We start from the raw sequence: 54,744 nt of genomic DNA on the forward strand, positions 1-54,744 counted from the left end.
GCTCCTCGAGGGCGAAGAGGGCGATGACCGTCGCGAACAGCGGTCGCGTGCTCAATATCGCGCTGTTGAGACTCGCACCGACTCTGTCGACGCCGACGAAGATCGCGATTCGACCGATCCCGGTTCCGACGACGCCCGCGAAGACGAAGACGGCCGCGATCTCGAGCGTGAGCCCCGAGAACGCGTCTCGGCCGTAGACCGCGGCGATGACGAGCCAGTAGATCGTCGAGTCGACGAGGACGACAACCAGCGATGCCTGAACCGAATCCCCGCCCGCGGCCATCCCTCGTTTATCGAAAATGGGGGAAAACCCCCAGAACAGCGCGGTGAGCACTGCGAGGGCGACGGCCTCGGGGGTACCAGCCGTCATAGCGGACCGTGCCCCGTCATCGGTGATCGCGTCCCGTCGTGGCCGGCCACACCTTCGTACGGCCGCCTCGCCCTTCGATTCGATCCATCGTGCAAGGCTGGGGAGACGAGTCGAATTAGTGTTCCCCTTCGAGAGCGGCCATGGTGGCGAGCGCCGGTCGCTGACTCGTTCTGGGGAACAATGAGCAATTCTTTATTCGTCGGTCGCCGACGTTCGGCCGATGGTGAGCCGCCGTCACCGAGGCCGGGATCGTGACACCGACGAGTACGGCGTCGATTCCTCGCGGTACTCCCTCTCGAGATACCTTTCCCCGTTCGTTCCGTCAGCGCTCGCCAGGCGGGCGGTCGTCGTTTCCGTCTCGACCGACCGGGACGTCTACGAACGCGGCGACCCAGTCGAAGTCACCGCCGAGTTCAAGAACCGGCTTCCGGTTCCGATCGAACTCGAGACCCCGAGCCGACGCCGCTGGGGCTGGAGCGTCGACGGCTTCCTCGAGGCGTCAGACGAACGGCTTTACACCCGGTCGTCCCCCTCGGTGTTCCGATTCCGGGGCGGCGAACGAAAACGCGTTTCGTTCGTCTGGAACGGTCGACTCGAGTACACTCGCGGCCGACACGAATCGGTCCGTCCCGAGCCGGGCGAACACGAAATTCGCGTGTTCGTCGCGACGCAGGGGGAACGCGATCCGAGCGATACGACGACGATCACGCTCGACTGAGGTCCTCGTGACTATCAGTCGCCACCGATTTTCTCGATCGAGAGCACTTCACAGCACGGTTTTATTCCGTGGCGACGTACTGTGTCCGATGACCCGATGACCCCTCGAGAAACCTACCCCCAAGAGCGACAACGCGAGCGAACGGGTGACCGCGTCCACCGCGCCCAACTCGAGCAGGTCACGGAACGCCTCGAGGCGACGGAACGACGGCTCACCCAGCTCCAGAACACGGTTCGAGCCGTCGCCCGCGAAGCGGACGTTACGGTGAGCGGACCCTGCGGGCGCTGTGGTCGAGTCAACCTCCTCGTCACGGACGGGGCGTTACACTGTCCGATGTGTGGCTATCGTCGATCGCTGTAGAACGTCGCGGCAGGTCGTGCGTTTTCCACGATCTCACTACTCTTCTCGAGTCGTGTCCCGTCGGTATCGTTTCGACTAGGAGTCGGATATCCACGAATCGTCAGCGAGGTCTGCTATCCACGAAACTCCTCGAAGAGGCGGTCGTGATTGCACCTCAAGCCATTACCGGTGGAGGTGACAGGCGGCGAAGTGCGTTCCCTCGCCGTGTTCGGACTCGAACTCGTAGCTCGGACGCTCCTGTGCGCAGATGCTCCCCTCGGCGAAGCTCTCGAGCAGCAGTTCGGTCGCCTCGGTCCACGCTTCTCGAGTCTCCTCCGGTTCGAGTTCGTCCTGATCTCCTCGTCCCGTCGCGACGAGTCGGATCGCTTCGTCGACGATTTCGCCCGCGTCGCCTCTCGGAGAAACGTCTCCGAAGAACCGCTCGCGGATCTCCGACTCGTGTGCCGGTTCGAACGTCCGACGCTTGACCGCGCGCATGAACGCCCGCGTCGCCTCCCACTCTCGCTCGGCGAACTCGTAGGACTCGGGCGCGATCAGCTTCGGACACCGCGTCCGGAACCGACAGCCCGACGGCGGATCGATCGGGCTCGGTACCTCTCCCTCGAGGACCCCTCGAGCCCCCTCGTCTCGCGGATCGGGGACGGGGATCGACTCGAGGAGCGCCTCCGTGTAGGGGTGCTGTGGATTCTCGAACAATTCCGTCTTGTCGGCGAGTTCGACGATGTGTCCGAGGTACATCACCGCCACGCGATCGGAAATGTGGCGAATCACCGAGAGGTCGTGGGCGATAAAGAGGTAGGTCAGGCCGAACTCCTCCTGTAGCTCCTCCATCGTGTTCAACACCTGCGCCTGAATCGAAACGTCGAGCGCCGAAACCGGCTCGTCGCAGACGATGAAGTCGGGATCGACCGACAGCGCTCGAGCCAAGTTGACCCGCTGGCGCTGGCCGCCGGAGAACTCGTGTGGATACCGATTGTAGTGATTGGAGTCGAGCCCGACCTTGTCGAGTAAGAATTCGGCGCGATCCCGTCGAAGCGTCTCCTTCGACGCCGCGACGGAGACGTCGACGCGAATCGTCCCGTCTTCCGACATCGCAACGTTCGCCTCCAGCTGATCCGAGACGCTCGCGGTAATCTCGCCGTCCGCGCCTCGAGTCACCCGAACCGGGACGGTCGCAACCTCGTTCTCCGGATCGATCACCATGTCGATATCGTCGGCAACCTCGACCTCGACCGGTTCCGATAGTTCGATCGCTTCGACTTCGGCCGTCGTTTCGACCTCGGGATCCGACTCCGGCATGCCGTGTGCCTTCATCGGTTCTTCGACGATCTGCCCGACTTTCATCCGGGGATCGAGCGACGATTGAGGGTCCTGAAAGATCATCTGGATCTCCGAGCGCTTCTGGCGGAGGCGCTCCCCGCTCAGTTCCGCGAGATCCTCTCCCTTGAACTCGATGCTCCCGTCGGTCGGCTCGAGCAGACGGAGTATGGTCCGTCCGAGCGTACTCTTCCCGCAGCCGGATTCGCCGACGAGACCGAGCGTTTCCCCCTTCTCGATATCGAACGAGACGTCGTCGACGGCCTTGACCTGATCCGTTCCGGTGCTAAACGGCGGGAACGATCCAGGGTCGAACTCCAGTCCCGCGAGCAGTCCGGAATCCGAACCGAAGTGTTTTTTCAAGCTGTCGACCTCGAGCACCGTCTCGCCCATCTCGATGCGTTCTTCCTCCTGGGGTGGTGCGTCCTGACTTCCGACCGAATCACTCATCGTCCTCACCTCCGACACCGCTTCCGGCGGCCGCAACCACGTCCGGTTCGGCGTCGATCGGCGGGCTCTCGTCGTAGCCGACGTCGAAGGCGTCGCGCTTGAGACAGGCCGACCGGTGCGGATCGCCGTCGACGGTGTCGACGACCTTCGGGTCCGGGTGGACGCGAGTACAGACTTCCTTCGCGTCGGGACAGCGCGGGTGGAATCGACAGCCCGACGGCGGGTTGATCGCCTCCGGCATCATGCCCTCGATCGGCTCGAGCTCTTGGACCGTTCGATCGGGTCGGGGCATCGAGTTCAACAGCGCGTTAGTGTAGGGGTGACTGGTTTCGTAAAAGAGCTCGTCGACGGGCGCTTGCTCGACGATTTCGCCGAGGTACATGACGTTCACTCGGTCGCAGATCTCGGCGACGACGCCGAGGTCGTGGGTGACCCAGATGAAGCTCGTGCCGTACTTCTCCTGTAGGTCGTCGACGAGATCCAGGATCTGGCCTTCGACGGTGACGTCGAGGGCCGTCGTCGGCTCGTCGGCGATGATCAGGTTCGGTTCGCAGGCCAGCGCCATCGCGATGAGCACCCGCTGGCGCATCCCGCCGGAGAACTGGTGTGGGTACTCCTCGTAGCGCTCTTCCGGATCGGGAATTCCGACCTCTCGGAGCATTTCGATCGCTTCCTCCTTGGCCGCCGCCCCCTCGAGGTCGCGATTGAGTTCGATGAACTCCCGAAGCTGTCCGCCGACGGTGAACACCGGGTTCAGCGACTCCATCGGATCCTGAAAGATGACCGCGATTTCGTTGCCGCGGATCTCTCGGCGCATCCGTTCGGGTGAGAGCATATCTTCTCGCTCGCGGAGTTCTCCGTCGGGGCCCTCCTCGAGGCCGAAGATCGTCTCGCCGTTGTAGGTAATTTCCCCGCCGACGATTTCGCCCGGGCTGTCGATCAGTCGCATCAGGCTCATCGAGGCGACGCTCTTACCGGCCCCGCTTTCGCCGACTAGCCCGACGATTTCGCCCTCGTTGACTTCGAACGATATTCCGTCTACCGCGCGCACTGTGCCTGTTTCCGTGAAGAACTGCGTCTTGAGATTTTCGACGCGTAGGAGTGGTTCAGTCATTGTTAGTCGTCAATTTGGGGATCGAGCGCGTCCTGGATGCCGTCGCCGAGGAGGTTGAATCCCATAATCGTGATTAGAATCGCGAGCCCCGGCCAGATCGAGAGCCAGATGTTCGAGAGCATGTGGCCGTGAGACACCCGGAGCATCTCGCCCCAGTCCGGCGTCGGCGGTTGGGCTCCGTATCCGAGGAAGGAGAGCCCCGCGACGATCAGGATCGTCACGCCAATCTGCAGGGTCGCATACACCATGACGGGCGCGAAACTGTTCGGGATGATGTGTCTGAGGATGATGTTTCGATCCTTTACGCCGGAGGCGCGGGCCGCTTCGATGTAATCCATTTCGCGGACGCTCAACACTTCGCTCCGGATGATTCTGGCGAACACCGGTATGAACGCGATCCCCACCCCGACGATGGCGAACTGGATGTCCGGGCTTCCGCCGCTGATCAACACCGTAAAGACGATGATGAGGACCAGCGGTGGGATGGCGTAGACGATTTCGACGGATCGCATCAGGATGTCGTCGACGATGCCGCCGTAGTAACCGGCGACTGCGCCGATGATCGTCCCGCCGAGCAGGCCGATGAGCGTCGAGAAAATCCCGACGCTGACGGACACTTGCGCCCCGTAGACGATACGGCTGAGATAATCTCGTCCGTCGGGGTCGGTTCCGAGCGGGTGGGCTATCGAGCCGTCGGCGTGGAACACCGGCGGCTGGTTGCCGTCCGTCTCTCCCGGCGGCGGGATCCGTTCGGGATCCTCGAGAAGCGGGAGCGCTTCCGCAAACGTAAAGTCGGACACCCGCCCGAACGTGATGACAGAAAGATTGCTGTCGATCGCCGTGTACGCGGAGATGAACAGGACCACACAGACGACGTACAGCCCCCATCGCGCGGTCGTGTCTTCCAATACTTTCGAGATCGTGTACCGCCATCCGTACTGGTTCTCGGCACCGCCACCCGAATCGCCGCTGACTTCGCTTTGTGATTCGACGGACATGATTATTCTTCCTCCCCGTAGGTCACTCGCGGATCGATGTAGGCGTAGGAAATGTCAGTGATGATGACGCCGATCACGAAGATGAACCCGATCACGATCGTGATTCCCATAATAAGTTGATAATCTAGTTCCTGAATTGCCTCGATCAACAGTCGGCCCATTCCGTTGATGTTAAACACGTATTCGATCAGGACGGCGCCGCCGAGTGCCGTCGAGAGATTGAGGCCGATAATGGTGATGATCGGCAACTGTGCGACCTGGAAGGCGTGTTTGCGAAGAATCGTTCGCTCCGGAACGCCGTAGGCCCGCGCGAGCTTGACGTACTCTCCCTGTAACGAGTTGATCATCTGTGTCCGTTCGACTCGCATTAGCGTCGCCATCTGGAGCGTGCCGAGGGCGATCATCGGCAATAGGAGGTGCCGAAGAACGTCGTAGAAGTGAGTTAGATACCCGAGGAAGCTCGTATCGGCGGGCGTCCGCCACGGATAGACCAGCCCGCTCGAGGGAAGCACGCCGAGCGTGACCGAGAAGATCACGATCAGCATGATGCCGATCCAGAACGACGGCGTGCTGACCCCGAACAGCGCGACGATTCGCGAAATGTGGTCTGCAGGTTCGTTCCGCCGTTTGGCGGCCAAAATACCGAGCGGAATCGACGTGACTATCGCGAACACGTACGCCGAGAGAACGAGCAAGAGGGTCGGTCCGATTCGGTCGAGCATCAGATCGCGTACCGGTCGGTCGCGGTGAATACTGTGTCCGAAATCGCCCTGTACCAGTCCGGCCATGTAGTTGAGATACCGCTCGTGGAGCGGTTGATCGAGGCCGTATCGTTCTTCGACCGTTCTGACGAGTTCCTCGTCGACTTCCTGTCCGTGGAGCATCAACTGCACCGGATCTCCAGGGGCGAGATTCGCAAGAATAAACGTAATAAGCGTAATCCCGATCAGAACGGGGATCGATTGAACGAGTCGGTAGATCGTGTATCGAAGTAATCTCATCGAAAGTGTGTATGTGTGTGCAATTTTTTCGTGGAACGATAGCTAAATATCCCTCGAAATTAGTCGCGGCTCAGCGTCGGTGTGTCGATCAGTCGTCGTCGACCCAGACGTTACTGCCGTCCGAGACGATGTTCGGGTTGTACTGCATCTGCGGGTGGACGTGCATGTCCTTGACGTACTCCGCAGTGGCCATCGAGTTGTGTTCGGTGTAAGCGGGCAGTGCCGGTAACTCCTCGAGAACCTCGTCGATGAGTTCGATGTAGAGCTGTTCTCGCTCCTCTTGGTCGGCGGATTCGCGCGCTTCGAGGATCTTGTCGTGGAAGTCGCCCTGACCTTCGTAGAAGTGCCCCTGATTGGTACTCTCCTGGCTCTCGTGGAAGTTGGGGTACAGGTAGTAGTCCGGATCCGGACCGCCCGTCCAACCGACGATGTACGCTTCGTAATCGTCAGGATCGCCGTCGCTGTAGATCGTCTCTTCGAGCATCTGGCTGAACTGTCGCGTCTGGACCTCCATGTCGTAGCCGATTTCGTCGAGCCGCGAGGCGACGCGCTCTGCGAGCGTCGCTCGCTCGTCGTCCGGTGCGAGGAACGTCGGATTCCAGTCGTCCGGCGCGTGCTCGTCGAGCAACTCCTGGGCGAGATCCGGATCGTATTCCGGATACGCCTCTTCCCATTCGTCGAGCGGGAAGTCCCACAGCTCGTTCGAGATGGGCGATGTCGGCGTCACGATCGGCATCGCCGAATTGTTGAGGTACGTCTCGACGTAGTCCGTCATCGAGAACGAGTGTGCGATCGCCCGTCGAACTTCCGGAATGGCCGTCCCCGCTCCCTCGTTACAGTTGAAATAGACGTAGGTGACGGACGGACTTTCGGAAACGTGGACGCGAACGTCGTCATCGTCCTCTAAGTTGCCCCAGTCGTCGTTCGGAATATCCCCGATCGCGTCGGTTCCGCCGCTCAGCATATCGCTGACGCGGCCCGGGTCGTCGACGTTGTCCTCGAACCGGATCGCTTCCATGAGCGGTTCGGGCTCGTCCCAGTAGTCGTCGTTGCGCTCGAGTTCGACGTACTCGTTGTACTCGAAGTCGCTCCACATGAACGGCCCGGAGCCGACCGGGTTCGTGTTGAACTCGTCTCGGTCGTCGGTCCGCGTGTCCTCGGGGACGATTTCGACCGCTTGACTCATCGTCTCCCACGGGCCGTACGGATGCTGGAGATCGACTTGCAGTTGGAGGTCGTCGATTACCTCGATATCCTCGACCATGTCGTAAGAGGAGATATTCGGCGTCTCCTCTTCGACGGGCGCGCGGAACGAGTGAGCGACATCCGACGCCGTCAGTTCGGTTCCGTCGTGGAACTCGATTCCGTCGTGGATCTCGTAGAGGTAGCGCGTTCCGTCGTTTTCGACGTCCGGGAAGTCAACGGCGACTTTCGGCTGTAGTTCCAGTTCGTAATCGTACTCGTAGAGCCCGTCGTAGATCAGCATCGCGATCTGCATGCTGTAGGCGTCGTTCGAGACGACCGGATCGAAGTCCTCGGCCCGCTCGAGTTCCTGCGTGTAGGTCATCGTGCTGTCTCGTACGGCGTCCGGGTCGTCCGGCTCTTCTCGCTCGTAGTCGTAGTCTTCGGGATCGAGAATTTCACCGTCCCCGTCGTCGTCACCGTTTCCACCGATACACCCCGCGAACGCCGCAGCAGAAGCTGCAACACCGGAGGCGAGCACCCGCCGCCGCGAAAGGTCTGATAGCTTTTTCGCCATTCTAGCGTAAATGGTGCAATATTTCCCTATATATGTTTTGGTAGGGCGCGGATATCCAACGTGATGTTCAGATATTCTAACGATATGATACATACATCAATGTCTCATTTTCACCATTTTACGCGGCTGATTATGATAATGAACATCTGTGTACATCCTCTCGATTATCTCGACGGTATGGTCGTTCAGCCGCTCCGCCGTCGCGATACGTCTCACGTCGATTCGTTTGTCCCGGACCGGCCGTTCATCCCCCGAGACCGAATTTGCGAGCAACCGATGACCTTTTTCACCTTCCGAACACTGTACGTTCGTATGGACTATCGAGCCGTCGAAACCACGGACGAGTACGTCGCCCGCCTCGAGACGGGCGCAGACTGGCGACGCGAGATCGAGTCGCTCGCGGCCGACGTCGACGCGGGTGCGGCCTGGTTTACCGCACTCGGTGCCGTCCAGGACGCCGAACTCGCGTTCTACGATCAGGACGACCTCGAGTACTACTCGATCGACGCGGACGAACCGCTCGAGGTTGCGAGCTGCGTCGGAAACGTCTCCTGGCTCAACGGCGACCGCTTCGCGCACACGCACGTCGTCCTCTCGGACGCCGACGGCGAGACGATTTCAGGTCACCTCAACGAAGCGACCGTCTGGGCTGGCGAAGTGTACATGCGCGTCTTCGAGAACGATTTGGAGCGCGAGCACGACGAGACGACTGATCTCGACCTCTGGCTCTGAGATGCGCGAGGAAGACCGGCAGTATTTCTCGCGGCTGGAATCGCAACTCGACGAGGCGTTCGACGTCGCAGAAACCGCCAAGGGACGCGGCGGGGACCCCGAGCCCGAAGTCGAAATTCCGGTCGCAAAGGACATGGCGGACCGCGTCGAAAACATCCTCGGCATCGACGGGGTCGCCGAGCGCGTCCGCGAACTCGAGGGCCAGATGAGCCGCGAAGAGGCGGCGCTGGAACTCGCGAAGGACTTCGCCGAAGGAACCGTCGGCGATTACGAGACGAAAGCGGGCAAGATCGAAGGCGCGGTCCGAACCGCCGTCGCCTTGCTGACCGAAGGCGTCGTCGCCGCCCCCATCGAGGGCATCGACAAAGTAGAACTCCTCACGAACGACGACGGCACGGAGTTCGTCAACGTCTACTACGCCGGCCCGATCCGCTCCGCCGGTGGCACTGCACAGGCGCTTTCGGTTCTCGTCGGCGATTACACCCGCGCACTCGTCGGTATCGACCAGTACGACGCACGCACCGAGGAAGTCGAACGGTACGCCGAGGAAATTTCACTGTACGACAAGGAGACCGGGCTCCAGTACACCCCGAAGGATCCGGAGACGAAGTTCATCGCGAACCACCTCCCGATCATGTTAGACGGCGAGGCGACCGGCGACGAGGAGGTCTCCGGATTCCGCGATCTCGAGCGGGTCGACACCAACTCCGCCCGCGGCGGTATGTGTCTCGTGCTCGCCGAAGGAATCGCGCTGAAGGCACCGAAAATTCAGCGGTATACGTCTCAGCTCGAGGAGATCGATTGGCCGTGGCTCCAGGATCTCATCGACGGGAACTACGACGGCGATGACGCCGGCGGAGACGAAGCGTCGGACGAGTCGGCGGCCGACGACGGCGATAATTCCGAAGCCGCAACTGACGAGGCCGAACCGACGCCCGACGTCGAGGGACCGGTTCGACCGGATCCCTCGAAGAAGTTCCTCCGGGACTTGATCGCCGGACGGCCCGTTTTCTCACACCCTAGCGCCGAAGGCGGCTTTCGACTGCGCTACGGTCGCTCGCGAAATCACGGCTTCGCAACCGGCGGTGTTCACCCGGCGACGATGCACCTGGTCGATGACTTCCTCGCCACCGGAACGCAGATCAAAACCGAACGGCCGGGGAAAGCCCACGGCGTCGTTCCCGTCGACTCGATCGAAGGGCCGACTGTCAAACTCGCCAACGGCGACGTTCGAAAGATCGACGACCCCGAAGAGGCGCTCGAGATCAGAAACGGCGTCGAGGAAATCCTCGATACGGGCGAGTACCTCGTCAACTACGGCGAGTTCGTCGAAAACAACCACCCGCTCGCTCCCGCCTCCTACGTCTACGAGTGGTGGATTCAGGATATGGACGACGCCGGGGCCGACACCCAAGCGCTCCTCGACGATCCGCGAATCGACGCGGAGCACCCGCCCGCGGAGAAGGTCCTCGAGTGGGCGCTCGAGTACGACGCGCCGCTTCACCCCGACTACACCTACCTCTGGCACGACCTGTCCGTCGACGGCTTTTGTGCGCTCGCCGAGGCCGTCTCGAACGGTCGACTCGAGAGCGCCGGCGAGACGCTCGTTCTCGAACGAACCGAAGCGGTTCGAGACGCCCTCGAAACGATCGTCATCGAACACCGCCAGCGGGAGGGCCGACTCGAGGTCGACGACTGGATTCCGCTAGCCAGGACGCTCGGCGTTACTCGGAACGACGACGGAGAGCTCGAGCGGACGTGGACTGGCGACGATCTCTCGGAACGAGCGCGAACCTGGGGACGCTCCGCTGATGACGGAGAGAGCTCCGACGATAGTGACTCTTCGAGCGACGGTACGGAGGCTGGCGACGAGACGGAAGCCGCTGACGAGGAGAAAGCGGAGGAGGGCGGGACCTACTCCGGCGAGAACGCGATCGAAGCGGTCAACGAGATTGCGCCCTTTAGCGTCCGGGAACGCGCGCCGACCCGGATCGGCAACCGGATGGGTCGACCCGAAAAATCCGAAAGTCGCGACCTCAGCCCCGCGGTCCACACGCTGTTTCCGATCGCCGAAGCCGGCGGCGCACAGCGCGACATCGCCAAAGCTGGCAAACACGCCGAAACGATGTCCGATACGCCCGGCGTCGTCGAGGTCCAGATCGGTCGTCACTACTGCGAGACGTGCGACACGGAGACGTTCAAGAATCGCTGTCCGGAGTGCGGTTCCCGAACCGAACCCGATTATCGCTGTCCCTCCTGTGACTCGGCGATCGAACCCGACGAAGCCGGTCGCATCGAGTGCGATCACTGCGAAACCGAGGCCACCTGCGTCGAAAATCGGGCGGTCAACCTCCACGAGGAGTACCGAAACGCCCTCGAGTCGGTCGGCGAACGCGAGAACGCCTTCGACATTCTCAAAGGCGTCAAGGGGCTGACCTCCGCGAACAAGATTCCCGAACCCATGGAAAAGGGGGTCCTCCGGGCGAAACACGGCGTCTCCTCGTTCAAAGACGGCACCGTCCGCTACGACATGACCGACCTGCCGATCACGTCGGTTCGCGCGAGCGAACTCGACGTCAACGTCGGCCAGCTGCAGGCCCTCGGCTACGAGGAGGACATTCACGACGACCCGCTCGTCCACGAGGATCAGCTCGTCGAGCTCAAGGTTCAGGATATCGTCCTCTCGGACGGCGCGGCCGAACACATGCTCAAAACGGCCGGCTTCATCGACGATCTACTCGAGCAGTACTACGGTCTCGAGCCCTTTTACGAACTCGAGGAACGCGAGGAACTGGTGGGCGAACTCGTCTTCGGGATGGCACCCCACACGAGCGCGGCAACTGTCGGAAGAGTAATTGGTTTCACGAGTGCGGCTGTCGGATACGCGCATCCGTACTTCCACGCCGCGAAACGCCGCAACTGCGACGGTGACGAAGATTGCGTGATGCTTCTCATGGACGGTCTATTGAACTTTAGTATGAGTTTTCTGCCAGATCAGAGAGGGGGGAAGATGGATGCTCCCTTGGTCATGTCCTCGAGGATCGACCCCTCCGAGATCGACGACGAAGCCCACAACATCGATATCGTCTCACAATATCCTCGGGAGTTCTACGAGGCGACCCTCGAGATGGCCGATCCGGGAGAAGTGGACGTCCAGATCGCCGAAGAGACCCTCGGGACGGATCAGGAGTACACCGGCTTTTCCCACACTCACGACACGACCGACATCGCGATGGGCCCCGACCTCTCGGCGTACAAGACGCTGGGATCGATGATGGACAAGATGGACGCCCAACTCGAGCTCTCGCGAAAACTCGAGGCCGTCGACGAAACGGATGTCGCAGAACGGGTCATCGAGTACCACTTCCTGCCGGACCTGATCGGTAACTTGCGTGCCTTTTCGCGCCAGGAGACGCGGTGTCTCGACTGCGGCGAGAAGTTCCGACGGATGCCCCTGACCGAGACCTGTCGGGAGTGTGGCGGTCGCGTCAACCTCACCGTCCACCAGGGATCGGTGAACAAGTACATGCAAACCGCGATCGAAGTCGCCGAGGAGTACGACTGTCGACCATACACGAAACAGCGCTTAGAGGTGCTCGAGAAGGCTCTCGAGAGTATTTTCGAGAACGATAAGAACAAGCAATCAGGTATTGAGGACTTTATGTGAGCCACCGTTTGGAAACTGGAAACCACCGCTGTCCCTTTATGCAGTTTCGTGTAGACGGGTAGCCCATGGTCGACGATACGACACGCCTCGGATTCGGAACCGACGTCTACGCCGAAGACGGGACCAAAATCGGACGGATTCGCGGATTCGACGAAGACGGGTTCTACGTCACGCTTCGGGAAGGACTCGAGGGGATGAGCGTCGAACACGTCCGCTCCGGAAAGAACTTCGGCGAAGCGGAACTCATGTGGCGCTGCTGGGAGTGCGGCGAGATGGGCAAGCTCGATCACGATATACCGGACAACTGCCCGAACTGCGGTGCCGAGCGGGAGGAAATCTACTACTGGACCGAAGATTAAGCCGCTCGGAGAACCGATCGAATTATCTCGAGGCCGGCTCCCCGTTCGGCCGCTCGGCGGAGACGAAAACGGTTTCACCTCGCTCGCTCGACCTCGAGGCATGCAGATCGTCGTCTTCGGAGCCGGAAGTCTCGGGAGCCTCCTCGGTGCGGTGCTCGCGCGCGAACACGATGTCACGCTCGTCGCCCGCCAAGCTCACGCCGCCGCGGTTCGCGAGTCCGGCCTCCACCTCGAGGGCGAACTCGAGGGCACCGTTCACCCCGACGCGACGACCGACGGGACGGGCCTCGAGGCGGATATCGCGATCTTGACGGTCAAATCGTTCGACACCGGATCGGCGGCGAAACCGCTTTCGACGGGAACGTTCGACGCCGTCCTGTCAGTGCAGAACGGAATGGGAAACGAGGAGACGCTCGCGGCCCACCTCGAGACGACTATTCTCTCGGGAACCGCGACGTACGGAGCGATGCTACGGGAACCCGGTGTCGTCGAGTGCACGGGAGTAGGCGAAGTCGTTTTCGGCCCCGGCGGCGGTGGCCGTTCCGCGCTCGCGGATCGAGTGGGCGACGCGTTCGAGCGGGCGGGCCTCGAGACGACCGTCGCCGAGGACATGCCGTTTCGTCGATGGAAGAAACTCGCGGTTAACGCCGGAATCAACCCGATAACGGCGCTGACGGCCGCGGAAAACGGTGCGGTGCTCGAGCCGCCGGCGAACGCAATCTCGCGGAGCGCAACCCGTGAAACGGCTCGAGTCGCCCGCGCGAACGACGTTTCGCTCTCGAACAGGGAGGCCCTCGAGGCCGTCGAATCCGTGGCGAGGGCGACGCGAAAAAACACCTCTTCGATGGCTCAGGACGTGCTCGCCGGACGCCGAACCGAGATCGACGCGATCAACGGCTACGTGATCGACCAGGCCGAAAAACGGGGGATTGACGTCCCGACGAACCGGCTTCTCGCAGCACTCGTCCGGACGTGGGAAGACGGTCGTTCCGCAACTCGGACGTCGCGGCGACGCTGAATCTTGTGAACCATTGATCGCGAGCGTTGTCCGACCTCTTTGCTCGGTGCAGAACCACCAGTAACTGCTCCGCAGAGCCGATAACAATAGTTACAAACGTCGCGTAATCGACCACGAATCACGCTCTCAAAACGGGCCGGTCCTCAGAACGGTGCGGCCGGACCTTCGTCGGACTCGCCCTCGTCGTCATCGACCGTTTCGCCGGGGAACGATGGCGTCGCACCGCCCATCTCGTCGCCGCCACCAGCGCCGGTGTGTGCGTTGACCTTCTCGATTTCGGGAATTTCCTTGACCATTCGGCTCTTGATCGCCTGAATCGTCATCGGCGAGATACCGCAGCCACTGCAGGCACCGCCGAGCGCGATGGTAACCTCTCCGGTCTCGCGGTCGAGGTCCTGAATCGCCGCGTTTCCGCCGTGCATCTGAATCTGCGGGAAGTTCCGGCGCAGGAAGTTCGTCACGCTATCTTCGAGGTCGTCTCCGTCGTTCTGGGTTTCCGTGCTCATGAACTCGTGTTGGTGGCGAACGTCCTTAGACCTTCCGCAGTTTGGAGTCTGTTTTTCGACGTAGGTTTCCTGCCAGGACCGCACTATCGGATAGACCGCAGTCAAAAGCCGAAGACTCGCCGAAGTTCGCTTTCGATCTCTTCGACGTGTTTCTCGAGCACCTGTTCGAATCGTTCTTCCTCGACGACGACGCCCGCGAGCCGGTCGTAGGGGTCGTTCGGAAGTTCCACGCGAAATTCTCCGTCCCCCTCGTAGAACGGCTCGCTCTCGTTGAGCACTTGTTGGTCGATCGCGTGGACGAGTTCGGAGTCGTATCGATCGTTCATTCGGTTGAACGCGTTCTTGTACGCCTGCTGGAGTTCGGGAAAGTAGTTCGCGTACTTATCCTCGAACTTCTCGGGATCGAAGTCGGCCATGCTGGGTGAAAGGGACAGCGTCACCAAAAGTGGGGCGATCGGTCGATTCTGACAACCCGCCCGCGGTTGCAACTGCCGGATGCTTTTACTCGGGCCCGCTAGAATTGTCTCTTCGGTTGATACGGTACCGGGTACCTACATAGGTGGGATGAACTCGCAGGCCAAACGAGCACCCCGAGCAGTCACGTCGGATCTGTTATGACACTCACACAACGGTCCCTCCCGAGGGAGGAACTCCCGCCCAATTGGGGGCCCCTCGAGAGCAGCGACGATCGAATCGCGTATCGTCGCAGCCGATCCCCAGTTACGCTGTTTGCGGTCCGCGTTCCCGCCGATCGGTCCCATCCGTCGCTCGGTCTGAGCCGATGCTGGGAGATACGGTACCGCTACTCGATCGGAGAGTGCTCGTCGAACGAACTGATCGGAAGCGTGACGACACGCAGAGCTGCACTCGAGGCCCTTCTCGAATGTATGCACCATGTTTACAACTCCCTCGACTCGCCGGATAGCCCGCTCGATATTCGGGCTGCTCTCGAGTCGGTGTCGCTGCCGGCGCTCATCCCCGAAGAGTCCTCGATGATCTCGTGACCGCCGATGCGGGACGGTCGACATTCTATATATCGAAATAGGATATATGTGTACCGAGACCCCTTCTTCTACAGCATCCGTTAGCACCCGCAATCAGAGTGCTATCACCCGAAATCTATTCCGAAGCCCGATAGAGACGAAAACGTGACTGATGCTAGCCTGACACAACTATTAATCGTGGACGAGAACATCTACTACGTCCGTTCCATCGCGTTCGAGTGCTTTTTCCAGAGTCGACTCGAGTTCGTCGGGCGTCTCCACTAGGTGGCCGCGTGCGCCGTAACTTTCCGCGTTTTTGACGAGGTCGACGGCGGGTTCGAAGTCCATCCCGACGTACTCGAAGTCCTCGTCGGTTCCACCGTAGATATTTTGCATATTGTCCTTCAGAATCCGGTAGTTACGGTTGTCGGCGATGATGACCGTCAGATCGAGGTCGTACCGCGCCGCCGTGTAGATCGTGTTCGGATAGTAGAGGTACGAACCGTCGCCGATGTAGCCGATCACGTCGTGTGACTCTTCGCGCATCGATTCGGCCAGGGAGGCACCAACGGAAGCGGGGAGTCCGTATCCCAATCCGCCTCCCTTGTTCGAGATCAGCTGCTGTGGCGAAAGCGAGAACCGGGTTAACAGGGGGTATTTCGACGTTATTCCTTCGTCGACGATGTAGGCATCCGGCGCAACCGCCTCGAGCGCGTCTACGAGTTCGTGCTTTCCCGACCGCGTTTCGCCGTCCGGTTTCTCGTCGACGCCCATTTCCTCGATGAGGCCTTCCATCGATTGTTTTACCGAACGGACGTTCTCGAGTCGCTTCTCGTGTTCGTCTTCGGAAAGCCGACCTGCGACGCGGTCGGCCAGCTCGGCCATGACGGTTCCGGGGTCGCCGAGTATCGCTGCGTCGGCGCGTTGATTCTTCCCCACTTCCCAGGGGGCGTCGCTGAGGTGGATACAAGTCGTGTCCGAACCGACCAATGGCTCCTCGTGGCGCATCAACGTCGTATTTGTCGATATTCCGGCGAAGACGAGCGTGTCCGGACTCATTAACATTGACGCGATATCCTCGTCGGGCGGCACGAAGGAGATCCAGTGGTCGTGGTCCGTGGGGAAACTGATCTCACAGCCCAGGATCTCCCCGTGGACACGCGCTCCCGCCGCTTCGGCGAGATCGACCGCGGCGTCGACGGCGCTTTCGCCCGCTCGAGCCACGTGGTCGCCGACGATCATAACGGGGTCGTCCGCCTCCGCAAGCAGGGTCGCCGCGTGCTCGAGTTGGTCCGTATCTCCGCCGCCGGCGGTTGGAACGGGACCGAGCGGTTCGATTTCCTCCGGGCTGGCTTCCGAGAGCATGACGTCCATCGGAAGTCCAAGGAAGACGGGGCCGGTCGGCGGCGTCAATGCGACCCGAAACGCCCGTCGAAGCATCGTCGGAAGGGCGGCCACGTCGAGCACTTCGTCGGACCACTTGCAGAACTGCTCGGTCATCTCGACGAGTTCGCCCGAAAGAAGCGGTTCTTCGTGTCGAAAGTCCCGTTCGTGGTTCCCCGCCGTAACCACGAGCGGTGTTCCAGCCATTTTCGCGGCGTAGATGTTCCCCAACCCGTGTGCGAGACCGGGAGTAATGTGGAGATTTACGACACCTGCAGGGTTGATCGAGGGGTCGTCGTCGGCGTGATACCGCCGCGTACTGGCGTATCCGGAAGCCATTCCCACGGCGACGTCCTCGTGGAGCCCCAGAACGTACTCGAGGTCGCTCTCTGAGAGGGCGTTCATTACTGGCAATTCCGTCGTGCCCGGGTTTCCGAACACGTGTGAAACGCCGTAGGACTCGAGGGCGTCGACGAACAGATCCGCACCTGTGTATGTATTTCCCATGTCTGAGTTACACATTCGTTCCGGTGCACAAAAATCGACGCCTCGATTGAGTCGTTCGACGCCCGTCTCGTGTTGATGTATTCTATGATGCTATATGCAATCTCGCACTGTCGATCAGTAGCCCGTGAAAACCGGCCTCGAAAGCTCCCCTCAAATAAAGGCGGTGTCTTGTCTGAGATCGTTGTACTGCGGCGGACGTAGAATCGCTATGCTAGACGGAATCGCTAGATCCGTGACGCCTGCGCTCGCACGTCGTCACGGACGTTCCGGTCGTCTTACTGAACCGCGTGTCGATACTGGAGTGTCCACGCCGAGGACGCGTCGTCCTCGAGTTCGTCGGCCGCTCGGAGCCCGAAGTACGGGTCGCGCAGGAACTCGCGAGCGACGAGGACGAGGTCCGATCGCTCGTTGCCGACGACCGCTTCGGCTTGGCTTGGTTCGGTGATACCGCCGACTGCTCCGACGGCGACGTCTGCCCCCTCGCGGACCGCTTCGGCCAGTGGCACCTGGAAGTTTGGCCCGCCCGGCGCGTTCTCGTCGGGGTGGAGTCCTCCCGAACTGACGTCGATCAGATCGACGCCTAACTCCGCGAGTTCGTCGGCTAGCCGCACCGACTGCTCGATGTCCCACGACTCGACTCCCTCGATCCAGTCCGTTCCCGAGATGCGGACGAAAACCGGCTTCTCGTCGGGCCAGACGTCCCGAACGGCCTCGGTTACCTCGCGGACGAACCGCGTCCGATTCTCGAAGCTCCCTCCGTACGCGTCTTCGCGGCGGTTCGTTACCGGCGAGAGGAACTCGTGTAACAGATAGCCGTGGGCGGCGTGGATCTCGGCGATCTCGAAGCCGGCCTCGAGCGATCGTTCGGCTGCGGCCCGATAGGCGTCGACCACGGACTGAATGTCGTCTGTGTCAGCTTTTCGTATCGCGGGCCGATCGCCGTCGAACGACGGATAGGCGTCTGGAGACGGCGAGAGAACTTCGTATCCCGCTGCTCCGTCGGGATCGGTTTCGTCCGGTCCGATCGGAACGTTTCCGTCCCACGGACGGGTCTTGCTGCCCTTGTGACCTGCGTGGGCGAGTTGAATCGCGGGAACGGAGTCCTGGTCGCGGATGAATTCGGTGATCGGCTGTAGCGCTTCGGCGTGATCGTCGCTCCAGATGCCGAGGTCGTGAGGCGTGATCCGTCCGCGGGGTTCGACGGCGGTCGCCTCGGTCATGACAATGCCGGCACCGCCGACAGCTCGACTACCGAGGTGGACGCGGTGCCACTCCGTTGCTAGTCCGTCTGTTCCACAGGAGTACTGACACATTGGAGAGACAGCGAGTCGATTCGGGATAGCCGTACTACGAATTGATAATTCAGAGAAGAGCTCAGTCATGTGCTTTCGAGTATAGCGACGGAAACCGAAAAACGGCCGCGGATGGCGGGGGCTTTGCCGGATTGCGATTTGTAACCAATTACGTTGATGTGGTGATTCGGGATCGAACGGATCGAGGCCACGCTGTACCGATCGACACCGAGAATAGACTCGAGCGGAGCGCTTATACAGCCAACTGTCCTATCGCCTACAGCGACAGTCGGTCATATGAACCCACATCTCCCATTTTCGATCGATTTTCACGTTCACTCCGATGACTCCTACGACGGCCACGAACCGGTCGAACTCATCTTGGAACACGCCGCGGATATCGATCTCGACGGCATTGTGATCACGGACCACGACGAGATCGAAGAATCCCTCCGTGCAGCCGAACTCGCCCCGGAGTACGGTCTGGTCGGCATTCCGGGCGTCGAAGTCTCGACCCGACACGGCCACCTGCTGGCAATCGGCGTCGAGAGACGTCCGGACCCGGGCATGCCGTTCATGAAAACGGTCGAACGCGTGCGCGAGATGGGTGGAATCGCGATCGTTCCGCATCCGTTTCAGCGCTCGCGCCACGGCGTCCGAAAACGGCGGATCAAAGACGCCGACGCGATCGAGGTGTACAACTCGATGGTCTTTACCGGCTATCGCAATCGCCGTGCGCGAACGTTCGCGAAAAATCGCGAGTATCCCAAAATCGGGGCGAGCGATGCCCACTACCTCCCAAACGTTGGCAAGGCCTACACCGAAATTCTCGTCGAAGCGGAGACGTCGGGGACGACCAAAGCCGACATCGACGGCGACGAACTCGTCGACGCGATTCTCGAGGGACGAACCCAGATCCGGGGAAAGCGAACGCCGATTCACAAAAGCACGGTCCAGTACGCGAAAGGTGCCGTCCGAAAATCGACGTACATGCTCACTAAACGAGCGCCGCTCGTGCCGACCGTTCCGGCATCGATGGACCGGTCTTGATCGTTTCGGGCTGTGCGTCTTCTCCTCTAGTACTTCCTCAACTCAGCTGTTTGCCGACGATTTCATTGGCCCGTTCGATGAACGTCGACTCCTCTCCGGCGGGAACCGTCGCGCCCGCGGCCACGTCGTGGCCCCCGCCGTCGCCGCCGACCGCCTGCGAGGCCTCGCTCATCACGACCGAGAGATCGAGTCCGTTCCTAACCAGGCTGTGGGTCCCTCGTGCGGAAACCTTCGTTTCGACGTTATCACCGTCATTTCCCTCCTTTTCGGCGAACGCAAAGATCGGCTTTCCGGTCGAGATTCCGTCGTTCCCCATCGCCATTCCGGCGACAATCCCCACGATGGTTTCTCGAATGCGGTCGCCCGCGTCGAACCACTGCACGTGCTCCTCGGCCGTTACCCCCTCCTCGGTCACCAGATCGATCCCTTTCGAGAGGTTCTGGCGGTGATTCCGCAGGAGCGTTCGGGCCCGCTCGAGCGCCCCCTCGCGGTTCCCGAGGCAGACGCCGAGTCCGACGTCGGCTCTTTCGTATCGCGCTGTAGCGTTTAAGAGCGTGGAAAATTCGCTCGCGTCTCGGAGTTCCGTTCCGACCGGTTCAGCGCTTAGCACGTAGGAGGTGCCCACGAGCCCGTCTATTTTGGATGCGGGAACGCCCTTCGAGACGGCTCGCTGGACGAGCGCGCTCGCGACCGTTTGTTTTTCCTCGCCGGTCAGCCCCGACCAACGCCGCCACTCGCCGTCGCGTTTCAATTCGAGGTCGAGCCCGTCGAGAAATCGCAGCGCGCCGTTCGAATCGTTCGAGATGCCGGGGATGTAGACGTCGGTGGAGTACTCGAGCAGCTTCGGCAACGGACGGGTCTGCTTGCCGTAGATGGCGAGGTCCGTCGCGGTCTCGAGGACGCCGGCGTCGACGCCCTCCTCGACGATTCCTTCGTTCGCGCCGTGGAGTTCGCCGCCGGAGGCCTGCATGTCGCCGACGGCTCCGACGACGGCCAAGGCGGCGAGGTCGCGGTTGTCCACCTTCGGCCCCGATCCGCCGGCAGGCGGGCCTGCGGCCGTCGCGGCTCCGGATCCGGCGTTCGTCCCGGTCTCGGCTTCGGCTCCGCCGTCGGTTGCGACGGTCTCGTCCGCTTTGTCACCGCCGCCGGTCGTTTCCGCGAGCGCTCGAGCGAGGACGTAACTCGCGCCCGCGCCGGATAGCTCCGACGCGCCGTTGATCCCGAACAACAGCGGATTGAGGTGGTACTCCGTCTCTCTGTCTGCGGGTTGGTGGTGGTCGGCGATGACGGGCGTGAACGCGCCGTCGTCTTCGTGCTCGCCGATCACGTCGAGCTGGCCGCTCCCGAAGTCCGTGAACAGCACCGTCTCGTACTCCCTGGCGGCGATTCCGGCGATTGCATCCTCGTCGAGTTGTTTTTCGAAGACGGTTTCGAAGGGAATGTTCGCGCGCTCGAGGGCGCTCGCGGCGATCGCTGCGCTGGTGAGTCCGTCGGCGTCGATGTGGGAGGCCAACAGTACTTCCTCGGCCTCGCACAGCCGGTTTGCGCACTCGCGGGCGCGGTCGTCGAGTTCGGGAACGGGGCCTGACATTCGTCTCGGTCGGTTGTGGGTCGGCTTCCGGGATAAAGTTGCGGTCCGGCGTGGAGGGACGCGTTCAGTTCTGCCTGCTACTAGTGGATCGACATTCAGCGTGTTCCGTTGGATGGCTTCTGCGATGCTTTTTCAGCAATCTTCTCTGTGAAACAGCTGGTATCGATGAATCACTGAGTCGCATACTGGTGGGAGCTTCCCTCCGGACTACCGTGCTAGTTAGTATTCATATTCGGCGTCGAGGACGATAGGCACGCCGGATACACAGTCCCATGTCACGGACCTAACTACTATGGCGAATCCGAATGAACAATATGTCTATACCGAATACGACCATATCCTATCGATGACCCTCCCCAATCCAACACGGCGGGCCGTCGTTGGCGCGGGCGGACTCGCCGCAACGCTCGGCGTCTTCGGCGGCACCTGGGCCCTCGCCAACGGATCTGATGAGCGACCTGGCGCCTGGATTCTCACCTCCAGTTCGGTTCCGAGCGGTATCGATCGGCTCGTCCACGTTCGCGTCGACGACCTCCAGACGGACGATATCGCTCGAGCGGGTGCGTTGACGCTTCTCGATTCGCCCGCGTTCGCAGACGTACCCGACGCGATCACGTCGTTTATCGACCGTGAAACGGTTACTGACATCGAGGCCGACGGTCTCGCGAAGCTGGTCCTCGTCGGCGACGACGACGGGGCGGCGGCGCTTGCGTGGGTGACTTGGAGTGAAGCCGACTTACTGGCAGAACTCGAGTCGACCGCCGACGAGACGGCTGAAATAATCACCGACGGCGACTCTCCGATTCACGTTGTTGGCGAGGCAGCTGTTGCGTCGATCACGGAAAACCTCTTTGTCCTCGGTGAGCGGGAGACGGCGACGTCGGTAGCGGCCGTCTGGAACGATAAATCCGATCCGTTGGCCGGTCCCCTCCTTGATGCGTTCACCGCGGCGACGCGAGAGGCACCCGTTCGTTTCGCGGTTGAGCGCCCCGTTAGGAACTGTCGAGATACCGTCGGCGACGAGGAGACGGCAAACCGGATTGGATACGTTTCTGGGGACGCATTCGCCGAGGACGAGGTACATGTTTCGACGGTAACGTTTCGAACCGACGAGTTCGACGATGCCGAGGCGGTCGAGGAAGATGTGGTGTCCGCCCTTGGATTCGGCGGTCGGGACAACCTCCCTGCGGATGACATTTTCATCCGCGATGGAATGCGACATGCTTCACTCGACCGAGATGGGACACGCGTAACACTCAACTACCGGGCGCCGGCTGACGAACCGACCGACGTAATCGACGCGTTGTTCGCCACGATCGGGTGCGGGTACGGGACGTAAATTCCCTCGGAGTCGAACCGTTCGAGAATTTTCAATTCTCGTGACTAAGCGAAGATACGTGGAGCGCAGTTTCCGCGAGGTCTGCGAAACTGAGGGCTTTTCTGATCACGAAACTCCTTGATTTCCGAACGGCCCGGGCATTCTCCTAGTCCGCTTGTAAACCGAGAAAACCGCTATTCGAGTTCGGCGACCGTCTCCCGAGCCAGCGTCTCGAAGGTCGCTTCGCTCGAGACAACGTCGACATCGACGCCGAGTTCCGCCGCCGTCGCCGCGGTCGGCTCGCCGATGACGCCGACGACGGCGTCGTTCAGCCCCTCGAGAGCTTCGATTTCGGCTCTCTCGCCGTCGTCTCCGTTGTCTCGTGCTCGCGCGGCCTCGAGGAAGTGTTCGACGGTCAGCGACGAGGTGAAACAGGCCGCATCGAGCCCGTCGGAGGCGGCGAGGTCGGCGGCGTCGCCGCTTTCCTCGGGGCGAACGAGTCGGTAGAGGATCGTCTCGTGGAGGTATGCTCCGGCGCTTTCGAGCCCCTCGAGCAACACGTCGCTTCCGTGGTCGCTGCGGGCGATCTCGACGCGCGCGCCGTCGACCTCGTCTGCGAGTCGCGAGACGAGCCCGCTCGAGGTGTACTCCTCGGGAACGATGTCGACCTCGTAGCCGACCTCGCGAAGGGCGTCTGCGGTTGCGGGTCCGATCGCACAGACGGTCGTCTTACCGGGTTTCCAGCCCGCGTCGGCGACGAGTTCCGCACCGGTCTTGCTCGTCAACACGACGTATTCGGCGTCGGTCCGTGGAACCGCGTCAGTCGGTTCGACGGCGAGCATCGGGTCCGGAACGGGATCGACGCCGAGTTCGGAGAGCAGCGCGGTCGCGGTTTCGATCCGATCGTCGTCGGGGCGGAAGACGGCGACGGAGGGGGTGTCTGTCGACATCGATTATGCCTCCGTGGAGCCGTTTTCTCGCCGCCCGTAGCCGTTTTCGAGGAACTCGACGACGGCCTCTCGGGTCGAGGACACGTCGCCGATCACCGTTACGGCGGGCGGGGAAATGCCTTCCTCGTCGCGAACCTCGACGATGGTCTCGAGAGTTCCCGTCGCGACCTGCTGGCCCGGCCAGGTGCCGCGCTCGATCAGCGCGACGGGCGTTTCGGGGGCCATCCCGGTCTCGAGCAATTCCTTCGTGTAGTCGGGGAGTCGGCCAACGCCCATCAGGACGACGATGGTTCCGTCCGTCGCGGCAAGCGCGTCCCAGTCGACGGCCGATTCTTCCTTGGTCGGATCCTCGTGACCCGTAACGAAGCTTACGGAGGAGGCGTGATCGCGGTGGGTAACGGGGACGCCGGCGACGGCCGGTGCGGCGATCGCCGAAGTGACGCCGGGAACGACCTCGAAGGGAATCTCGCGCTCGGCGAGGTACTCGGCTTCCTCGCCGCCCCGACCGAACACGAACGAGTCGCCGCCTTTGAGCCGAACCACGTCCCTTCCCTCGCGGGCAAGTTCGACAAGCCGTTCGTTGATCTCGGATTGTGACGTGCGCTCCCCGCCAGCGCGTTTGCCGACGTCCTCGCGCCGATCCTCGGGAAGCGTCTCAATGATCTCCGGACCCGGAAGCTTGTCGTGGAGAACCACGTCCGCATTCTCGAGCAACCGTTTCGCCTTGACCGTCAGCAGTTCGGGATCGCCGGGGCCGCTCCCGACCAGCGAGACGGTTCCCGGTGCGCTCTCGGAGTCCGAATCCGGCTCGCTTTCGTCGAACTGGCCCGCGTCGTTCTGACCCGCCTCTTTCGCCATCTCACTTCCCCTCCGGTTGATCCTCCTGATCCGGAAGGCTTCCGTCTGTGTCGGCTTCACTGTCGTCTTCGCCGTCTTCGGTTCCTGCATCCTCTCGAGCCTCTTCGATCAACCTCGCGGCGCCCCGATCTTCGAGGTCCCGCGCGAACTCGACGGCCGCATCGGCGTGCGTTTCGACCGGAAGATCGCGATTCGCGAGGACGGACTCCTCGCCGTCCCGGTCGAAGACTGAGACTCTGGCTTGCACGTACTCGCCCTGTACAATGGCGTAGATGCCGATCGGCGCGATACAGCCCCCGCCGAGTTCCGAAAGCAGCGTTCGTTCGACGGTCGTCTCGGCGCGACTTCGCGGGTGGTCGATCGCCGACTGAATGTCCCGAGCGGTTTCGCCGTCGGTCGCGGTCACCGCGAGCGCGCCCTGTCCCGGCGCGGGAACGAACGTCTTCTTGGGGAGTTGCACGTACTCGACGTGGTGAGCCAGCCCGCTTCGATCGAGGCCGGCTTCCGCGAGAACGATGGCGTCGTACTCCGTTTCGATCTCTCGGCCGAGCGCCTGCTTTTCGATCTCCGAGAGCCCGTCGAACCACTCGTCGACGGTTTGACTGTCTCCGCCCGTTTCGCCGTCTTCGCCGTCGGTCTCGTCGGTATTCTTGTCCTCGTAATCTGGCTTGTAGCCGCCGGTGTCGCCTTTCCGCTCTTTGTCGGCCTCGGTTCGCTCTGCGTGTTCTTCCTGTAGCGCGGGTGCCAGTAGCTTCTCGAGTCGCGTGTCGACGTTTCCGCGAAGGGGCTCGACCTCGAGGTCGGGACGTTCCGAGAGGAGCTGAGCGCGACGGCGGAGACTCGACGTTCCCACCGTTGCGCCGTCGGGGAGGTCATCGAGCGTCGTTCCGTCGGGTGTGACGAGGGCGTCGCTCGGTCGCCCGCGATGGGGGATAGCCGCGGTAACGAGCTCCGAGGGCTGCTCGGTCGGCATGTCTTTCATCGAGTGGACCGCGCCGTCGAGATCCCCATCGAGCACTCGTTCGTCGAGTTCGCGGACGAACGCCCCCGTTTTCCCCAGTCGGTGGATCAGTTCGTCCCGAATTTGATCGCCTGTGGTCTCGACGGTGACGAGTTCGACCTCGTAGCCACGATCCTCGAGACGCTCTTGAACGAGGGCCGCCTGTCTCTGGGCGAGTGTGGACCCCCGTGTCGCCAGCCGCAGTGTCCCGCGTGTTCTCATAGACACAGATCCGGGCCTCGACTATGAAAAGCGCACGCTCTGTCTCCGTTCTGTCATCGACCCTCGAGTTTGCTCCTCGGCCGCGGTGAATATGTTCGTCAGGACGCTTTTGGTACCGGACTCGAAAGGATGAAACGATGACCGAGAAAACGCTGTACGACCGTCTTGGCGGCGAAGAGGCGATCGGCGCGGTGGTCGATCAATTTTACGAATACGTTCTCGCTGACGATGATCTGGTCGAATATTTCGAGGACGTGGATATGCAGGCCCAGCGTGCCCACCAAACGCAGTTTCTCAGTTCGGTCGCGGGTGGCCCTGTCGAGTACACCGGTGAAGATATGGAAACTGCCCACGAACATCTCGGGATCACACGGGAAGACTTCGACGCGATCGCACGGTACCTCGCGGAGACGTTAGCGGAGTTCGACGTCGACGAAGCGGATCGACAGGCGGTCCTCGAGGGGGTCGGGAAGTACGAGGACGCTATCGTCACCGCCGACTGAGATCCTGGAAGCAGTCTTCTCGAGCGTTAGGGCGTTCTCACCGCCCGTCGCCGCCGGAACAGATAGTACCCGGCCAGCACCGGCTGGATCGGGGCGACGAACAGACTGCCCAGTGCGATTCCGAGAAAGAGTCCCGGATTCGGTTGCCACGAACCGCCCTGGGCGCTGACGTAGGCGGCATCCTGGTGGATCGCGATCGGGAACGTGCCGAACGCGACCGCACCGGTGAGTGCGATTGCGGCCAGGAGTAGTCCTGGCGTCGCGAAGACGACGGCAATCACCGCGGTGATCGTTCCGACTACGGTCGTGGCCAGTGAGAGTGCGACGACGAGCCACCAGCCGCCCCATCCGGCCTCGGTTCCGACTGCTCTGTGGCGTCGAGTGAGATAGACGACCGCAGCCGCCGGTGCCCAGACCAATGCGACCACTGCGTAGAGCCAGGGGCTCGGTGTCCAACTCGAACTCGAGGAATCGTTCGAATCCGACTCGTTTGCATCCGACTCGTTTGCATCCGACTCGTCCGCACTCGACCGAACGTGGCGAGCGTCGACGAAGAGTGCGATCATCATTCCGATCGTCAACAACGTGTAGCCGAAGGTCCCGACCAGGAAGAGCCCCCACGCGAGGCCGGGAACGCCGGGGTCGGCCTCCCGAATAACTCCGATCGCTCCGACGCCGATCACCGGCGGAAAAAGAAAGCACAGTCGCTCGATAACCCGTCCCCAGTCGACAGCGTCGAAACTCGAGGGCCGCTCGAGAGTGATCACGTACCGTGACGTTCCACCCTACAACGGAAACGTCTGGCGTTGGGCGGTGTTCGCAACGCTTCCCGTCCGTTGAGTCGTGTTTGGCGCTATTGCCAGTATCGAGAACGAATCCCTCTGGCAATCGACCCGCCTAGAACAGCGGCTCGGGTTCCGTTGGCGGCGTTCGTTTATGTTCGCTCTCTTCGTGAAGTTGTTCGACCTCCCGGACTTTTTCGACGCTCGTGTCGGTGAAGCGTGCCGTCACCGATGCGGAAAGGTTGCCGTCGATGTAGAACGCGAGCACCGCGTCGAGCGTGTCGTAGTCGAGTCCGAGCTCCTCCTCGTCGGTGCCGTAGTCGACCATTCCGCCGGTCGGCGTCTTCTGGACGATAGACTCGTCGACGCCGATGTGGGCGGCAACCTGTCTGACCTGCTGTTTGTAGAGGTTCGCGAGCGGGTTACAGTCCACGCCGCCGTCGCCGTATTTCGTCACGTAGCCCGTTGCGAGCTCCGCGCGGTTTCCGGTTCCCAGAACGATTCTGTTCTCTCGGTTGGCGAGGAGATACGTGACGGCCATCCGAATTCGGGCGCTCGTGTTTCCGACGTATCGCCCCTCCCACTGATCCTCGGCGAGGTTCCCGTCGTCGGTGTCTGCGGTCTCGAGCACCTCGTTCATGATGGAGTCGATGCCGAAGACATCGTAGGAAATACCGAGATCGGACGCGACGCGCTCGGCGTCGCTCATGTTCTCGTCCTCGTTTACCTCCTTCGGCAAGGTGACTCCGTGAACCGCCTCAGCACCGAGGGCTTCGACCGCGAGCGTTGCAGTCGTCGTGCTGTCGATACCGCCCGAGAGCGCGATCTCGGCGCCGTCGGCGTCGGCTGCGTCGACTCGGTCTCGAATAAATTCCAGAAGGTGGTCGGTCTGTGCTTTGACCTCGTCCGCAGAGAACCGAAGGTCGACCGGTTCGATCGAATCGTCGATCTGCTGGTAATTTTCGGGCATGCAGGTGCCTGAGTAACCAGCTTGAGACTGATAATGGTCGTGCTTTCGAGCGCGCTCGCTCGGCCGACGAACGTATACACTGTCGCTCCGCGATATCGATTTTAAAAAACGCCGGATTCCCTGTATTCCTCCCGGCTAGCAACCCTTCCATTCTCTTATGGGATAGCCCACGACTTGTAGATGTGGGTTCGTTGCAGGTGTTGAGACTCTCCGCTCGAGATGAATCTTCTAGAGCGCTTCTTTGTACGCCTCGAGCGTCTCCTCGACGTCGGCTTCGGTGTGGGCGTAGCTGACGAACTGACACTCGAATTGATTCTGGCTGAGGAAGATACCCCGCTCTTTCATCTGTCCCCAGAATACGCGTCGCCAGCGATCGGTTTCGGCGGCTTTCACGTCGGCGCTGTTTTTCGGCTCGTACTCGTATCGCGGGGAGTCAGGATCCTGCACGGGGCCGAACTCCGGTGCTCCGTCGAGCGCTCTCGCTCCTGGCCCCTCTCGAGTAAAGAGAACCTTGAACATGCTCGCCGTTCCCGCGACGGTGTAGCTCGGTGCTTGATCGGCGACGATGTCGGACAGTCCAGACCGGAGTTGATCACCGAGTTCGTCGACGTGTGCATAGACATCGTTTTCGGCGGCGAATTGTAGCGTCTCGAGGCCGGCGGCCATCGTCACGGGATGGCCGGAGAACGTTCCCGCCTGGAAGACGTCGCCCGCGGGCGTGAGTCCTTCCATAATTTCGGCCTTGCCGCCGATCGCGCCGACGGGGAAGCCGCCGCCGACGATCTTTCCGAACGTCGTCAGGTCGGGCGTGACGCCGAGTTCGCTCTGAGCACAGCCCAGACCGCCGACGCGGAATCCCGTGATCACTTCGTCGAAGATCAAGAGCGAGCCGTGTTCCTCGGTAATTTCTCGCAGGAACTCGTGATAGCCCGGGACGGGATGAACGATGCCGTTGTTTCCGAGGATCGGCTCGGTGAGCACGGCGGCAATGTCGTCGCCGTGTTCCTCGAAGACCTCGCGAACGGCGTCCTCGTCGTTGAACGGCACCGGAATCGTGTGCTCGGAAAACGATGAGGGAATCCCCGCGGAACTCGGGCCGCGCTCGTCGGCGTCGCCTTCGACGAGCGTCGACTCTTGAGCGCCGTGGTAGCCGCCCTGCATGACGACGATCTTGTTCCGGCCCGTGTGGCCTCGAGCCAGCCGGACCGCGGAGGTCGTCGCTTCGGTTCCGGAGTTGACGAAGCGGATCTTTTCGACGCTCGGGACGTGGCGAACGACGAACTCCGCGAGGTCGACTTCGATTTCGGTCGGCGCGCCGTACATCGGTCCCTCGCTCGCGGTCCGCTGGATCTCGGCTCGGACTTCCTCTGGGAGGTCGTGGCCGAGCAATAGCGGTCCGAGTCCCATCACCCAGTCGACGTAGCGATTGCCGTCGGCGTCGATAACGTGGCCGCCGTCTCCTTTCTGGACGAAGAAGGGATACGGTTCGACCGCCGCACGAACAGCAGAATTCACACCGCCGGGCATTACTGAAAGCGCCCTGTCGTACAGGTCGCGCGAGTTGTCGTCGTTCATACGCGGGCCTTACGCTTCGGGCGGCAAAGAAGTACCGAGGTCGACCGACGAACCGCTCGTTGGAATCGAAAATAACTCGCAGAACCGAGGCGAACTCGCCTCGAGGCGAGCCGCGCTGATTGATTGGAGCGTCTCTCTCACGAGAACGATAGTCGAATCGGAACCGAGCCGATCAGACCGCGTCCGTTCCGGTGTCGCCGGTGCGAACCTGCGTCGCGCTTTCGACGGGGATCACGAAGATCTTGCCGTCACCGGGTTCGCCGGTGTTGGCTCCTTCGCGGATCGCGTCGACGACGTCCTCTGCGGGGACATCCGCGACGACGCACTCGATTTTGACCTTCTGGTGAAGGTCGACGGTGTACTCCTCGCCGCGCCACTGTCCCTTCTTGGCGGGCTGGGAGCCGCGTCCGGAGACGTTCGTGACGGTTAGCGACGGTGCGCCGCTTTCGGCGAGCGCCTTTTTCACGTCGCCGAGTCGGTCCGGACGGATGATGGCCGTGACCATCTGAATGTCCGTCGTGTAGCCGTCTTCGCCGCCGTCGGTACGGAGCTGTTTTTCGGGAACGCCGCCGTCGGTCGCGACATCCGGGCCACCGAATTCCGGATAGGTGTCGACGCCGTGTTCGGAGACGTCGAGGCCATCGCGCTCGTGTTCTGGGGTAACTCGAGCTTGTCCGATCGCTTTGAACCCGCCCCAGATAACGGCGGTTGCGACGATCGTCCAAGCGCTGATGAGGACGACGCCGGTGACCTGTGCGACGAACGCGTTTGCAACGTTATCGACGACACCGGGTGCGGCTACGAACGGGAACAGGAGCGTCCCCAGAATACCGGCCGAGCCGTGAACGGGGAAGACTGCACAGACATCGTCGATTTTCAGGTAGTCCTCAACGGCCTTGAAGACGAGCGGGAGCTGTGCACCGGCGATTCCGCCGACGACGAACGCGCCCCACCACGCGGTGGTGTCTGGAATCGCCGTGATTCCGACGAGGCCGGCGAGTAATCCATTAGCAACGTACAGCGTGTCGACTTTTCCGGTCATCGACCATGCGACGAGTCCAGCAGCCATCGCACCGCAAGCCATCGAAATCGTCGTGGTTGCGGCGACTCGACCGAGCTGGTCGCCCAGGAACACGCTATCGCCGAAGATCGCCGAGGTTCCGACGTTGAAACCGTACCAGCCGAAAGCGAGGATGAGCGTTCCCAGAACGGCGAAGGTCAACGAGTGGCCGGGAATGACGTTCGCCGATCCGTCATCGTTGAAGCGGCCGATTCGTGGGCCGAGCATCCACGCTGCGGTAAGGCCGGCGAGACCGCCCATACCGTGGACGATCATGCCGCCCGCGAAGTCAGCGAACGGCGTGCCGGTGATCGTCTCGATGTATCCACCGGCCCAGGTGATCCCGGTGACAACTGGATAGATCACCGCGGCCAGCAAGAATGTGTATCCAACGTACGCGCGAAGCTTCGCACGACCGGCCACGGCACCCGAAACGATGGTCGCCGCCGTCATCGCGAAGACGGCACCATACAACCAGTCGATCCAGCTACCGGCGTCACCGACGAACGCAGGCTCGAAACCAGCGCCGGCGACGGCGCTTTCGACGCCGACGCCGATGAGGAAGAACACCGTTACTCCGACGCTCCAAGTCAGGAGGTTCTTCGTCAGCTGATTTGCTACGTTCTTCGAGCGTACCTGCCCCGCTTCGAGCATGGCGAAACCTGCGTGCATGAAGAAGATGAGGAACGTGACGACCAGAATCCAGGTACTGTTGATCGCCTCGATCATCATCTCGGTATCGGCCTGAAGAACCGTTGGCTCGATCATGCTTGCGTCACCTCGCTACCCGTTCCGAACGCACTGTCCCCGATACCGTTACGTATGTCCACACTATCCTTGTTTTGAGTCATGATTGTACTCCAAATCACGTTCGTTCTCGAGGTCTCACCCATATATAATGGTTGGCGTTGACAATCAGGCAGGAATGGTGGTGTAATAGGACCATTCGGACGAATCTAGAGGTGATATAATGTGTATTAGGGTCTTGACTAGGGCTGTTCGTCTTCTCACGTGCTTATACACTGACCGTCCGTCCACCGGGATTCGGAGCGACCGTGGAAATTTTTGCGGCGATTGAACGGGTTTTGGCCTTTTTGGGCTTGCGCGCGGCAGATGTTGCCACATGGGTGTCCCGGTTCGAGTGTATGTGAACGTTTGGCGGTTTCTGGCTGTTTTCAGTCATCTGTGGATAAAATATTCACCAGGCTCGAGCGAGGTGGCATTTTTCGAAGAAGCGACCTCTCATTTCACCAGCACCGAATACTCGAGCGCCGGATCATCTGAGAGACTGCCCCTCGTTCAGGATCCAGCCGATAGCTCTTCGGCGACGGTTTCCGCGAAGTACGTCAGAATCAGATCCGCACCTGCGCGTTTGATCGACAGCAGCGACTCGAGCGCCACTTCGTCCAACTCGAGCCAGCCTTTCTCCGCGGCGGCGTGGAGCATGGCGTACTCGCCGGAGACGTTGTACGCGGCGATGGGGTGGTCGAACTCCCGTCGGAGATCGGAGACGATATCGAGGTACGGCAGCGCCGGCTTGACCATCAACACGTCCGCTCCCTGCTCGACGTCGAGTTCGACCTCCCGGATCGCCTCGCGCGCGTTCGCGGGATCCATCTGGTAGTGTCGTCGGTTTCCGAAGGAGGGTGCGCCGTCCGCGGCGTCCCGGAACGGGCCGTAGAAGGCGCTCTCGTACTTCGCCGCGTAGCTCATGATCGGGACGTGCTCGAAGCCAGCCTCGTCAAGGGCGCGCCGAATCGCGCCGACCATCCCGTCCATCATCCCGCTGGGTGCGATCATATCCGCCCCCGCTTGCGCGTGGGAGGTCGCGATCTTCTCGAGGGACTCGAGGGTCGCGTCGTTGTCGACGGTCATCGTGTCGGCCGGCGTGGCGGCGTCGTGATCGCAGGTTGTTTCGGGTGCGGCGCCGTCTTCGCCCTCGCCGCGGAGTTCCTCCGCCAACGGTCCGCAGTGGCCGTGGTCGGTGTACTCGCAGAGACAGACGTCGGTGATGACGTACGCGTCCGTCTCGTTCGTGATTCGTCGAGTCGCCTCCTGGACGACGCCGTCCCCGGCCCACGCGCGGGTCCCTTCGGGATCTTTGGATTTTGGAATGCCAAACAGCATGACGGCCTCGACGCCGCTCGCTCTGACTTCTTCGACGCGGGCAACCGCCTCGTCGATCGGGACGCGCTCGTGGCCCGGCATCGACTCGATTGGGACGCGCTCGTCGGTCGTCGCGTCGACGAATATCGGTGCGATGAGATCCGACGGCTCGAGGCTCGTCTCGCTCACCAGCGATCGAATCCGATCCTGTCGAAGCCGTCGCGGGCGATGGGTGAGGTTCATATCCCTTCTTTCGTCGGGTCGCGCAAAAACGATGCGTTCGTTATCTGGTTCGTTCCGCCCGCGGTCGCCGTGTGCTCGAGAACCTGCCCAGCCGTTCCCTTGGAGGTCCGCCACTACTGGTACCCCTGAGCCTAGCTGTTCTCTCTGGCGGGTGGGTCGCGTCTCACGATTCGACCGAACAGATCCCTGTTGTCCGCAACTCGGCGGTAGAGCGGTTCGCGCGCCGCTTCGGTGCCGGGAAGTCGTCGAAAGGCCCCCGCGAGGTGTCTCGAGGACGTCTCGAGTCGCGTGCCGACCTCCTCGATCGCTTCGCCACAGGAGTAGACGGCGTCCTGCGTGAGGAGGTGTGCGCAGTCTTCGTACTCGTCCGGGAGCCGAGCCAGTTGATCCGGCGTGAGATCCGTAAAGCCGACGAGTTCGAAGTCGCCGCGCTCGGCGGCGTATTCGGCACACCATGTACAAAACCCGCAGTCGTCGTCGAAGACCAGTCGCGGCGCGGTCGATTCGGACTCGCTCATGCCGGCAATTGCGGCCCGGTTACCAAAAGGATTCAGCACCGGTCAGAACGTTCATCGGGACCTTTGAGGACCGCGTTCTCGAGCGGCCATCGGTCCTCGACCCGCTCGGTGCGTCTCTGTGCCATGTTTTGACTCCGCGCTCTCACGCGCGTGTGTAGGAACATAAATTTAAGTTCGCGTCTCCCATTTACATCCGTTAGCAATGGCCATAGATCCACAGTTCCACGAAAACCGCGAGAAAGAAGGCGAAGAGAACGGGGTTGCCGTCTGGGGGCCGGTCGACGAACCCGAAGAGCTCGGCATCCGAGGAACCCACGTTGCCGTCGATTACGACCTGTGTATCGCCGACGGGGCTTGCCTCGAGGACTGTCCCGTCGACGTCTTCACGTGGGTCGACACGCCGGGACATCCGGAAAGCGATAAGAAGGCGGAGCCGACCAAAGAAGCACAGTGTATCGATTGCATGCTCTGTGTCGACGTCTGTCCGGTCGACGCGATCGACGTGGACGCCGGTCGAACGGCCTGAACCGGTCGGGTATCTCCCCGCTCCGTCTCTCGTTACTACTCGGCGCGATCGACGTCGACTTGCTCTTTTAACGTCTCGAGGCCGTCGGCCTCGGCGAGTTCCTGCAACCGCTCGCGGAAGTGTTCCTCACAGAGGCCAACCTTGAGTCCCTCGGTCTCGGCGGCGAAGGCGGCCTCGCGGTCGCAGTAGTGGCAATTCATAGCAGGTCATTTGGGCCGAGACACATTGAAGCCTCCGTTATCGGTCGAAAACCCCGTATTCAGCTGGACAATCCGAGTTCGTGATACGCGCCTCTCGAGAGGCCGGCGACGCCCAACCGATCGTCGTGGGCGTCGGTCCCGCCGGTAGCGAGGAGGTCGTATCGCTCGAGCGCCCGCTCGACCGGTTCGAGATCTACCTCGCCGCCGTAGGGATAGTGCAACTCGACCGCGTCGAGGTCGGCGGCGAGCTCGAGCGCCCGCTCGGGTTCCGGATATCGAAGCGGATGGGCCAACGAAACGATCGTGGCGGCCTCCGAGAGGAGTTTTCGGCCGCGCTCGAAGGAAGGGATCTCCCGCGGGACGAAACACGGTTTCCCGCTTCCGATCAGCTCGTCGAACGTCTCCTCGTAGTCGTACGCTGTGTCGGGGTGGTTCGCGACCGCTCGGGCAACGTGCGGCCGGCCGAAGCCGTCGTCGACGGTGACGCCGAGGTCGACGCCGAGGCGATCCTCGATACAGTCGACGATGGCTTGCCCGCGCTCGCGCCGATTCGTCTGGATTCCCGTCAGGGTCTCCTCGAGTTCCGGCGTCGGCTCGAGTTCGTAGGCGAGGAGGTCGACTCGCTGGCCGTCGGCCGTCTCGACGCGCAGTTCGATGCCGTGGAGGATCGTCACGCCGTCGCGTTCGACCATCGGCGCTTCGAAGGGTTGGCGTCGGTCGTGGTCGGTGATCGCGACGACCTCGACACCGTGGCGCTTTGCGGCGTCGGGCACCTCCTCGAGTTCCAGGCTCCCGTCCGAGCGGGTCGTGTGGACGTGGAGATCGGCGTATGGCATACTGTTCTCGAGTTGGCCCGGTGCTAAAGACGTTTCTCACTGGTTGCCGCCGCGTTGTGGTCTCGCTCGGCCCGACTGTTGCTCTCGACTGTATTCTTTCTCAGTGTCGTGGTCCGCCTCTCGCTCGAGAGTAGTCGATCCCCGCTGGTGATTTCGACGTCTCTGCCAGCGGTGTTCTAGGACGACAAAGGCATATAATGTCTATCGCCCTCCTAAAGAACGTTTATGGACAATGTTTATAATTATTGTTCACAACGGTTAGCGTGTAATGCTGCTCAATGGCACCGGCGAGATGATCGACGCACACGAGTATCCCGCGACCACCGAAGAAATGATCGAAGCCTACGGGGATCGCACGCTCGAGCTCCCGAACGGCTCCGAATCCGTCGAGGAGGTACTCACTCGCCTCGATTCGGAGACGTTCGAGTCCTCCGAAGAAGCGCGCTTTGCCGTCTACTCCGCCGTGAGCAAGAAGGCGATCGGCCGCGTCGGCTACAGCGACCGCGACCCGACGCCGCTCGGTAGCCCGTACGCCCCCGAACAAGTGTCGTTCTAAGCACTCCTTCAAAATCGACTTCGCGTTTTGAGTATTCTCGAACTGGTAAGTTGGCCCGTGCAAGTACCTTTTTACGCCTCGGGTTCGCTCGTGGTTCGAGAAACCTTTGATTTCTCGTCATCACGAAAGACGCCTGCGTCTTTCGAACGACTTCGCTCACTTACCTCTCGTCTGCTCACGGGCGCGAAGCGCCCGTTCGCACGGTCCGCGGGACCTATGGTCCCGCGCTGGGCGCAAAAATCTACGCTAAAAAGGCCGCTCGCTCCCGATGGTCGCTCGCGGGTGCAGTGTTTGCGCCGCGACCGCAGCGTAACGTCTCCGCCTGAACTGAGCACTTAGTGTCTTGTTGATAAAGGCGGTGCGACAGTCGAGGATCGGGGTGAGGCGATCAAAAGCGCGTCAGTACTCCTCAGAGTGACGTGTAGCCGTGAAGGACCTCGATAGCGTCTGTGACGAGCGAGTCCGCTAGCTTTCCTTGTTGGTTGTCGAGGTCTCGCTGTTTGATCGTCGTCACGTACCAGGGGGAGACGTATGCGTCCGTTTTCGATCCGCCCCGAATCCACGCCTCGTCAGGAACAGCGATTCCGTCAGGATGTTCCTGGGTCGTCATCCCAATGGCGATACACTCGTCGGCTGAAAACGGGTGCGACGTGTCGCTTATAACGAGCCACGGCCGATATGCGGAATCAGCTTTGTGTGGCGCTGGCCCCCACCACACCTCCCCTTGGATGTCGGCCATCTACTGATCCTCATTGGTCGTATCGACACTGGACCCCCACTCATCAGGGTCTTCCGGACCGAGTCGATCGGTCGCCGCACGAGCGGTTGCCATCGCGTTGAGTGTCTTCTCGATGTCCTCGTCATCGGCAATTGCCCAGTACTCTCCGCGGTGTCGGGCGAGCCCGCGGTCTTCTAACCGAGACAGGACGACGCCGACGCTACCGCGTGCAACGTCGGTCGCCTCGTGTATTTCCTTCGGCGTGAACGCCCGATCTGGCGATGATGCGAGGAAGGAGAGAATCTCTTCTGCGTTCGTTTGTCCGCCCGCCCGAAGCTCCTGGACCGGATCTTCCTCGAAGCGCTTGATGTCGATAGGCATACTCGGTGCTATGTAATCTACTGTAATAGGTGTAATGGACACGACTCCAGTGGTGAGCTTCCGTCCTGTACTGAATGGCAACTACAGGTGCGAAGTGACCACTGCGGAAAGCTCTAGTATCCGCGAGCGAAGCGAGCGGTTCCCCGCCGGGGTGGGGTGAAACCCCGCGACGGCGGCCTTTTTCATCGAAGTTTTTGCGCCGAGTGGTTCGCCTTTGGCGAACCCGAGGTGGAAAAAGTTCGTTCTCTGAACTTTCCGGAGACCGCTCACCCGAGAAACTCGAGCGCGTCGTCTAACTCGAGCGGGACGGACCCTTTCTGATAGCCTTCGATGTGTCCGTTTGGACGCGCTCGATAGACGACGGCGGGACGGTGGCGAACGTCGGGTTGCTCGCCTCGAACCGCGTTCCAGTTGTCGTCGCGGAAACTCGAGCAGTCGACGAACAGGACCGCGCCGCCGCCGTGTTCGGCGAGCTGCCCATTAGTCTTCGTCTCGGCGGTATCCCGAACCGCGGCGACCGGCCCAGCGGCGGCCCGGTTCGCCGGCGGCTGCGGTCGAGTCACTTCGACGAGGACGTTCGTTTCCGCGTCTTTCGCACGGTAGTCAAGCGAGTGGCCCGTCGTGACTTCGATCTCGGGGACCACGTCGTAGCCCGCGTCGACGAGGACTTTCGCGGCGATAAATTCGCCCATCGCCGCGCTCATGCGGACGCGGTCGACGTGATCGCTGGTTCCGAGCTTCCCCGACATGACGTGTCGGTACTCGTCGAGCGTGCCGCTCGAGAAAAAGTCCTCGAAAAAGCGCGTTGCTTCTCGTCTGCCGGCGTCGGGAAAGCCGGCCGCGTGCTCGCGGAAAAAGGCCCGCGTAGATTCGCGTCCGTCTTTGGACATGAATACGGGGAGGAAAAACCACGAAAGGTGGGGATAGTCGGCGAGCCACGGATCCTCCTCGTGGAGCGTCGAGAGCAGTTCTCGCTGTGCCCACCGCGAAACGTGATACGGTACCTCTGTCCAGCCGAACTTGTCGGTTCGCCACAGCGTCGACGGCGTTTCGGTGTTGCCCATCCAGTAGGCGTCCTCGCCGTCGTTTCGGGCGAACAGCGCCACGTCGCCGTTTGTCATCTCGAATCGGTGGGTGTCCCACCCGCCGTTGATCCGACATCGCGGACTGACGGCTCGAGCGCCGATGTTGTTCCGAAGCGGTTGCAAAATTTCCTGTCGAACCCGTTGCTCGCTCCAGTGAGCGGGCGAATAACGGAAGCGAAGCGGCCGTGCCACGGACGCTAGTACGCGCTGGCCTCGCATACGTCTTCCCTTCTCTCTTTCATTCCTCATCTGCTGATAGTATCCGTTTCACACATGTTAACGGCCAATTCAACCGTTACTTTGATAAGAGATAACTCCCAACATGTGTATAGTTACCATGTCAATGGGTGCCTACGATGAGGACGAGCACGAGCGACGTGAAAAGCAAGCTTCTAAGGTCGACACGGATTTCGACGACGAGCGGACAATCCATCACGGAACGGTCGAGTACGACTCGGGCGATTCTGCGGATGCGCTCTTAGACAAGTTTGAGGAGATCAAATCGAACTAGTGGCTATCTTTCCTTTCTGAGTGGAATCCAACCGTCGTACCGGCGGGTCGATCGAATGAGACAGGGGAACGACTTTCACCGTTCCGTACCGATACCCAGCTATGGGAACTGACTCGTGTGACGGCTGCGGCCGACCGATCTCGGTCGCGGGCGGCATCGCCAACATCTGGACGTTCGGCGAGAACGACGGCAGTGACGGTACGGCGATGACCCTCGAGCTCGAGGACGGCTCGGATCACTTGCTGTGTTATCCGTGCCTCGAGGCGCTGCCCGACGAACCGACTGCCGAGGATATCGAGAACTTAGAGCAAGTCGACGAGGAGACGTCGATTTTGTCCACACCGTGAGGAACCCACTTCACTGATCCATTCGGTGCCGACGCTGCTGAGCCAAGTAAACCGAGAGCGAACGGAAGGGGTGGGATTCGAACGCCACGAGGCCTGAGGGCCTCCGCGGGCCAATGGCCCACGGTGCTCTTCCGCTGAGCGACCCTTCCACACTCACATCCGATGGGAGATTTCGTATTTGTAATCGAGCGCCTACGATACGGTAGGCGGTGATTTCGGCCGCCGACCGACGGTTTCTGATCGATCGACACGATTGGCGAGATTCACCGACAGCGACGGTCCGGTGCTTTTAGGACCGAGCCCCTCCGTGAACCGAACGGTGAACACCGAGCGGATCTTCGAGGAGTTTCCCGCGCCGAGCTACCGCGGAACGCAGGAAACGGCCCTTCGAGACATACGAGACGCCTTCGAAGCCGGCAACGACGTCGTTCTCGTCCGAGCGCCGACAGGGAGTGGCAAGTCCCTACTGGCTCGAGCGATCGCCGGCTGTGCACAGACCGTCGAGGAGGCTGACCCCAGCGATCCGTCCGGAGCCTACTACACGACGCCGCAGGTTTCCCAACTCGACGACGTCGCGGCCGACGACTTGCTCTCGGACCTGAACGTCATCCGCGGGAAATCGAACTACGACTGTATCCTTCCGAACGAACGGGACACGCCGGTCAATCAGGCTCCCTGCGTTCGCGAGCGGGGATACGACTGTTCGGTCAAACATCGGTGTCCGTACTTTTCTGACCGCGCGATCGCGTCGAACCGCGAAATCGCGGCGATGACGCTCGCGTACTTCATGCAAACTGCCGGAAGCGAAGTCTTTCGAACGCGAGACGTGGTCGTCGTCGACGAAGCTCACGGATTGGCCGAGTGGGCCGAGATGTACGCCACGATCCGGCTCGGTCCTCGATCGATTCCCATCTGGGAGGACCTCCGCGTCCCCGATATCGGGAGCATCGACCGCGCCGCGAGGTACGCCGAAAACCTCGCCCAAACGTGTACCCGGCGGAAAGACGAACTGCTCGCCCAGGAGACGCTCACGCCCGCGGACGTTCGCGAACGGGATCGGTTCCAGGAACTCATCGGCGAACTCGAGTGGTTCGTCTCGGACTATCGAGATCCCGAGAGTCCGACGACCTGGCTCGTCGATCAGGAGTCGGCCGACGAAAACGCACAAAGTACCGATTCGGACGGCGAGGACGAGGAACTCGGCGGCCCGTTGACGATCAAGCCGATGAACCCCGAGCGGTACCTCAGACACACCGTCTGGGATCGCGGAAACAAATTCGCGCTCTTATCGGCGACGATTCTCAACAAGGACGCGTTCTGCAGACAGGTCGGCTTGAACCCCGAAAACGTCGCCCTCGTCGATGTCGAACACACATTCCCCGTCGAAAACCGCCCGCTGTACGACGTGACCCAGGGGAAGATGACCTACGACGAGCGCGACGAAACCCTGCCGAAGATCGCCCGAACTATCGTCCGGATCATGCAAGAACACCCAGACGAGAAGGGGTTGGTCCACGCCCATTCCTACGCGATCCAGGAGCGACTGGCCGACCTCCTCCGGGATTTCGGCGTCGGCGAGCGGATACGAACCCACTCGAGGGAGGGCCGGGACGGCGACCTCGGGGCCTGGAAGGCGAGCGACGAGCCGGACGTGTTCCTCTCGGTCAAGATGGAGGAAGCGCTCGATCTCAAGGGCGATCTCTGTCGCTGGCAAGTGCTTTGCAAAGCGCCGTTTCTCAACACCGGCGATTCGCGCGTCGCCCACCGACTCGAGGAGGGCCAGTGGGCCTGGTACTACCGAACCGCGCTCCGGACGATCATCCAAGGCTGTGGCCGGGTCGTCCGCGCGCCCGACGACTACGGAGCGACGTACCTCGCGGACTCGAGTCTGCTGGATCTGTTCGATCGCGCGCGGACGGATATGCCCGATTGGTTCGAAGCGCAGGTCGTTCGAATGGACCAACCCTCGTTGTCCTCGTTCGACCCTCAGGCTGCGGTTACTGAGTCGGGGACTCCGGGGCGAACGTCTCCGAACCGATCCGCGGTCGACTCCGAAGACAGCTCTCAAGCCGACTCTCGGTCCGAATCCACGCCCGCTGACGACAGTAGCCGTCGCTCCTCACGAAATCAGGATACTTCACGAAATCGGAGCGGCTCGCGAACGCGGAGGTCGTCACGCTCGAGTCCCCTTGCGGATGTCTGGGACACCGACGGTTGATCGGCCCTCTGACGGTGGTCTCACCCGTTCGATCCCCTCATCAGCTCGACTCCTTTAGAAGAGATATATCGCTGGCATCGCGACCATCGAGGTCGCCATCAATATCGCGAACATGAGCGCGATGAGCTGTCCTCTGTCCATTATCGTCCCGTTCTTCCCCGACGAGTATGAATGTCACGGCTCCGTTCGCCGCTGCGTACACATCCTATTTTCGAGGGCTATCGCTCGTTTCGAGTGTGATTCACTCATCTCCATTGTCGTACTATCGCTCGGATCAGTCGATAACGGCGTCGAGAACGACGTGTTCGACGCCCGCGCTGTGACTTTTGACGCGACTGCGATCGACTTCCTCCAGCGTTCGTTCCGCCGCTTCGACGGCCGTCTCGAGTCTCCCCATCGGTCGATCCCACAGGAGTGATTCGGGCGTCGCCTCGTGGTAATGAATCGTTCCGCCGGGTACGAGCGCCTCGAGTGCTGCAGGGAGGAATTCGTGGGCTTCGTCGGTTCGAGCGGTGGTTTCGTCGTCGCAGGCTCTATCAGCATTCGATTCGGAGCCGACGCCGTAGTAACCCATCACCACTCTGTCGACCGCGAGGTCGTCAGTCAACTCCCTGCAGTCGGTCAGATAGGCCTCGAGATCGTCCTGAACGCCGTTCAACATCGCGTTCTCGACCAGATAGCGAAACGCAGTCGGGTTGAGTTCGGCTGCGGTCACCAGTCCACCGGCTCGTGCCATCGGGAGCGTGAAGTAGCCGATTCCGGCGAACATGTCGAAGACTCGTTCGCCTTCCGAAACGACCTCGCCCATTCGCGCCCGTTCGGCCTGATTTCCCGGCGAGAACATGACTTCAGTCGGATCGAGTCCGTACTTGGTCCCGTGTTCCGTGTGGATGGTCTCGGTATCGCGATGACCAGCGAGCAATCGCGTTCGAGGCTCCCGGTGGGTTCCCGCCGCTCCGTCGTTCGCGACCCCCTCGTCGTCGAGGACGCTTTCGGCCTCGCCGTGAATCTCGAGCAGTTCCTCGCCGAGTGCCGTCTCGTCGGGACAGTCTTCGGGGACCGTCACGAGAATCACCGAGCCGACGACGGCCCACGACCCAGGGACGTACTCGAGGTCGGCCTCGCTCCAGCCGCGTTCGGCGAGTCTGGTCTCGAGGTCCGGACTCCGGTAGTCGGGGTCGACCTGGCGGATCACCTCGAGCACCGACGTCTCGTCGGGATGGTCCGAAACCGGCAGTGCGACCGTCTCGGTGGTATACTCGCGAACCCGTCGCTCGTCGTCGTAGATCTCTTCGGCTCGCAAGGATTCGGCCGCCGTCTCTGCTCGCGGCTTCTCGACGACGACGGCCAGCGGCGAGTTGGTTCCCGCCTGGAGCGTCGGGCTCGCCTCGTCGGGGTTTAGCCTGGGTTCGTCGGCGTTCGAACTCCCTTCGTCCGGGTGCTCAGTCATCGCTATCCGCCGGAAGGATGTGCAACCCGGCGCGGCTCTTCAGGACGGGAACCGTCTCGGCGTCGGGGTCGAAGTAGTCCGGCCGCGCGACCGTCTTCGCCTGATAGGTCTCTGGATCGAGCACCTGTACAGCGTTCTCGTCCTCGACGGTGACGACGGTCGTCTCGTCTGCGTCCTCGAGTTCGCCGAGCTTTCGGGCGTCGGGGGAGTTGCCCTCTTCGTAGTCCGCTTCGTAGTGCTCGCCCGTCGTAATGCGCGTTCCTTTGAGATTCCCTCGAGCGCTCCGGACGAGGACGGGACCATCGTCGTCGTCTTCGTCGGCGAGTTCGATGATGTCGCCCGCTCGGTACGGCGGGAGACGGACGGCGAAGGTGACGCGGTAGACCTCGTTTCCGTCGGAATCCTCCGTCACGAGCGTCTCGGCGTCGTTGACGGTGCCGCCGAACTCCTCGATCATCTTGTTCGAGATTTTCTTGCCGATTTTGTTGGTCGAGACCCGCATGTTCAGCCCGTCCGACGTTTCGCCCATCTTGGTGATGAAGGCGTTGCGGTCTCCGGTCGCCTCCATTTCGGCGACGATGTTGTTCGCGATCTCTTTGGCGCGTTCGGTCTCCTCGGCGACCGGCGTCCGGTCTTCGGCGCGGATCTGGACGATACTCGCGTAGTAGTCGCCGGCGATTCGGCCACAGCGGGTACAGGTTTGTCGAGCGATCCTGACGGGGACGGTCACCTCTTCTTCGACGGGCTCGCCGCGTACGACGCCCGTGAAATAACAGTGCATTCGGATCGTGTTCTCGTCGACCTGCTCGGGTTCGACCTGCCAGGCCACGTCGTCGACGTCGACGTGAACCCCGAGCGCGTCGCTCACCTCCTCGATCGCGACGTCTGTGTAGTCGTCCGCCCCGATGTCGACCCAGCGCTGTCCCCGGTGGACCGCCCCACAGCGGGCACATACTCGGACGTCGACCTGTTGCGGTGCGTCGATGAACTCGAAATCCTCGAAGTAACACGACCGACAGAGATCGCTCCCCTCGTTGCTCGGTTCGGGCGGTTCGCGCTCGAGGGACCCGTCGCTCTCCGTCTCGCTCGTGTCGTCCGCGCCGGTCGTCTCCTTTTCGTTAGTCGTCTCGGTCGCGTCGCTCCTGGACCGATCCGGAATCGGATCACCACAGCGGGGACAGAACGCACGCGAGTCAGCCATTGACCCCACTTTGGGGTTGAGCGAGTTAAACGGCGCGCTCTCGCGGTTGCGCCCGTCGAAACGAATACCCGCTCGATTCAGTTTGTGAGAACTCCACACGAAATCAGGGGGTTCAACTCCGGTCCGGTGATCGGATAGTCACTCGTTTCCACGCGAAACAAGGGGGGTTGCGTCGATTTCGGAGTGGACACGCCCGAACGTCGACGGCGTGAACGAATGCACCCTATCGGTACGTACTCGGGTGGTTTTCTTTCGTCACTCGAACACCGCGGACCGACCACTGACGACTTTGGTGGACGGAAACCCCTATCACGTGTGGAACTATCACGCGGCGGAAAGACGATCGTCTGCCCCGCGTCAGACAATTATGAACGCGTTCTGTCAGACGCGTTCGCGTCCTCGGGTCTCGATACGAAACGAGGGGGTTCCCGCCGAATTGCCCGTCCGCCGGTTTGACGGCACTTATTTCCCCTCGAGCCCTATGTGCCCGTATGGACTGGCAACCGGACTGGGGACTCCGCGCGCGAATGGGCCTCACGATGTTCCTGCTCTTCGCGGTGTACCTGCTCTTCATCGTTGCACTCACGGTCGTCTTCGGCGGAACGGCCTCGAGTCTTCTCCTCATCGCGCTCCTGTTCGGGAGCTTCTCGTTGATCCAATTCTTCTACAGTGACAAGCTCACGCTGTGGAGTATGGGTGCCGAGGAGGTCGAGTACGAGGAGTACCCGCAACTACACGCCTCGGTGGATCGGCTCTCCCAGCAGGCTGACCTTCCGAAGCCGAAAGTGGCCGTCGTCGATTCGAAGGTGCCAAACGCCTTCGCAACCGGTCGCTCGCCGAGCAACGCCGTCGTCGCGGTGACGACCGGACTCATGCGAACGCTGGACCAGGAGGAGTTAGACGGCGTGCTCGCACACGAACTCGCCCACGTCAAGAACCGCGACGTGGCCGTGATGACCATCGCTTCGTTCCTTTCGACCATCGCCTTCCTCATCGTTCGCTTCGGCGGCCAAACGATGATCTTCACCGGCGGCGGGCGAAGTCAGGGCGGCGGCAAGGGCGCGGCGGGGATCCTCGTCGCCATCCTGATCTCGCTGATCGTTTGGATCATCAGCTACATTCTCATCCGCGCGCTCTCGCGCTACCGCGAATTCGCGGCCGACCGCGGCGCGGCGGCCATCACCGGCAACCCTGGCGCGCTCGCGTCCGCGCTCATGAAAATCTCGGGCGAGGTCGACAAAGTGCCCGACGAAGACCTCCGCGAGGAGGCCGAGATGAACGCCTTCTTCATCATCCCGCTGAAGTCCGGCATCGTCGGCCGCCTGTTCAGCACCCACCCCTCGACCGAACGACGGATCGAACAGCTCCGGGATCTCGAGCGCGAGACGGCGACGGCCTGAACGGTTTCGAGCGTCAGCAGTCCGTGACTATTTTTGAGGATGTTACCGAGCGGGTGACCGCAATCCGAGACTGTACTCGAGTGCGTCATCAATCTCGTTCATACGCTCGTCTGGGATCGACCCAATAACGTCTTGTACCCGATGATCGGTCGAAATCGTCCGAATCTGACTACACATCGCGACGGAGTCCTCTTGCAATGCACACTCGTCGGCTAGTACAACAACCTCGAACGGATAGCGTTGCTCGCCGAACGCCGTCGTAAACGGGACGACGATCGTCGTCGGCGCGTTTTCGTTTCCGATATCGTTCTGGACGACCAGACACGGTCGCGTTCCGCGTTGTTCAGATCCTCGAGTGGGATCCAACTCGACGACGACGATGTCACCGCGACGAACGTGCATTTACTCCCACTCCGGTGCGTCGCCGAGGTGTGCGTTCGCTTCGCGTGACGTTCCTTCCATCTCGTCGACCAGCTCACGAGTTTGCTCGGCTCGCCGACGATATCCCTCGGCGACCTCTTCGCGGGAGACGGGTTTTTCGATGACGATCTTTCCCGATTCTTCCCGAATCTCTACTTCGTCGCCGCCGTCGATTCCGAACGATTCTCGGAGTTCTTTCGGCAGCGTAACCTGTCCCCGTTCCCCGACGCGCCGTCTATCCGTATCGGGCATACCTATTCATACCATATTCATATTTATAACTGTGTTGGGTAGGATTTCGTTTTCAACGTTCCTCTTTGTATTGTCCTGCACCCTTCCTTCCGAATTCGTGCTCGAGTGCGCGCGAAAATGGATGACTTCTAAGGTAGTTCCCACGACAATAGAGGTATGGGACTGCTGGATGGACTCCGATCCGTACTCGGCTTGCGCGCCGAGTCCGACGCTAAGCGCGACGCCGACCCCGACGACCTCTTCGGGATGAGCACGGCCTATCTCACCATGGAAGCCGAACTGGGCTACAAGTCGGCCGACATTGGCGCACTCTGTTTCTCCGGCGTCGACTCGAGCACCTTCCGCGAGGCCGTCTCGGAAGTCGAGGCGATCCTCGAGGCGGGTCGCGAGGAGACGGGCACCGAGTTCGAGGTCGCCGAGGACGATCACGGCTACAGATGGGTGATCCTCGAGGAGAGCGATCCGGAGGATCTCATCACGAGCATGCACTTCGCGGCGGACACGTTCATCGAGCACGGCTACGGCTCGCGGCTGCTCGCCGCCGTCTTCGCCTACGAAGGGGGCGCCACTGCCGACAGTGACGGCCCCGCCTACTGGATCTACTCCTTCCGACGTGGCCGCTTCTATCCGTTCGCGCCCCGTCCCGGCCGCGAACGCGACTCGAGCGCCGAGTTCAAACTCGAGTCGGTGCTCGACGGCGAACTCGAGATCGAGCGCGAGAAGGAGTACTGGTACCCGCTGTGGCCGAGTTCGTCCGGAACGCACCCCTGGGAGTGACTCGCCCCGATTCGAACACTCCGCCGAACCGACCGACGAGGCCGGCACGTGTCGTATCTATTATGACCTGGGAGCGGGAACGATTGGCCAGTGAGCGATTGGAACCAGTTTAGAAGCGATCACGAGAACTCCGGCCACCGGAGAGCGCCGGCCCTAGAGGACCCGGAACGTCCAGACGCGGTCTGGGAGACCGAGATTAGCGGTTCGATCGAGGCAGCGCCGGTTCTCGACCGCGACACCGTCTACATCGGCTCGAGCGCGGGGAACGTGTACGCGTTCGATAGGTACGAGGGCCGACGTCGGTGGGTTTTCGAGACGCAGTTGCCGATCGACTCGGCGCTCGCTGTCACCGAGGAGTCGCTGTTCGTCGTCGCGGCTGACGGCACGGTGTTCGCACTCGAGCCGGAAACCGGGGAGCTCCAGTGGGAGGGTGAAGTCTCCGGGAGCGTCGAATCGGCACCGACGTTCTCGCGTGGCGTTCTCTTCGTTGGCCACGACGAGGGCGTCTCGGCGCTCGCCGCCGAAACCGGCGAGGAGCTGTGGTTCCACGAGACGGACGCCGGCGTCGTCGGGACGCCCGCGACGACGCCCGGATTCGAGACCAACCGCGTCTACGTCGGAACCTACCAAGACGAAGTCCTCGCGCTCGAGACGGCGTCGGGCGAGGAACTCTGGACGGCACCGATAAACGGCGCGGTCGTCGGCGGCCCGACGGCCGTTCCGGGCAACGGCGACGCGGAGCGAACCGAACCTGTCGGAACCGCTGAACGCACCTCTCCTGCGCTCGAACCGACCGCCTCCGAAGACGATGCCGCGGTCGGGAGCACTCCCTCACTCGAGGATGATACCGTGCACGGGACTGACACCGCAAGCGGCGCTGAGACCGCAGTCGGAACCGATATTCAGCCCAGCGAGACGGCTGTTGACACGGCCGAGAACCGACAGGAGAGCCTCGCCGTCGACGGCGATATCGATGCCGGCTCCGGCGACCGCGTGTACGTCGCCGACGACGGCGGACTCCTCGTCGCCTTGAACGCCGAAACGGGTCAGTCGTGGTTCACCTACGAGATTCAGGAGCCGTTTACGACCGCACCGACGGTTACCGACGACAGCGTTTTCGTCGCCGCCTCGGACGGTTACCTCCACATCACTGATACGATGTTCGGCAAGCGAAAACTCCGCGGGTGGCTCTTCGCGAAGAAGGGGATCAACCTCGACGGCGTTGCGCGCGCGGAACCGGCCGTCGTCGGTGACACTCTCTGTCTCGGCGATTCGAGCGGCTCGGTCTACGGGATCGATATCGACGAACCCGACTTCGGCTGGCACTACCCACTCGAGGAGGGCGTCTCGAGCGGCCCTGCGGTTTCTGACAGCTCCCTTTACGTTGTCACGGACGACGGCCGGCTCCGTTGTCTTTCCTGGCGGGACGAAACGACAGGCTGGGATTGATTCACTTCACCGCCGGCCGCCATCGATCGGTTCGTTCGCCGATTCTCTCTTGCCGGTTATACTCTCGGATACGAATCTGTTCACCCCGACGCCATGGCGCACTTTCACTTTCACTCCCCTGTTAACGAGGCTTTATACGGGTACCGGCACAACGACTGAGTATGGCAGACGCAGACCTCGAAGCACTCCCTGGTGTCGGACCGGCAACCGCAGACAAACTCTACGACGCAGGCTTTGATTCTTTCCAGAGTCTCGCCGTCGCCGCTCCGTCGGAACTCTCGAATACGGCCGACGTGGGCGAATCTACCGCGAGCGATATCGTTCGCGCGGCCCGCGACGAAGCCGACATCGGTGGCTTCGAAACCGGTTCGACGGTTCTCGAGCGACGAAACGAGATCGGCAAACTCAGTTGGCACATCGACGAGGTCGACGAATTGCTGGGCGGCGGTATCGAGACCCAGTCGATCACCGAAGTGTACGGCGAGTTCGGTGCCGGGAAGTCTCAGGTCACCCACCAGATGGCCGTCAACGTCCAGCTTCCGAAGGAAGTCGGCGGACTCCACGGGTGCGCCATCTTTGTGGACTCCGAGGACACGTTCCGCCCGGAACGTATCGACGACATGGTCCGCGGCCTCCCGGACGAGGCGATCGAAGCGACCCTTGAGGACCGCGATATCGAAGGATCGGCTGACGACGAAGCGACGCTCGATACTCTCATCGAGGACGTTCTCGAGAAGATTCACGTCGCGAAGGCGTTCAACTCGAACCACCAGATGCTGCTCGCCGAGAAGGCAAAAGAACTCGCGAGCGAACAGGAAGACTCGGAGTACCCGGTTCGACTGCTCTGTATCGACTCGCTGACCGCCCACTTTCGTGCGGAGTACGTCGGCCGTGGGAACCTCGCCGACCGACAGCAGAAACTCAACAAGCACCTTCACGACATCGACAAGGTCGGAAACCTCTACAACGCGGCCATCATCGTCACCAATCAGGTCGCCTCGAACCCCGACTCGTTCTTCGGCGACCCGACGCAGCCGATCGGTGGGAACATCCTCGGCCACAAGTCCACCTTCCGTATCTACCTCCGAAAGTCCAAAGCCGACAAACGGATCGTCCGACTGGTCGACGCGCCGAACCTCGCCGACGGCGAGGGCGTAATGCGCGTGCAGGACGAGGGACTGAAGCCGGAGTAGTCGGAAGCCGGAATCGTCCCGACACGCTCGGAACTGTTCGCTCGATCGTTGCTATTCACTCGCTCGAATTATTCAATGCCTCGAGCGCCGCCTCACGCATCTCCGTAACCTCCTCGATCTGCTCTTTCTTGTCCTCGGGATCCTCGAGCCCCTGCAACCAGTACAAGGAACTGTAAAAGGCCACCAGCTTCCCGATCTCGGGTTCGGTCAGGAGACCGAGATCACCCGCGGCCGACTCGTAGATGACCGGATTCTCGACGCTGGTCGTCACCCGTTCGTAGCCGCCGTCGTCGATGATTTCGTCGACGTGTTCGTAGGCTCGAAGCTCCTCGCTGAACGCCTGCCGGAGCCGCCTCGTCGCGTCGCGCTCGCGTTTCCAGTAGAGCAGGTACGAACCGGCTGCTGTCGCGATCGCTCCGATGACTGCACCCAGGACGAATCCGACGGCCGTTTCGACCATATCGGACGAACGCTCGTCTCGAGGGTAAACTACCGGGTTGCAACAGCACTGGTCGATGACGAAAGCTGCACTATCGGTAGACGAACGAGCGAGAACGAAATTGGGCCGCCAATGAAGTCGGGTTCTATAAGCTTCCGTTGAAAAACCACTCAGTCTTCGGTCGATGTCTTCGATTTATCCAACTCGCCGCGATAGATTTTCGCCCCGTCCTGTGCGACCTTCTCGGCGAGGACGGCACACTTGATCCGCATCGGCGAAATTTCGACGCCGAGCATGTCGATGATGTTGTCCCGATCCATCTCGAGCAGTTCGTCGATCGTCTTCCCCGCGAGCTTTCCGGAGAGCATGCTCGCGGAGGCCTGACTGATCGCACAGCCGTCGCCGGAGAACGCGACGTGCTTGATCGTCTCCTCGTCGTCCTCGAGTTTGACGTCCATCTGGATCTCGTCGCCACACATCGGGTTCTCTCCGACGTGCGTGAAGGTCGGATCCTCGAGTTCCCCGTAGTTTCGAGGACTCTTGTAGTGGTCGAGGATCTGCTGTCGATACATATCCGAGCCCATTCCCATGATTGGATACGGATACGGCAGTCCGCTGTAAAAGGATTCCGGGGTCGCGTACGATCCGAGAGGTGCTCAATCGTGTCTCGTTTACGGAAACCGAACGACTCGAGTACCGCTAATCGGTGCGGAGAGCCGCTCGCTTCGAAGAAAGAACGGTTGATGGCCTATGCTGTGTCCGAACCCTGGTCGGGATCGACCGGCGGGTTCAGGTAGCAGGCGTCGACGACGACCGTCGCGCCGACGACCGCCGCGGGCAGCAGAGCGTACTGTACCGGAATGGCCAGTACGAACGCGGCGACCAGCGCAACCGCGAACGCACTCGGGATGATCCCGAGTGCGAGGTCGTATCGGGTCGCCGCGGTGAGAACGTCGACCAGGGTCTCGAACGGATCCCGTTTGGGAACGTCCTGTGGTGTCTCGTACATGGTTCTCACCTCGGCAATACTGAATACGTGACTGAAAGTGAAAAATCCCATGTGGGAGCAAATAGCACACATGGGTGCGGTCTGGCGATACTATTTTTGGAACCCTCGCGGCCGTGTCACTTCGCGATGACCGTGTTTGCCTACGCGAACAACTGCCGGTCTGGCGAGACGCGGTGCGTCTCGCTGAGTTTCACTCGTTCACTCCGCTCACTCGTGAAACCGCCGTCGATGAATCTCCTCGCACACCAGTCGTCCGCTCACGCGAACAACTGCCGTGCGTCGTCGATCGCTGCGATCAACTTGTCGATCTCCTCGCGCGTGTTGTAGACGTAGAACGAGGCTCGAGCCGACGCCGCGACGCCCAGTTTGTCGTGGAGCGGTTGAGTACAGTGATCGCCGGCCCGAACCGCGACCGTGTGGTCGTTCATGATCGAGGCGAGGTCGTGGGCGTGGACCGACTCGAGGTTGAAGCCGACGAGCCCGCTTCGATCGGGGCCGGGTTCGGGGCCGTAGATTTTGATGTCGCCTTCGGCCTCGAGCTGTTCGTAGGCGTACTCGGCCAACTCCTCTTCGTGGGCCTGGATGCGTTCCATGCCGATCTCTTCGAGGTAATCGATCGCGGCCTCGAGACCGACGGCCTCGGCGATCGGCGGCGTGCCGGGTTCGAACTTCCAGGGGAGGTCCGCCCAGGTGGAGTCCTCGAAGGTGACCTTTCGGATCATTCCGCCGCCGTAGAGGTAGGGATCCATCTCCTCGAGTAGCTGTTTCTTTCCGTAGAGAACGCCGATTCCGGTCGGACCGGCCATCTTGTGCCCGGAGAAGGCGTAGAAGTCGGCGTCGATCTCCTCGACGTCGACTGGTCGATTTGGAACGGCCTGTGCGCCGTCGATAAAGGAGAGCGCGTCGTGTTCGTGGGCGATTTCGGTCAGTTCGGCGACCGGGTTGACGGTACCGAGCGTATTCGAGACGTGGACTGCCGAGAGAATTGCGGTGTCGTCGGTGATGCACTCGCGTGCGTGGTCCATGTCGAGGCGGCCGTCTTCGTCGATTTGAATGTATTTAACGTCTGCGCCCGTCTCGTGGGCGATTTGCTGCCAGGTGACCAGCGAGGCGTGGTGTTCCATCTCCGTGAGCACGACTTCGTCGCCGGGTCCGAGTTCGTTCAGGCCCCACGAGTAGGCGACGAGATTCTCGCTCTCGGTCGTGTTCTTCGTAAAGATGACCTCTTCGCGGCCGCCGCTCGCGCCGATAAACTCGGCGACGCGGTCGTGGGCGTGTTCGTAGGCCTCCGAGGCCTCCTGACTGAGGTGGTGGATGCCTCGGTGGACGTTCGAGTTCGTGTACCGGTAGTAGTCGCTCATCGCGTCGATAACCGGATCGGGGGTCTGGGTCGTCGCCGCGTTGTCGAGGTAGACCACCTGCTGATCGTCGAACTTCCGCTCGAGGATCGGGAAGTCCGACCGAATACGCTCGATATCGAGCGTGCCGACGTTTCGTTGACTCATTGGGAAATAAGAGGGACTGGAGACAAAACACTCCTTCGGTCCACCCCTGTCTTGTAGGGTCGACGCCCGACTGATTAATACGTTAATCAGATAGCAGTCGGCGAGTTGTCCCCGGTTCTTTCCCGACGAGGACTCGCATTCTCGAATTGAAACCCTGGCTGTCGAATTATAACGCACAATGTGGTAGGGCTCGCACGATGGTTGCAATCCGCACGTCCGGTTTGACGAAACGATACGGCGACCTGACTGCAATCGCCGATCTCGACCTCGAGGTTCGAGAGGGGGAAGTGTTCGGGTTTCTCGGACCGAACGGGGCCGGCAAGTCGACGACGATCAACACGCTGCTGGACTTCACGCGGCCGACCGAGGGGTCGGCGACGGTGCTCGGCTACGACGCTCAGGAGGAAGCGGATCGAATCAGTCCACGTGTCGGCGTCCTTCCCGAAGGATTCGATTGCTACCCCCGATTGACGGGTCGCCGCCACGTCGAGTTCGCGATCGAGACCAAAGATGCCGACGACGATCCCGACGGCCTCCTCGAGCGGGTCGGCCTAGATCCCGAGGACCGTCGTCGTCGAGCGGGCGAATACTCGACGGGAATGCGCCAGCGTCTCGCGACGGCGATGGCGCTCGTCGGCGACCCCGATCTGTTGATCATGGACGAGCCTTCCTCAGGACTCGATCCACACGGTATCCGCGAGATGCAAGAACTCGTCCGCAGCGAGGCCGATCGGGGGACGACTGTCTTCTTCTCGAGTCACATCTTAGAGCACGTCGACGCGGTTTGTGACCGAATCGGCGTGTTGAACGACGGCCACCTCGTCGCGGTCGACACGATCGAGGGACTGCGCGAATCTATCGGCGGCGGCGCGACGATGACGCTTACCCTCGCGGACGCCGACGAACATACTCGAGAGACCGCCACGTCGATCGAGGGCATTACCGCGGCCTCCGTCTCCGGACAGACGCTCGAGTGCTCCGTCGCGGACCCGATGGCAAAGGCGACGGTCGTCACGGAACTCACGCGGACGGGCGCGACGATTCACGACATCCGAATCGAAGAGGTGTCTCTCGAATCGCTGTTCACGACGTTGACGAACGGTGATAGTGAGCGAGCCCAGGGTTCGCGAATCGCTTCCGAGGACACTCCTGAACCTGTGGCCCAGAACCCGGACAGCGAGGTGGCCGAATGACGTCTCATATTGCCACTGTCGCTCGAAAGGATTTCGCCGATGCCGGACGATCGAAATTGCTCTGGGGGATAATTGGATTGTTCGTCGGCATTGTTGTCATCGGGTACGTTGCTATCTGGGCTACTCTCGATGACGTGGTCGCCTCCGAAGCGCTCGGTTTCCTCAACTTTCCGATACAGGTTGTCCTGCCGGTTGCCGCGCTGATCGTCGGCTATATGGCCGTCGTCGGCGAGCGCCAATCGGGAAGCATCAAGCTCCTGCTCGGACTCCCACCGAACCGGACCGATGTCGTGTTCGGCAAACTACTTGGTCGAATCGGCGTCGTCGTGGCCGCTATTGCCATCGCGTTCGTCGTCGCGTTCGTCCTCAGCTTGATTCTGTTTCGGTCGGTCCCACTCACCGACTGGCTCACGTTCGGCGCGCTCACCGTGTTATTTGGAATCACGTTCGTCGGGATGGCCGTCGGCGTCTCCGCGAGCGTTTCCTCCCGTGGCCGATCGATGGCCATCGTCGTTGGGATCTACATGGTGTTCGTCGCCCTCTGGGAACTCCTCACCGCCGGCACGTACTATCTCATCTACGACGAGGGGCCACCCCTCGAAGTGGAAACGTGGTACCTACTGATCGATCAGTTCAATCCGATATTCGCATACACGAACTTCGCGAATTCCCTCGTCGACGGTGGTATCTTCCCCTTCCAGTTCCAGTACGGACTCGAGTCTACCGAAGCGTACCAGCTGACGCCGGCCGAGCGCTACGCCGGATCGGGCGACGCGCCCTTCTTCTTACAAGAGTGGTTCGGCATCGTCGTTCTCCTGTTCTGGCTCGTCGTCCCCGTCGCTATCGGGTATTATCGATTCCAGAGAGCGGAGCTATAAATCTCGCCATCGACTTCTCGATCGCAGCTATCTCCTCATCAACCGCGGCCATCTCACATCCGCAACAACTGCGCGTGGACCGTTTCGCCGACCTCGAGGACGTTCGCTTCGTCCACGATCCCCTCATCGATCGCGAGCTCGACCGATTTCCGACCGACGATGTTCGCGACGGTCGCTCGAGCGAGGCTGTGTGCAACTGCCTCTTCGTCGGCGTCGTCGCCGCCGTAAAACTCCTCGGTGACAGTCAAGGAAAAGTCGCCGCTTTCGAAGGTTTCTCCGAGTACCGCCCGGTCACAGACGGCAACGAGCAACCCTTCCGGCGTCTCGCGTTCGGTCACGAGCATGTCTCTCTCAGATTCCATCGGTGGTCACGTCTACTCCTGTAACTGCTGGCGCTCTTCGACGAGTCGCTCCTCGGCGCTCTCGCGCATCTCGTTCGCCTCTTCGGCGATCTCTTCGGCCTCGTCGTACTCGCCTAACTCCTCGAGAATTCGCGCCTTCTCCTCGAGTACCTGCGCGTTTCGCAGGCCGAGTCGGATCGCGTTGTCGATGCAGTTGTGGGCCTCTTCGGCCAGCCCGCGTTCTGCGAGGAAAAAGGCCCGATTGAACCAGGCCTGTGCGAATCGTTCGTCGATCTCGACGGCGCGTTCGGCGTGCTCGAGCGCCTGTGAGGTCTCGCCGAACTCCCAGAGCGCGTAGGCCAGATTCGTCTCCGCGCTCGCCGCGTGTTCGCTCTCGTCGTCGATTCGAAGCGCTTCCTGATGGGCACCGATCGCCTGATCGTACTCCTCGAGTTCGGCGTGTGCCACGCCCTTGTTCACCCAGGCCTCCTGTTCGACGAGGTCGTCCTCGGCGAAATTAGCCGCTCGATCGAAGGCTTCGGTCGCCTGTTCGTGGCGGTTGATCCGCATGTAGCTCAG

56 protein-coding genes and 1 tRNA gene (2 of these 57 running past the window's edge) are annotated in these 54,744 nt (G+C 61.5%); 21 read left to right on the plus strand and 36 right to left on the minus strand.

Annotated elements, in window-relative coordinates:
- A protein-coding gene (locus ACZ5C7_RS08435) for an EamA family transporter (RefSeq protein ID WP_464375892.1) crosses the window boundary here: on the minus strand, positions 1-370 show its 5' portion. 527 nt of this gene lie to the left of the window's left edge; only the first 370 of its 897 coding nucleotides appear in the window; it begins with the start codon at positions 368-370; its stop codon lies off the left edge, out of view.
- Positions 371-590: 220 nt separating this feature from the next.
- On the opposite strand from ACZ5C7_RS08435, the gene ACZ5C7_RS08440 reads away from it, so the two are divergent.
- Together ACZ5C7_RS08440 and ACZ5C7_RS08445 are read left to right on the plus strand one after the other, a co-directional pair.
- Complete coding sequence (locus tag ACZ5C7_RS08440) at positions 591-1,088, plus strand: hypothetical protein (protein WP_464375893.1); 498 nt, start codon at positions 591-593, stop codon at positions 1,086-1,088.
- An 81-nt stretch (positions 1,089-1,169) separates the two neighbouring features.
- Positions 1,170-1,448 (plus strand): hypothetical protein, encoded by a 279-nt coding sequence (locus ACZ5C7_RS08445; protein ID WP_464375894.1) that lies wholly within the window; start codon positions 1,170-1,172, stop codon positions 1,446-1,448.
- Between the two features lie 162 nt (positions 1,449-1,610).
- Here the strand turns inward: ACZ5C7_RS08445 and ACZ5C7_RS08450 are convergent, their stop codons facing one another.
- From ACZ5C7_RS08450 to ACZ5C7_RS08470, 5 genes are all read right to left on the minus strand, one after another.
- The gene (locus ACZ5C7_RS08450; RefSeq protein WP_464375895.1) at positions 1,611-3,215 is read right to left on the minus strand and encodes an ABC transporter ATP-binding protein; all 1,605 of its coding nucleotides are present in this window, start codon (positions 3,213-3,215) and stop codon (positions 1,611-1,613) included.
- On the minus strand, positions 3,208-4,329 hold the full coding sequence (locus tag ACZ5C7_RS08455; protein ID WP_464375896.1) for an ABC transporter ATP-binding protein: 1,122 nt from the start codon (positions 4,327-4,329) through the stop codon (positions 3,208-3,210). Before ACZ5C7_RS08455 ends, ACZ5C7_RS08450 begins: the two co-directional genes overlap by 8 nt.
- A gap of 2 nt (positions 4,330-4,331) precedes the next feature.
- Positions 4,332-5,327: an ABC transporter permease gene (locus tag ACZ5C7_RS08460; protein WP_464375897.1), complete on the minus strand. Its 996-nt coding sequence runs from the start codon at positions 5,325-5,327 to the stop codon at positions 4,332-4,334.
- 2 nt (positions 5,328-5,329) lie between these two features.
- Positions 5,330-6,328 carry an ABC transporter permease gene (locus ACZ5C7_RS08465; RefSeq protein ID WP_464375898.1) on the minus strand — a complete coding sequence of 333 codons (999 nt, stop codon included), beginning with the start codon at positions 6,326-6,328 and terminating at the stop codon, positions 5,330-5,332.
- 88 nt (positions 6,329-6,416) lie between these two features.
- Positions 6,417-8,087 carry an ABC transporter substrate-binding protein gene (locus ACZ5C7_RS08470; RefSeq protein WP_464375899.1) on the minus strand — a complete coding sequence of 557 codons (1,671 nt, stop codon included), beginning with the start codon at positions 8,085-8,087 and terminating at the stop codon, positions 6,417-6,419.
- Between the two features lie 312 nt (positions 8,088-8,399).
- Here ACZ5C7_RS08470 and ACZ5C7_RS08475 point away from each other — a divergent pair, with 312 nt between their 5' ends.
- The 4 genes from ACZ5C7_RS08475 to ACZ5C7_RS08490 all read left to right on the plus strand — a co-directional run bounded on the left by ACZ5C7_RS08475 (position 8,400) and on the right by ACZ5C7_RS08490 (position 13,863).
- Complete coding sequence (locus ACZ5C7_RS08475) at positions 8,400-8,819, plus strand: PPC domain-containing DNA-binding protein (protein WP_464375900.1); 420 nt, start codon at positions 8,400-8,402, stop codon at positions 8,817-8,819.
- A 1-nt stretch (position 8,820) separates the two neighbouring features.
- Positions 8,821-12,486: a DNA polymerase II large subunit gene (locus tag ACZ5C7_RS08480; RefSeq protein WP_464375901.1), complete on the plus strand. Its 3,666-nt coding sequence runs from the start codon at positions 8,821-8,823 to the stop codon at positions 12,484-12,486.
- A gap of 65 nt (positions 12,487-12,551) precedes the next feature.
- Positions 12,552-12,845, plus strand: coding sequence for a DUF7130 family rubredoxin-like protein (locus ACZ5C7_RS08485; RefSeq protein ID WP_464375902.1), 294 nt, complete (start codon positions 12,552-12,554; stop codon positions 12,843-12,845).
- Positions 12,846-12,945: 100 nt separating this feature from the next.
- The gene (locus ACZ5C7_RS08490) at positions 12,946-13,863 is read left to right on the plus strand and encodes a ketopantoate reductase family protein (RefSeq protein ID WP_464375903.1); all 918 of its coding nucleotides are present in this window, start codon (positions 12,946-12,948) and stop codon (positions 13,861-13,863) included.
- A gap of 143 nt (positions 13,864-14,006) precedes the next feature.
- Here the strand turns inward: ACZ5C7_RS08490 and ACZ5C7_RS08495 are convergent, their stop codons facing one another.
- Both ACZ5C7_RS08495 and ACZ5C7_RS08500 read right to left on the minus strand, forming a co-directional pair.
- A complete protein-coding gene (locus ACZ5C7_RS08495) occupies positions 14,007-14,369 on the minus strand; it encodes a NifU family protein (RefSeq protein WP_464375904.1) in 363 nt (120 codons plus the stop codon).
- Positions 14,370-14,470: 101 nt separating this feature from the next.
- Positions 14,471-14,785 (minus strand): DUF5783 family protein, encoded by a 315-nt coding sequence (locus ACZ5C7_RS08500; protein ID WP_464375905.1) that lies wholly within the window; start codon positions 14,783-14,785, stop codon positions 14,471-14,473.
- A 198-nt stretch (positions 14,786-14,983) separates the two neighbouring features.
- On the opposite strand from ACZ5C7_RS08500, the gene ACZ5C7_RS08505 reads away from it, so the two are divergent.
- Positions 14,984-15,373, plus strand: coding sequence for a hypothetical protein (locus ACZ5C7_RS08505; RefSeq protein ID WP_464375906.1), 390 nt, complete (start codon positions 14,984-14,986; stop codon positions 15,371-15,373).
- A 171-nt stretch (positions 15,374-15,544) separates the two neighbouring features.
- On the opposite strand, the gene ACZ5C7_RS08510 is transcribed toward ACZ5C7_RS08505, so the two are convergent.
- Both ACZ5C7_RS08510 and ACZ5C7_RS08515 read right to left on the minus strand, forming a co-directional pair.
- On the minus strand, positions 15,545-17,242 hold the full coding sequence (locus tag ACZ5C7_RS08510; RefSeq protein WP_464375907.1) for a thiamine pyrophosphate-binding protein: 1,698 nt from the start codon (positions 17,240-17,242) through the stop codon (positions 15,545-15,547).
- A gap of 275 nt (positions 17,243-17,517) precedes the next feature.
- Positions 17,518-18,624: an NADH:flavin oxidoreductase/NADH oxidase gene (locus ACZ5C7_RS08515; protein WP_464375908.1), complete on the minus strand. Its 1,107-nt coding sequence runs from the start codon at positions 18,622-18,624 to the stop codon at positions 17,518-17,520.
- A 207-nt stretch (positions 18,625-18,831) separates the two neighbouring features.
- Here ACZ5C7_RS08515 and ACZ5C7_RS08520 point away from each other — a divergent pair, with 207 nt between their 5' ends.
- Positions 18,832-19,584, plus strand: a complete 753-nt coding sequence (locus tag ACZ5C7_RS08520; protein ID WP_464375909.1) for a CehA/McbA family metallohydrolase — start codon at positions 18,832-18,834, stop codon at positions 19,582-19,584.
- A 37-nt stretch (positions 19,585-19,621) separates the two neighbouring features.
- On the opposite strand, the gene ACZ5C7_RS08525 is transcribed toward ACZ5C7_RS08520, so the two are convergent.
- Positions 19,622-21,175, minus strand: coding sequence for a DHHA1 domain-containing protein (locus ACZ5C7_RS08525; RefSeq protein ID WP_464375910.1), 1,554 nt, complete (start codon positions 21,173-21,175; stop codon positions 19,622-19,624).
- A 346-nt stretch (positions 21,176-21,521) separates the two neighbouring features.
- Here ACZ5C7_RS08525 and ACZ5C7_RS08530 point away from each other — a divergent pair, with 346 nt between their 5' ends.
- Positions 21,522-22,514 (plus strand): hypothetical protein, encoded by a 993-nt coding sequence (locus ACZ5C7_RS08530; RefSeq protein ID WP_464375911.1) that lies wholly within the window; start codon positions 21,522-21,524, stop codon positions 22,512-22,514.
- Between the two features lie 173 nt (positions 22,515-22,687).
- Here the strand turns inward: ACZ5C7_RS08530 and ACZ5C7_RS08535 are convergent, their stop codons facing one another.
- From ACZ5C7_RS08535 to hemC, 3 genes are read right to left on the minus strand one after another with little or no spacing between them, the layout of a single operon-like run.
- On the minus strand, positions 22,688-23,443 hold the full coding sequence (locus ACZ5C7_RS08535) for a uroporphyrinogen-III synthase (protein WP_464375912.1): 756 nt from the start codon (positions 23,441-23,443) through the stop codon (positions 22,688-22,690).
- A 3-nt stretch (positions 23,444-23,446) separates the two neighbouring features.
- The gene (gene cobA, locus ACZ5C7_RS08540; RefSeq protein ID WP_464375913.1) at positions 23,447-24,301 is read right to left on the minus strand and encodes a uroporphyrinogen-III C-methyltransferase; all 855 of its coding nucleotides are present in this window, start codon (positions 24,299-24,301) and stop codon (positions 23,447-23,449) included.
- Position 24,302: 1 nt separating this feature from the next.
- Positions 24,303-25,523 (minus strand): hydroxymethylbilane synthase, encoded by a 1,221-nt coding sequence (gene hemC, locus ACZ5C7_RS08545; RefSeq protein WP_464378414.1) that lies wholly within the window; start codon positions 25,521-25,523, stop codon positions 24,303-24,305.
- A 137-nt stretch (positions 25,524-25,660) separates the two neighbouring features.
- Here hemC and ACZ5C7_RS08550 point away from each other — a divergent pair, with 137 nt between their 5' ends.
- Positions 25,661-26,026: a group I truncated hemoglobin gene (locus ACZ5C7_RS08550; RefSeq protein WP_464375914.1), complete on the plus strand. Its 366-nt coding sequence runs from the start codon at positions 25,661-25,663 to the stop codon at positions 26,024-26,026.
- Positions 26,027-26,052: 26 nt separating this feature from the next.
- Here ACZ5C7_RS08550 and ACZ5C7_RS08555 read toward each other — a convergent pair whose 3' ends face one another.
- The 6 genes from ACZ5C7_RS08555 to ACZ5C7_RS08580 form a co-directional block, all read right to left on the minus strand.
- Entirely contained in the window at positions 26,053-26,790 is a 738-nt protein-coding gene (locus ACZ5C7_RS08555; RefSeq protein ID WP_464378415.1) for a hypothetical protein, read from the minus strand.
- Between the two features lie 133 nt (positions 26,791-26,923).
- The gene (locus ACZ5C7_RS08560) at positions 26,924-27,778 is read right to left on the minus strand and encodes an NAD+ synthase (protein ID WP_464375915.1); all 855 of its coding nucleotides are present in this window, start codon (positions 27,776-27,778) and stop codon (positions 26,924-26,926) included.
- Between the two features lie 228 nt (positions 27,779-28,006).
- On the minus strand, positions 28,007-29,353 hold the full coding sequence (gene hemL / locus ACZ5C7_RS08565) for a glutamate-1-semialdehyde 2,1-aminomutase (protein WP_464375916.1): 1,347 nt from the start codon (positions 29,351-29,353) through the stop codon (positions 28,007-28,009).
- Between the two features lie 172 nt (positions 29,354-29,525).
- The gene (locus tag ACZ5C7_RS08570) at positions 29,526-31,178 is read right to left on the minus strand and encodes an ammonium transporter (protein WP_464378416.1); all 1,653 of its coding nucleotides are present in this window, start codon (positions 31,176-31,178) and stop codon (positions 29,526-29,528) included.
- Between the two features lie 534 nt (positions 31,179-31,712).
- On the minus strand, positions 31,713-32,762 hold the full coding sequence (gene hemB, locus ACZ5C7_RS08575; protein ID WP_464375917.1) for a porphobilinogen synthase: 1,050 nt from the start codon (positions 32,760-32,762) through the stop codon (positions 31,713-31,715).
- 131 nt (positions 32,763-32,893) lie between these two features.
- Complete coding sequence (locus tag ACZ5C7_RS08580; RefSeq protein ID WP_464375918.1) at positions 32,894-33,280, minus strand: thiol-disulfide oxidoreductase DCC family protein; 387 nt, start codon at positions 33,278-33,280, stop codon at positions 32,894-32,896.
- Positions 33,281-33,482: 202 nt separating this feature from the next.
- Here ACZ5C7_RS08580 and ACZ5C7_RS08585 point away from each other — a divergent pair, with 202 nt between their 5' ends.
- Positions 33,483-33,806 carry a 4Fe-4S dicluster domain-containing protein gene (locus ACZ5C7_RS08585; RefSeq protein WP_283836756.1) on the plus strand — a complete coding sequence of 108 codons (324 nt, stop codon included), beginning with the start codon at positions 33,483-33,485 and terminating at the stop codon, positions 33,804-33,806.
- A 35-nt stretch (positions 33,807-33,841) separates the two neighbouring features.
- On the opposite strand, the gene ACZ5C7_RS08590 is transcribed toward ACZ5C7_RS08585, so the two are convergent.
- Both ACZ5C7_RS08590 and ACZ5C7_RS08595 read right to left on the minus strand, forming a co-directional pair.
- Positions 33,842-34,006 carry a DUF6757 family protein gene (locus ACZ5C7_RS08590; protein ID WP_464375919.1) on the minus strand — a complete coding sequence of 55 codons (165 nt, stop codon included), beginning with the start codon at positions 34,004-34,006 and terminating at the stop codon, positions 33,842-33,844.
- Between the two features lie 59 nt (positions 34,007-34,065).
- A complete protein-coding gene (locus ACZ5C7_RS08595) occupies positions 34,066-34,842 on the minus strand; it encodes a PHP domain-containing protein (RefSeq protein WP_464375920.1) in 777 nt (258 codons plus the stop codon).
- 268 nt (positions 34,843-35,110) lie between these two features.
- Between ACZ5C7_RS08595 and ACZ5C7_RS08600 the strand changes: the two genes are divergently transcribed.
- Entirely contained in the window at positions 35,111-35,398 is a 288-nt protein-coding gene (locus tag ACZ5C7_RS08600) for a DUF5789 family protein (RefSeq protein ID WP_464375921.1), read from the plus strand.
- Between the two features lie 409 nt (positions 35,399-35,807).
- On the opposite strand, the gene ACZ5C7_RS08605 is transcribed toward ACZ5C7_RS08600, so the two are convergent.
- The 3 genes from ACZ5C7_RS08605 to ACZ5C7_RS08615 form a co-directional block, all read right to left on the minus strand.
- Positions 35,808-36,137: a type II toxin-antitoxin system PemK/MazF family toxin gene (locus ACZ5C7_RS08605; RefSeq protein ID WP_464375922.1), complete on the minus strand. Its 330-nt coding sequence runs from the start codon at positions 36,135-36,137 to the stop codon at positions 35,808-35,810.
- On the minus strand, positions 36,138-36,497 hold the full coding sequence (locus ACZ5C7_RS08610) for a MarR family transcriptional regulator (protein WP_464375923.1): 360 nt from the start codon (positions 36,495-36,497) through the stop codon (positions 36,138-36,140).
- A 266-nt stretch (positions 36,498-36,763) separates the two neighbouring features.
- Entirely contained in the window at positions 36,764-37,774 is a 1,011-nt protein-coding gene (locus tag ACZ5C7_RS08615) for a DUF5784 family protein (protein ID WP_464375924.1), read from the minus strand.
- Positions 37,775-37,919: 145 nt separating this feature from the next.
- Between ACZ5C7_RS08615 and ACZ5C7_RS08620 the strand changes: the two genes are divergently transcribed.
- A complete protein-coding gene (locus ACZ5C7_RS08620; protein ID WP_464375925.1) occupies positions 37,920-38,093 on the plus strand; it encodes a DUF5786 family protein in 174 nt (57 codons plus the stop codon).
- A 101-nt stretch (positions 38,094-38,194) separates the two neighbouring features.
- The gene (locus ACZ5C7_RS08625) at positions 38,195-38,440 is read left to right on the plus strand and encodes a DUF7561 family protein (RefSeq protein WP_464375926.1); all 246 of its coding nucleotides are present in this window, start codon (positions 38,195-38,197) and stop codon (positions 38,438-38,440) included.
- 62 nt (positions 38,441-38,502) lie between these two features.
- Here the strand turns inward: ACZ5C7_RS08625 and ACZ5C7_RS08630 are convergent.
- A tRNA-OTHER gene (locus ACZ5C7_RS08630) sits at positions 38,503-38,589 on the minus strand.
- A 170-nt stretch (positions 38,590-38,759) separates the two neighbouring features.
- On the opposite strand from ACZ5C7_RS08630, the gene ACZ5C7_RS08635 reads away from it, so the two are divergent.
- Positions 38,760-40,658: a helicase C-terminal domain-containing protein gene (locus ACZ5C7_RS08635; RefSeq protein WP_464378417.1), complete on the plus strand. Its 1,899-nt coding sequence runs from the start codon at positions 38,760-38,762 to the stop codon at positions 40,656-40,658.
- Between the two features lie 274 nt (positions 40,659-40,932).
- Here the strand turns inward: ACZ5C7_RS08635 and ACZ5C7_RS08640 are convergent, their stop codons facing one another.
- The gene (locus tag ACZ5C7_RS08640) at positions 40,933-42,108 is read right to left on the minus strand and encodes a class I SAM-dependent methyltransferase (protein ID WP_464375927.1); all 1,176 of its coding nucleotides are present in this window, start codon (positions 42,106-42,108) and stop codon (positions 40,933-40,935) included.
- On the minus strand, positions 42,101-43,309 hold the full coding sequence (locus ACZ5C7_RS08645) for a 60S ribosomal export protein NMD3 (RefSeq protein ID WP_464375928.1): 1,209 nt from the start codon (positions 43,307-43,309) through the stop codon (positions 42,101-42,103). The genes ACZ5C7_RS08640 and ACZ5C7_RS08645 overlap by 8 nt, the downstream gene beginning before the upstream one ends.
- A gap of 491 nt (positions 43,310-43,800) precedes the next feature.
- On the opposite strand from ACZ5C7_RS08645, the gene htpX reads away from it, so the two are divergent.
- Positions 43,801-44,709 (plus strand): zinc metalloprotease HtpX, encoded by a 909-nt coding sequence (gene htpX / locus ACZ5C7_RS08650; RefSeq protein WP_464375929.1) that lies wholly within the window; start codon positions 43,801-43,803, stop codon positions 44,707-44,709.
- 42 nt (positions 44,710-44,751) lie between these two features.
- On the opposite strand, the gene ACZ5C7_RS08655 is transcribed toward htpX, so the two are convergent.
- Positions 44,752-45,111 (minus strand): type II toxin-antitoxin system PemK/MazF family toxin, encoded by a 360-nt coding sequence (locus ACZ5C7_RS08655; protein WP_464375930.1) that lies wholly within the window; start codon positions 45,109-45,111, stop codon positions 44,752-44,754.
- Complete coding sequence (locus ACZ5C7_RS08660) at positions 45,112-45,381, minus strand: AbrB/MazE/SpoVT family DNA-binding domain-containing protein (RefSeq protein ID WP_464375931.1); 270 nt, start codon at positions 45,379-45,381, stop codon at positions 45,112-45,114.
- Between the two features lie 156 nt (positions 45,382-45,537).
- Here ACZ5C7_RS08660 and pspAB point away from each other — a divergent pair, with 156 nt between their 5' ends.
- The 3 genes from pspAB (at position 45,538) to radA (ending at position 48,800) form a co-directional block, all read left to right on the plus strand.
- The gene (pspAB, locus tag ACZ5C7_RS08665) at positions 45,538-46,158 is read left to right on the plus strand and encodes a PspA-associated protein PspAB (protein ID WP_464375932.1); all 621 of its coding nucleotides are present in this window, start codon (positions 45,538-45,540) and stop codon (positions 46,156-46,158) included.
- Positions 46,159-46,248: 90 nt separating this feature from the next.
- Positions 46,249-47,607, plus strand: coding sequence for an outer membrane protein assembly factor BamB family protein (locus ACZ5C7_RS08670; RefSeq protein ID WP_464375933.1), 1,359 nt, complete (start codon positions 46,249-46,251; stop codon positions 47,605-47,607).
- 161 nt (positions 47,608-47,768) lie between these two features.
- Positions 47,769-48,800 carry a DNA repair and recombination protein RadA gene (gene radA / locus ACZ5C7_RS08675; RefSeq protein ID WP_464375934.1) on the plus strand — a complete coding sequence of 344 codons (1,032 nt, stop codon included), beginning with the start codon at positions 47,769-47,771 and terminating at the stop codon, positions 48,798-48,800.
- Positions 48,801-48,855: 55 nt separating this feature from the next.
- Here the strand turns inward: radA and ACZ5C7_RS08680 are convergent, their stop codons facing one another.
- The 4 genes from ACZ5C7_RS08680 to ACZ5C7_RS08695 all read right to left on the minus strand — a co-directional run bounded on the left by ACZ5C7_RS08680 (position 48,856) and on the right by ACZ5C7_RS08695 (position 51,753).
- A complete protein-coding gene (locus ACZ5C7_RS08680; RefSeq protein ID WP_464375935.1) occupies positions 48,856-49,260 on the minus strand; it encodes a hypothetical protein in 405 nt (134 codons plus the stop codon).
- 149 nt (positions 49,261-49,409) lie between these two features.
- Positions 49,410-49,829 (minus strand): Fe-S cluster assembly sulfur transfer protein SufU, encoded by a 420-nt coding sequence (sufU, locus tag ACZ5C7_RS08685; RefSeq protein WP_464375936.1) that lies wholly within the window; start codon positions 49,827-49,829, stop codon positions 49,410-49,412.
- A 158-nt stretch (positions 49,830-49,987) separates the two neighbouring features.
- The gene (locus tag ACZ5C7_RS08690; protein ID WP_464375937.1) at positions 49,988-50,248 is read right to left on the minus strand and encodes a DUF8015 family protein; all 261 of its coding nucleotides are present in this window, start codon (positions 50,246-50,248) and stop codon (positions 49,988-49,990) included.
- A 257-nt stretch (positions 50,249-50,505) separates the two neighbouring features.
- Entirely contained in the window at positions 50,506-51,753 is a 1,248-nt protein-coding gene (locus ACZ5C7_RS08695; protein WP_464375938.1) for an aminotransferase class V-fold PLP-dependent enzyme, read from the minus strand.
- Positions 51,754-51,950: 197 nt separating this feature from the next.
- Between ACZ5C7_RS08695 and ACZ5C7_RS08700 the strand changes: the two genes are divergently transcribed.
- The gene (locus tag ACZ5C7_RS08700; RefSeq protein ID WP_464375939.1) at positions 51,951-52,946 is read left to right on the plus strand and encodes an ABC transporter ATP-binding protein; all 996 of its coding nucleotides are present in this window, start codon (positions 51,951-51,953) and stop codon (positions 52,944-52,946) included.
- Positions 52,943-53,824, plus strand: coding sequence for an ABC transporter permease subunit (locus ACZ5C7_RS08705; protein ID WP_464375940.1), 882 nt, complete (start codon positions 52,943-52,945; stop codon positions 53,822-53,824). Before ACZ5C7_RS08700 ends, ACZ5C7_RS08705 begins: the two co-directional genes overlap by 4 nt.
- A gap of 53 nt (positions 53,825-53,877) precedes the next feature.
- Here the strand turns inward: ACZ5C7_RS08705 and ACZ5C7_RS08710 are convergent, their stop codons facing one another.
- Positions 53,878-54,168, minus strand: a complete 291-nt coding sequence (locus ACZ5C7_RS08710; protein ID WP_464378418.1) for a DUF424 domain-containing protein — start codon at positions 54,166-54,168, stop codon at positions 53,878-53,880.
- A gap of 30 nt (positions 54,169-54,198) precedes the next feature.
- On the minus strand, positions 54,199-54,744 hold the 3' portion of the coding sequence (locus ACZ5C7_RS08715; protein WP_464375941.1) for a tetratricopeptide repeat protein. The gene runs 216 nt beyond the window's last position; only the last 546 of its 762 coding nucleotides appear in the window; the start codon falls outside the window, past its right edge; the stop codon is at positions 54,199-54,201.

The organism is Halostagnicola alkaliphila (genome assembly GCF_055379965.1).

Coding starts and splice junctions, on each gene's coding strand:
- ACZ5C7_RS08440 (WP_464375893.1), top strand. CDS start 591: ATGGTGAGCCGCCGTCACCGAGGCCGGGATCGTGACACCGACGAGTAC.
- ACZ5C7_RS08450 (WP_464375895.1), bottom strand. CDS start 3,215: ATGAGTGATTCGGTCGGAAGTCAGGACGCACCACCCCAGGAGGAAGAA.
- ACZ5C7_RS08455 (WP_464375896.1), bottom strand. CDS start 4,329: ATGACTGAACCACTCCTACGCGTCGAAAATCTCAAGACGCAGTTCTTC.
- ACZ5C7_RS08460 (WP_464375897.1), bottom strand. CDS start 5,327: ATGTCCGTCGAATCACAAAGCGAAGTCAGCGGCGATTCGGGTGGCGGT.
- ACZ5C7_RS08465 (WP_464375898.1), bottom strand. CDS start 6,328: ATGAGATTACTTCGATACACGATCTACCGACTCGTTCAATCGATCCCC.
- ACZ5C7_RS08470 (WP_464375899.1), bottom strand. CDS start 8,087: ATGGCGAAAAAGCTATCAGACCTTTCGCGGCGGCGGGTGCTCGCCTCC.
- ACZ5C7_RS08475 (WP_464375900.1), top strand. CDS start 8,400: ATGGACTATCGAGCCGTCGAAACCACGGACGAGTACGTCGCCCGCCTC.
- ACZ5C7_RS08480 (WP_464375901.1), top strand. CDS start 8,821: ATGCGCGAGGAAGACCGGCAGTATTTCTCGCGGCTGGAATCGCAACTC.
- ACZ5C7_RS08485 (WP_464375902.1), top strand. CDS start 12,552: ATGGTCGACGATACGACACGCCTCGGATTCGGAACCGACGTCTACGCC.
- ACZ5C7_RS08490 (WP_464375903.1), top strand. CDS start 12,946: ATGCAGATCGTCGTCTTCGGAGCCGGAAGTCTCGGGAGCCTCCTCGGT.
- ACZ5C7_RS08495 (WP_464375904.1), bottom strand. CDS start 14,369: ATGAGCACGGAAACCCAGAACGACGGAGACGACCTCGAAGATAGCGTG.
- ACZ5C7_RS08500 (WP_464375905.1), bottom strand. CDS start 14,785: ATGGCCGACTTCGATCCCGAGAAGTTCGAGGATAAGTACGCGAACTAC.
- ACZ5C7_RS08505 (WP_464375906.1), top strand. CDS start 14,984: ATGACACTCACACAACGGTCCCTCCCGAGGGAGGAACTCCCGCCCAAT.
- ACZ5C7_RS08510 (WP_464375907.1), bottom strand. CDS start 17,242: ATGGGAAATACATACACAGGTGCGGATCTGTTCGTCGACGCCCTCGAG.
- ACZ5C7_RS08515 (WP_464375908.1), bottom strand. CDS start 18,624: ATGACTGAGCTCTTCTCTGAATTATCAATTCGTAGTACGGCTATCCCG.
- ACZ5C7_RS08520 (WP_464375909.1), top strand. CDS start 18,832: ATGAACCCACATCTCCCATTTTCGATCGATTTTCACGTTCACTCCGAT.
- ACZ5C7_RS08525 (WP_464375910.1), bottom strand. CDS start 21,175: ATGTCAGGCCCCGTTCCCGAACTCGACGACCGCGCCCGCGAGTGCGCA.
- ACZ5C7_RS08530 (WP_464375911.1), top strand. CDS start 21,522: ATGACCCTCCCCAATCCAACACGGCGGGCCGTCGTTGGCGCGGGCGGA.
- ACZ5C7_RS08535 (WP_464375912.1), bottom strand. CDS start 23,443: ATGTCGACAGACACCCCCTCCGTCGCCGTCTTCCGCCCCGACGACGAT.
- cobA (WP_464375913.1), bottom strand. CDS start 24,301: ATGGCGAAAGAGGCGGGTCAGAACGACGCGGGCCAGTTCGACGAAAGC.
- hemC (WP_464378414.1), bottom strand. CDS start 25,523: ATGAGAACACGCGGGACACTGCGGCTGGCGACACGGGGGTCCACACTC.
- ACZ5C7_RS08550 (WP_464375914.1), top strand. CDS start 25,661: ATGACCGAGAAAACGCTGTACGACCGTCTTGGCGGCGAAGAGGCGATC.
- ACZ5C7_RS08560 (WP_464375915.1), bottom strand. CDS start 27,778: ATGCCCGAAAATTACCAGCAGATCGACGATTCGATCGAACCGGTCGAC.
- hemL (WP_464375916.1), bottom strand. CDS start 29,353: ATGAACGACGACAACTCGCGCGACCTGTACGACAGGGCGCTTTCAGTA.
- hemB (WP_464375917.1), bottom strand. CDS start 32,762: ATGAACCTCACCCATCGCCCGCGACGGCTTCGACAGGATCGGATTCGA.
- ACZ5C7_RS08580 (WP_464375918.1), bottom strand. CDS start 33,280: ATGAGCGAGTCCGAATCGACCGCGCCGCGACTGGTCTTCGACGACGAC.
- ACZ5C7_RS08585 (WP_283836756.1), top strand. CDS start 33,483: ATGGCCATAGATCCACAGTTCCACGAAAACCGCGAGAAAGAAGGCGAA.
- ACZ5C7_RS08590 (WP_464375919.1), bottom strand. CDS start 34,006: ATGAATTGCCACTACTGCGACCGCGAGGCCGCCTTCGCCGCCGAGACC.
- ACZ5C7_RS08595 (WP_464375920.1), bottom strand. CDS start 34,842: ATGCCATACGCCGATCTCCACGTCCACACGACCCGCTCGGACGGGAGC.
- ACZ5C7_RS08600 (WP_464375921.1), top strand. CDS start 35,111: ATGCTGCTCAATGGCACCGGCGAGATGATCGACGCACACGAGTATCCC.
- ACZ5C7_RS08605 (WP_464375922.1), bottom strand. CDS start 36,137: ATGGCCGACATCCAAGGGGAGGTGTGGTGGGGGCCAGCGCCACACAAA.
- ACZ5C7_RS08610 (WP_464375923.1), bottom strand. CDS start 36,497: ATGCCTATCGACATCAAGCGCTTCGAGGAAGATCCGGTCCAGGAGCTT.
- ACZ5C7_RS08620 (WP_464375925.1), top strand. CDS start 37,920: ATGTCAATGGGTGCCTACGATGAGGACGAGCACGAGCGACGTGAAAAG.
- ACZ5C7_RS08625 (WP_464375926.1), top strand. CDS start 38,195: ATGGGAACTGACTCGTGTGACGGCTGCGGCCGACCGATCTCGGTCGCG.
- ACZ5C7_RS08640 (WP_464375927.1), bottom strand. CDS start 42,108: ATGACTGAGCACCCGGACGAAGGGAGTTCGAACGCCGACGAACCCAGG.
- ACZ5C7_RS08645 (WP_464375928.1), bottom strand. CDS start 43,309: ATGGCTGACTCGCGTGCGTTCTGTCCCCGCTGTGGTGATCCGATTCCG.
- htpX (WP_464375929.1), top strand. CDS start 43,801: ATGGACTGGCAACCGGACTGGGGACTCCGCGCGCGAATGGGCCTCACG.
- ACZ5C7_RS08655 (WP_464375930.1), bottom strand. CDS start 45,111: ATGCACGTTCGTCGCGGTGACATCGTCGTCGTCGAGTTGGATCCCACT.
- ACZ5C7_RS08660 (WP_464375931.1), bottom strand. CDS start 45,381: ATGCCCGATACGGATAGACGGCGCGTCGGGGAACGGGGACAGGTTACG.
- pspAB (WP_464375932.1), top strand. CDS start 45,538: ATGGGACTGCTGGATGGACTCCGATCCGTACTCGGCTTGCGCGCCGAG.
- radA (WP_464375934.1), top strand. CDS start 47,769: ATGGCAGACGCAGACCTCGAAGCACTCCCTGGTGTCGGACCGGCAACC.
- ACZ5C7_RS08680 (WP_464375935.1), bottom strand. CDS start 49,260: ATGGTCGAAACGGCCGTCGGATTCGTCCTGGGTGCAGTCATCGGAGCG.
- sufU (WP_464375936.1), bottom strand. CDS start 49,829: ATGGGAATGGGCTCGGATATGTATCGACAGCAGATCCTCGACCACTAC.
- ACZ5C7_RS08690 (WP_464375937.1), bottom strand. CDS start 50,248: ATGTACGAGACACCACAGGACGTTCCCAAACGGGATCCGTTCGAGACC.
- ACZ5C7_RS08695 (WP_464375938.1), bottom strand. CDS start 51,753: ATGAGTCAACGAAACGTCGGCACGCTCGATATCGAGCGTATTCGGTCG.
- ACZ5C7_RS08700 (WP_464375939.1), top strand. CDS start 51,951: ATGGTTGCAATCCGCACGTCCGGTTTGACGAAACGATACGGCGACCTG.
- ACZ5C7_RS08705 (WP_464375940.1), top strand. CDS start 52,943: ATGACGTCTCATATTGCCACTGTCGCTCGAAAGGATTTCGCCGATGCC.
- ACZ5C7_RS08710 (WP_464378418.1), bottom strand. CDS start 54,168: ATGCTCGTGACCGAACGCGAGACGCCGGAAGGGTTGCTCGTTGCCGTC.